The sequence below is a fragment of the Flagellimonas abyssi genome, assembly GCF_019457905.1.
GTDB lineage: Bacteria > Bacteroidota > Bacteroidia > Flavobacteriales > Flavobacteriaceae > Flagellimonas > Flagellimonas abyssi.
This window is the reverse complement of record NZ_JAHZSV010000003.1, coordinates 460,714-518,384: the sequence shown is the minus strand read 5'-3', so window position 1 is coordinate 518,384 and position 57,671 is coordinate 460,714. Positions and strand designations below refer to the sequence as shown.

Sequence of the window (57,671 nt, the reverse complement as noted above, 5' to 3'; positions counted from 1 at the left end):
AGGGGTGATCGATAGCAAATGGAACTTGGTGACCGGTGATAAAAAACAGATTTATGAACTTGCTAGAAAATCCTATTTAGCCGTTAAAAATGATGGGGACGGAGGGCCGTTCGATATGATCCATACCGAAAATTTTATTTTGGTGGACAAGGAAAAACGGATTCGAGGCTTTTATGATGGCACAGATCGGGAAGAAATAGATCGTCTACTTAGCGACATTAAAATACTTGAAGCCAGCTACAAAGAATAGTTTCCCATACCTTTCTGCATGAATAGACCTCCTATTTATCCTTTTTTACTTATTTTTGGCCTTACTTAAATTTATTCTAAATAAGAACAGTGGTGACCGTTGCAGATTTACAATATGGGCAAAAGGGGATAATCAAAGATTTTACCGAACATATACTTCCGATAAAGTTGTTGGAATTGGGGTGCTTGCCCGGAAACAGTGTGGAATTATTGCAAATTGCACCCTTGAACGACCCCATCTATATCAACCTCAGCGGAAGCCATTTGGCAATCAGAAGGTCCTTGGCTGCGCTTATTGAGCTGGAAATTATTGAAGAAACGCAGGCCAAATGAGCAAGAACATCAATGTAGCCCTGATCGGCAACCCTAATACAGGAAAAACCTCAGTTTTCAATCAACTTACCGGACTCAAGCAAAAAGTAGGGAACTATCCCGGCATAACGGTTGAGAAAAAAGAAGGAATCTGTAAACTTCCAAGGGGCGTAAAGGCCCATATCCTGGATCTTCCCGGAACCTATAGCCTTAACACTACTTCGTTGGATGAAAGTCTGGTCGTAGAGCTTTTGCTCAATAAAAACGACAAGGACTATCCCGATGTTGCCGTAGTAATCAGCGATGTGGAAAACCTAAAAAGGAACCTACTGCTTTTCACCCAGATAAAAGACCTAAAGATTCCAACCATTCTGGTCATCAATATGGCGGATCGTATGGACCGTAAGGGCATTTCGTTGGATGTGGAGACCATGGAAAGAAAGCTGGACACCAAGATTGCCCTCGTGAGTACCAGAAAAAATACCGGAATCGATAGAATTAAGGAGCTCATTGCCGACTATAAGAGCATTTCCTCAAAACCTATCTTGGATACCTCCAGAATTTCCCCGGAATATTTTGAGCGTCTAAAAAGCACCTTTCCACAAGAAGACCTCTACAAATTGTGGTTGGTGATCACGCAGGATGTCAACTTTATGCCCATCGAGAAAAAACGCATTCAGGATGCGACCGATTTCTCCACCAAGTCCAAGGACGAACTCAAAAAATTACAGCATAAGGAGACTGTACTCAGATACCAACTCATCAACAATATTTTAAGGGAAACCTACAAGGTCGATTTTATGGCCGCCAAAGGTCTTCGGGCATCATTGGATAAGATTTTGACCCACAAAGTCTTTGGTTACCTTATTTTCTTTGCCATCCTATTGCTTATTTTCCAAGCCATTTTTGAGTGGAGCTCCTACCCCATGGATTTTATTGATGAAAACTTTGCCTTGGCTGCGGAATGGATCAAAAACACCTTACCTCCCGGGGTTTTCACCGATTTACTTGCGGAAGGGATAGTGGCCGGTATTGGCGGAATCGTCATTTTTATTCCCCAAATCGCCTTCCTGTTCCTCTTTATTTCATTGCTGGAAGAATCCGGATATATGAGCCGCGTAGTATTCTTGATGGATAGGCTGATGCGTCCCTTTGGATTGAGCGGGAAGAGCGTTGTCCCATTGATTTCAGGAAATGCCTGTGCCATTCCGGCCATTATGGCGACACGGACGATAGAAAACTGGAAGGAACGTCTTATTACCATTTTGGTGACGCCTTTTACCACATGCTCTGCCAGGCTGCCTGTTTATTTAATTTTGATAGCGCTTGTAATTCCGGAAGGAAGCTTTTTAGGGTTAAGTTTCCAAGCGTTGACTTTGATGCTCCTATATCTCATTGGGTTTGGAATGGCTCTTTTATCTGCTATGGTCCTAAATAAGATCCTTAAAATAAAGAGTAGGGCCATTTTTATGATCGAGATGCCAACCTATCGCTTGCCCTTGTTAAAAAATGTTGGCTATACCGTGATTGAAAAGACCAAGAGCTTTGTGCTCGGTGCAGGTAAGATTATTTTGGCGATATCAATTGTATTATGGTTTTTGGGCTCCAACGGTTATTCTGATGATTTCCAGAATGCCGAAAGTATTGTAGCCGAACGTATCGAGAACGAAGGATTGAGCACCTACAGCAAAAATTATGTCCAGAACAATATAGATGCCTATCGCACCAACGCAAAAGCCGAAGGTATGGCCGCTGGTGCAATACAGGATTCCATCCAAATACTCAGGGAAGAACTTTCCGAAAGAGCCGTTGCCCAAGAAATTGCCAGCTACAAATTAGAGCACTCGTACATTGGTCAAGCAGGAAAAGCCTTTGAACCACTTGTAAAACCCTTGGGCTACGATTGGAAAATCGGAATAGCCGTTTTGACCTCCTTTGCCGCACGCGAAGTGTTCGTAGGGACCTTGGCTACCATTTACAGTGTGGGAAGCGATGAAGAAGAAACCATACAGAACCGAATGGCCGCGGAACTGGATGAAGATGGCGAACCACTGTTCAATTTGGCTTCCGGCATCTCGTTGATGTTGTTCTATGCCTTTGCCATGCAATGTATGAGCACACTCGCCATTGTAAAAAGAGAGACGAATTCTTGGAAATGGCCCATGATCCAATTGGGCTTTATGAGCGTTTTTGCGTATATTATGGCGTTGATGGCCTATCAAATATTAAGTTAACCCAAACATGGTTCAACAAATTTTAGCATACGGAACATTGATTATTGCAGCAGGTTATTTAGTGTGGAAATTCTTGCTTCCCAAATCACTCTTCGGTAAAGGGAGCAAAGATTCCAATTCCTGCGGAAGCGACAACTGCGGTTGCAGTTAACTCCTTTTTAATGCAGTTGTCAGGTCGTGCGCAGTCGAGACCTGTAGAATAGTAAATGATGATTGAATCATCGACTAAATATTATTACACTGAATATCATTATTTCACTACTTTAGTCCATAGGATATTCCCGCTAAGAACACGGAAAGAAATAAACAACTTTTGAACACAAATCTTGTTTGTTTAAACTTCGATAAGAATAGTAATAATCTACAAAGTAGTCTGTTCTCTATTTAAAATTATTCCTCAATTCATATATCTGTTCATAGTCAAGCCCTATTCCAAAACTATGGTTGATGATTGCCTTGCCGCCAAAAGCCAACCCCTATCGCTGGATATCCAAATATTCGTGAATCTCCTTGGTATCCATTGATTTTCATCTGTGGTCATACTTGGTGGTTGCTGCAACTCCTTTCCCATAACCACGGCAACATTGGCATTAAAGGTTATTCTCTCGATGATTCGTTTTACCTTGGGAAATTTATGCCCATTTTCCATTAGTGCAACTATCTCTTTGGGAGTCACTATTTTTCCTTTGGTATTGTTCACAACATAATCAGGAGACCAAATATCCAACAATGCGGCAGTATCCCCATCGTCCAGCAATTTCGTCCATTTTTTTTCCAATTTTCGAATTTCCATTTCATCCTTCGACTGCCCGTAGGTAAGGCATACCGTCAATAGCAACAGTGCAAGGGAACTTATCTTTTTCATTGTCATAAGGTTAAATCCATATTTTGCGTACGTAATTCCAATTATCCATAAAAGATAAATTATTTCCTGAAAGAATCTGATATAAAGGTCATAAAGTCGGGCAATATCCCACGCCAATATGTCCAGTCATGGGCACCATTCTGTATTCTGAACTCATGCTCCACACCCTTGGCCTTCAGCACTGTGTGCAACATCACATTGTTGGGCGACAAATGATCATCATCACCACAGCTTATGTACCATTTTATGTTTTGTTCCGCATCCTTAGGTTGGTTTTCAAAAAATGATATTACATCATAAGGTTTGTACCAATCCATCAATATCTTTTCACTGAGATTCGGATACTTTCCTTTCAGGTATTGGGAATCATATTTTCTTACTGCTCCGCTCAATGCGCAGGCCACCGAGAATTCTTCCGGTTGGTGAACGGCATATTGGATCACGGCCGCACCCCCCAAAGAAGCCCCGGCAATGGCCTTGCTATCCCTATCTTTACGGCATCGATAGTTTTGTTCGATATGTGGAATGAATTCCTTGAAAAAGAAATCCTCAAAATCAAAATCGCCTTCGGGATCATTAAAATAACTGATTCTCTTTGCTCCATAGTTGGCGTCCGGTGTCACCACTATCATGGGAACTATATCTCCATTTGCGATGGCATTGTCCAAATAATGCTTCAATTCCCCATAATAGAGCCAAGACCTATGATCTGGAACCGTGTTTCGAGGTCCCGCTGGATGCAATAGATAAAGAACCGGATAGGTCATATCGGAAGTATCATAACCCTGTGGCAAATAAATGGAATAGTGTCGCTCTTTCTTTAGAATGGAGCTTTCAAGCGTCTTAGCTTCGAATACCTTTCCTTGATTTTGGGCATTTACTGACAATGTATTCCATAAAATGACCCCTAGAACAATAAAGTATCTCATATTAGTTGGTATAAGTTAATTGTTTGTTTAAAGATAAGAGTGTGTAGTTTAAATTAATTAATCCAGATCAGCATCCAGATACATTCAATCTGCAATCCTATTGTTCTTGTCAAAAGACATAAAGAAATTGATCCAAATGTTCCTTGAAATCCTTAAAATCAAGGGTAGTGCCAAAATCATTACTACCACAATTGCACAATAGGTCGTAATTAAGCTTAAATCAAAAATGAGAAATCCCAACACAAATGTTGCAATGGCAAAAACAAGGCCCACAGGATAGCTTACATACATAGCACCGTAAAAAAAGGAAGGTTCTATCTTATACTTCGTTTTACAGTGGCTGCATCTTTCTTTCATTTTCAATGTACTGTGCAATTTATAAGGATTTGGTTCCTCATACATACTTTCATTTTGACAAACAGGACATTTACCAGTAAAAACACTATAGACCTTTGTACCTTCAAAAATTTCCATGATCAATTTTTAAAAACGCTAACCTTTTTAATTTAAATGACAAAGGTAAAAACGAAACCAATTTTAGTCTTATACAATACTCTCCATTATTTGTACATTTAGGACATTTATGTACAATAAACCCATGATTCCAATTTTAAACATATCGGAGTTTGAAAAAAAGATAAGCACAAATGAGGTGTACAGCAATGAACTGGGAAAGCACCTGATGAACAACAGTGACATAGTCCACACGGCTCATAAACATGATTTTTTCTTATGCGTCCTTTTTACCAAGGGAAGAGGTACGCATGAAATTGATTTCAACAATTATGACCTTGGCCCAGGGAGTGTGTTTTTCTTAAAACCAGGCCAAACCCATTTATGGAAATTTGACAGCGAGCCTGATGGTTTCATATTTTTTCATACCAGGGATTTCTTTGAAATTGGCTTTTCGGATACCAAACTTGAACAATTCCCTTTCTACTTTTCTAATGAAAACCCACCAAACCTTCACATAAATTTGGATAATCTTGAACAAATCAAGACACGGTTTGCCGAATTGAATTCCGAATACCATAAAAACCTACCCTTTAAAGAACAAAAGTTACAGGGCTTAATAAGACTAATCTATATTGACCTGTCCCGATTATATTCCTCATATGAATCGCACAAAATTATAGCTTCAACAACCTATCTCAACACTCTAAGGAACTTGGAAACCTTGATTCAAAAAAATTATAGCAAGGAAAAAAGGGTACGGTATTACGCGGAAAAACTAAACATCACTACAAAGCATTTGAACAGAGTTACCATGGAATCCATTGGCAAGTCACCCTCAGAACTAATCCAAGAACGTTTATTATTGGAAGCCAAGCGACTCTTGGTACATTCAGAAAATTCCTTGGTAAACATCTCTGACTTTCTGGGATTTAAGGATTATGCCCATTTCTCTAAAGTTTTTAAAGTTAAAACAGGGGCCACACCAACAGATTTTAGAAAGAAATACAAAAGTTCAGTTTCATGACCTCGCGACTACGTTCTCACATCCTATTTCCAACAACTTATTTTCACAAATCACAATTTTTTAATTTTTTCCCTCCCTTTTTGTAACCTTTCTTAATTTCCTGACTATATAAGATAAACGCCAACTAAAAAATAGCATTTGGAAACACTTTCAGATGAAATGATCATGCAAAAAGTATCCGAAGGCAATTTGGATCTGCTCAATGTACTATTTGACCGTCACCACAAACATGTGTACAATTTTCTGTACAAAATGTCGGGCGATCGCATGTTGGCCGAAGATCTTACACAAGATGTTTTTTACAAACTGATCAAGTATCGGAACTCATATAACAATGGATCCTTCGTGTCGTGGATGTTTACTATAGCGCGCAACAGCCTAAAAACATATTACACAAGAAACCATAAGTCGCATGATGATATCGAGGTATTGGCATACCAAGCAGTGGAAGAGGAAAATGATACAAGCGAGAACAATGCCCATTTGCAATATGCCTTGAGCCAGTTGGATCCTTATGACCGTGAACTGGTGATTTTGAACCGGTACCAAGAAATCAAGTACGATGACCTTGCCGAAATAATGGGAAGTACCCCAGGAGCCGTAAAAACCAGAGTGTGTAGGATCTTGAAAAAATTGAAGAATATTTATTTAGAAAGTATATAGCCATGGAAAAGAATCATGTTTTTCACCAAATACCGGACTATCTGGATGGCAATTTGAACAAATCGGCAGTAGCTGAATTTGAAAAGCACCTTGAACAATGTGCCGATTGCCAAAAGGAACTGGAGGAGATGAAGACCTTTTTTAATGTGTTTGAAGAAGAGGTTCCAACACCCTCGGATAGGCTTAAAGCAAAGTTTGAATCTACACTTGAACAGCAAAAATTGAACCAGGGGAAAGTAGTTCAACTTGAATCCAAACCATCATCAAATTGGACAGGAAATATTTTGAAAATAGCAGCGAGTATTGCACTGTTGGTTGCCGCCTTCCAAATGGGAAGTCTGTTCCAGCAGCGAAAAGTGAACGAAGATATTGCGCAGCTTCAGGACGAGACCAATCAGATGAAGCAAACGACCATGCTATCGTTGATGGAGAATCAATCTGCCAGTAAGCGTATTCAAGGTGTGAACTATATCGAGGAATTTGAACAACCCGATGAAGCCATCATCCAAGCCCTTGCCAACAGATTGCTCTATGATGAAAATGATAATGTTCGGATGACGGCTTTCGAGGCATTGGTCAACTTTACCTCCTCCGAAATCGTAAAAACAACTTTTATCGAAGCCTTGGAACAAGAACAAAATCCAAGTATCCAAGTGGCCATCATTCAAGCTTTGGTTCAAATCCAAGAGAAAAAAGCGGCCGAACCCATGAAAAAATTATTGGAAAAAGAAGACACACAACCCTTTATCAAAGATCAAATCAAGGCAGTATTGCCAAGTTTAACATAAACATCAAAAAAGCGAATATCATGAGAAAATTCACATTTATTTTAATGGCACTTTTTGTAGGCGTCATTACCAATGCGCAAAGCGATTACACAAAATCCCTAAACGGAATTCAATGGGTGAAAATCGAATCCAATGCAGACATTATTTTAAAAACCCATAGCGCCAATGAACTTTTGATCAAATCCGGACCCGAAATTAAAATACCTGAGAGAGCAAAAGGTCTAAAATTAGTGGGAGAAGGCGGTACCGACAATACCAACATTGGGTTTTCCGTAGTCCAAGATGGCAATACCTTGATTATCCATAACCTAAGAAAGAACAAGAAAGGAGAAATATATCTGCCAGCATCACAAAACGTTGCCGTAAAAAGTACGTGGAACGGCGATATTGAAATAGATGGATTTTCCGGGGAAATTGAAGCGGATGCACAACTTAACGGTAACGTAAAGCTATTAAACGTAAACGGTCCCGTAACCGCGAATTCATTGAACGGCGAGCTGGAAGTCGTTTTCGGAAAAGTTACACAGGATTCCCCTATTTCGCTATATTCCACCAATGGAGCGGTAGATGTGAGTCTGCCCGCCGATACACCGGCCAATTTAGCCTTGAGCACCCTCAACGGAAATGTCTACACCGACTTTGAAGTACAAGCAGAGAACAAAGACGGCCTAAAATCAGTTTTGGGAAGAGATATCAAAGCTTCCATTAACGGAGGTGGTGTAAAAATCTCCATGAAATCCACCAATGGAAACATGTACCTAAGAAAAAAATAAATCAACCTGTCACATCGAGCGCAGTCGAAAGGCTCAAGATGGCAAAAACATCAATTACATATTAAAATCAAAAAATCGAACAGTCATGAAAAAATTCATCATCACCGTTTTTGTGGGCTTCGCCACACTATCCTTGGCCGCACAAAAAATCATTGAAAAAAGCTTCAATTATTCTGGACAATCCATTGACCTGGATGTAAAATTTGCCAAAAACATCGAGGTTAAAACTTGGGATAAATCCACCGTTTATTTTAAGGCCGACATAAAAACAGAGGACGGTAAATTTATTGACCTCTATAAACTGAATATTGATGAGGGAAGCAGTTCTCTGCATATCAAATCAGATGCAAAACCTGTTTTTGAAGCATTCCACGATGAATGGAACAAAAACAACCCCAACAAGGAGAAGCGCTATTACTTTACGCATGACACCTACGAATTCAACTATGTGTTGTATGTGCCCAAAGGCGCAACTTTTAAAGTGAGCAGTATAAACGGTGACCTCAAATCTGAAATTATTGAAGGGGATTTTACCGCAGATTTGATCAACGGGGACATTGATATTGCCAAATATAACGGCGACATGGACCTACAGACCATCAATGGGGAAATAGATTTGGTGATGAAAAATTCCAGATTGGTCGCAGAGACCATCCATGGCAGTATCTATGCCGATGAGGGCATGGAACTAACCGTAAGTGACCGATATGTGGGCCAAAAAGTGGAAGGTAGTTTCGACAACGCCACGCACCGACTAAAACTGAATACCATAAACGGTAACATGTACCTAAGGCTTTAAATAATGGGTGGTAAAAATGTATTGTTTATTTTGACCTTGGTGGTTTGTACTATCATGTCTTGCCAAAAAAAGGGAAAAACAAGTCTTGAGGAACAATTTGTATTATCCGTAACAGCAAAGGGTTTTCCTGATAGCACTAAAGTTTATCTATACAACAGGGACATTGATAAAAACCTTGATTCCGCCTTTGTGATCAATCAAAGGTTTGAATTTAGTGGAAAAGTGGACTTGCCCTCTTTGTGCTATCTCAATTTTTATGATAAAGAAAATAACCCACTGGAACCGTACCATTATTTCTTTTTGGAAAATGATTCTATCTTCATAGAAGGGGATTATTCCAATTTTATAGATGCAAAGGTGGTCGGTTCTGAGCAATCCGACCTTCTTGCGGCATATTATGCAACTTTAAGGAATACCCCAAAGGAAAACAGAAAATCCAAGCAATTGGACTTCCTGTTTTCCAATGCCGATAACCAAATGGCACTGAACCAATTGTTATATATTAAAAAAGAAGTGTCCAAGGACAGTTTGTTATTGTTCCATGAGCGTCTGGATTCCATTAATTCCAGTTCACCAAAAGGACTGGAACTCCTGACTTACGCAAAAACTAGCGACATAAAACCAGGAGATAAATACAGAAACATCGTTGGATATGATCTTGATGGGGAAGAGCACCAATTGTTCGATTATAAGGGCAAGGTTATTCTTTTGGATTTTTGGGGAACAGGTTGTGTTCCCTGCCGAAAGCAGAACAAGGAAGAATTTCCAAGATTGATGGAAAAATACAATGAAGAAGATTTTGTGCTCATCAGTTATTCTCTTGACAAGGAGAGAAAATGGTGGGAAAAAGCCAGTAAAGAGGACAAAATCAATTGGATAAACATATCAGACTTGGTGGGAATGAAAAGCGAAAACGTGCAAAAATATGCTGTTACCGCCATCCCTAACTCTTTCTTGATCGACAAAAACGGTACCGTGGTCAAATCTTTTGTTGGATTTTATGAGAGAGAGAACAGTATTGAAAGAGAAATTGACAAATTGCTTGCCAAATGATTTAAACCAAATTGGAAACAAAGGAATAGAGCAACAAGGCCCATCCCGCTGTCAAAAGCAATCCACCAAGCGGGGTCACCGGGCCCAGAAACTTTGGTTTATTGCCTTTCGCCGCGCCCAAACAAAGGGCGTATATGCTGAAGGAAAATAATAGGGTCCCGAAAATAAAACAGTTGACTATCCAAGAATCCAGTGGTTGATCAAAGCTTAAATTAAATCCTAGCACCAATAGCACAATAGCGTGATACATCTGATATTTGACCCCTGTCTCAAAACTTTGCAGCAGTTCGGGGGTCAATTTCTTTTTAAGCGCGTGTGCGCCGAAAGCACCAAAAATTACTGCTAAAAGTCCATAAAGGGCGCCCATTAATTGGGCCATAAATAGTGTTCCCATATTTTTTAAAGATCTATATGAATTTTGTGATCGGAACTCATCTTAAAGGCACATTCCTTAAACTTGGGCGGACCAAACGTTTTCATCTTGCCTCTGGAAAAAGCCACCTTTTCCTTTGGAATCCCCAACCAATTGGTATCCAGTTTTCCATTATTGTTCTCATCATGGAAAATGGCCAATGCATACTCGCCAGCAGGAAGATCGGTGATATGCATCATCACACTTCCTTGGTGGGCCACTACACTGTTCGTTTTCAATACATGATCAAAGGACAAAAAAGCTTCGTCGGAATCATACACGGCCACACTCACCTTGCCCTTCGCGGACTCCACATTGTTGACCTGTATGGAAAGTGTATTCTGAGAAATGCCTATTACGGGCAACAACAATAAAAAAATAAAAGTTTTCATATCTATTTATTGGTTCCTCTGGCGGTTTCTTGATTGTTCATCAATTCAGTCTGTAAAATTGCAAATAATTCCTCTGTTTTAAGACTGTCCTGAAGATTTATATACATTTTAAGGGAATCGTGGTGCACCACTTTTATTTTTTGTTGATAGAGGTCGTCCACAAAAACATAGACTTTGGTATTGGTAATGGAGTCCTTGAAAACTCCCTTTTCCTTTTCCATCCAAGAAAAACCATTAGATCGCTCCATTTCTGGCAATTTCTCCACCCAAACCACACTGTCCAGTTCCGTTAAAGGTATTTTTTGATAGTAGATCCCTGAATAGATCTTTAGGTTTCCATCCTCAATTTTGTGCCAGTTTTTATAGTGTTCCACAAAGGCGAAAACACATAGCGCCACGGTCAGAATGATGAGAACATTCCACAACCAATGTCTTTTTTTTGATTTCATAGTATTTCTCGTAATTCCTTGTGTTCAAAAAGAGAGTCGACCACAAAGAAACATAATTAATAGAACAACATTGAAATCCATCCAATATTGTGCCCTATCTTTTTATCTTTAAAAAATCAAAACTCGAATTGTTTTCATCACCCAAGTAAACCTATGAATTTCAACAACAAAAACGTATTGGTCACAGGTGCCTCGCGAGGTATCGGCAAGGCAACCGCCATGGCATTCGCCAAAAAAGGAGCCAAAGTGGGCATCAATTATCGTAGTAATGATGAAGTGGCCCATCAAACGTTATCAGAATTACCTGGGGAAGGGCATCAACTTTTTAAAAGAGACATTTCCCAAAAATCTGAAACGGAAGCTCTTATTGCTGATTTTGTAAAAACCTATGGCCAACTGGACGTTTTAGTGAACAATGCGGGCATTTCTATTTTTCATGAAATAGACGAAGTTGATTTTGACCATTGGACGAATGCCTGGGAAAAAACGTTTGAAACCAACTTATTTGCCGTGGCTAATTTATGCTATTGGGGAGCCAAGGCCATGATGAAAACAGGTGGCGGGCATATTGTAAGCGTATCCTCTCGGGGTGCGTTTCGGGGCGAACCCACCAAACCAGCCTATGGGGCCAGCAAAGCTGCATTGAATTCCATGAGTCAGTCCCTCGCCAAGAAATTGGCGCCTCACCACATTTATGTCGGAGTGGTCGCACCTGGATTCACCGAAACCGAAATGGCCAAAGAGACCCTTACCCCTGCCGAGCGGGAAAACCTGTTGCGCGAATCTCCTTTTAAACGCATGGCACAGCCCGAAGAGGTGGCCCATGCGATATTGTTCCTGGCATCCTCCGAGGCCGCTTACTCCTCTGGAACCATCATCGATGTTAATGGGGCATCATACCTAAGAAGTTGATTATATGAAGGCCGCCACCGTAGCACAACTCAAAAAAGAACTCAAATTCAAATCGCAGGACGAAGTCCTTGAGCTTTGCCTTCGTTTGGCACGTTTCAAAAAAGAAAACAAGGAACTCCTTACCTATTTGCTGTTCGAATCAGACAGCGAGGAAGGATACATTGAAACCGTAAAAGAAGAGGTGGATGCCATGTTCGCCGACATCAACGTTAACAGTTATTTCTACATCAAAAAAAGTGTTCGGAAAATACTTCGCACCATCAAAAAATATATTCGGTATTCAGGAAATAAGGCTACCGAAGTGGAACTGTTGCTTTATTTCTGTGAAAAGATGAAATCATTCCGTCCTTCCATCAACAGAAATACCACATTGATGAATTTGTATAACCGTCAATTGGAATACATCAAAAAGAAAATACCCGCACTCCACGAAGACTTGCAACACGATTACGGGGTAATTCTTGACGAGCTTCATTTTTGATTGCATAAAAAAACGCATCAAATTCCCTAAAACAACTCAAAATATTCAAGAGTTTGGATGATTTGATTAAATTTTCTCATCCATATTGAGTAAATTGTGACTTTATTCTAACTACTCATAACCAACCTTGACATCATGAGAATGCCAACAACCTCCCTGAAGACATGGACATTACTTTCCATGTTTTTTTCAACCTTATTTATTTGCGCACAAAATGCATCCCCTATTACCATTGACACCAGTTTTTACAGCGGCTTTGAATGGCGGAACATTGGCCCGAACCGTGGCGGTAGAAGCTTGGGGGCTTCAGGAAGCCCTTCCCGACCCAACGAATATTATTTTGGAGCCACTGGAGGTGGTCTGTGGAAGACCATCGATGGAGGAAATACATGGAAATGTGTAACCGATGGCCAAATTACCAGTTCATCCGTAGGCGCCGTAGCGGTGGCAGAAACCAACCCAGATGTGGTTTATATCGGAATGGGAGAAACCCAACTGCGTGGAAGCATCACACAAGGTGACGGTGTTTACAAAACGACAGATGGCGGAAAAACTTGGAAACATCTAGGGCTGGAAGAAACCCAAGCCATTTCAAGGGTTCGCGTAGACCCCACCAATGAAAATATTGTTTACGTTGCCGCTTTGGGACACCCTTATGGAGAAAATGAAGAACGTGGCGTTTTTAAATCCATGGATGGAGGCGAAAATTGGAAAAAAGTACTCTATGTCAGCGATAAAGCAGGCGCTGCAGATTTGATCATTGACCGAAATAATCCCGATGTATTGTACGCCAGCACATGGCAAGTGTACCGTAAAGCATGGAAAATGTGGGGCGGTGGTCCAGATAGTAAACTTTGGAAGTCCACAGATGGTGGAGAAACCTGGACAGACCTCACCGAAAATCCAGGGATGCCCGAAGGCCCGATCGGTAAGATTGGGGTAACGGTTTCCCCAGCAGATTCTAACAGGGTTTGGGCCATTGTAGAGGCCAATGAAGGCGGTGTTTTCCGTTCCGATGACGCTGGCAAGACGTGGGAACTCACCAACAACGAACGTAAACTGAGACAACGTGCCTTTTACTATTCCAGAATTTATGCCGATCCCAAAGACAAAGATGTGGTGTATGGCCTAAATGTAGGATTCTTTAAATCCACCGATGGAGGAAAAACATTTGACGAAAAAATTAACACCCCACATAGCGACAACCATGATCTGTGGATCGACCCAAACGACCCTGATAGAATGATCAGTTCCAATGACGGAGGTGGCGTGGTAAGCATCAACGGAGGAAAAACCTGGACCGAACAGGACTATCCAACCTCGCAGTTTTATCATGTAATGGCCACTAGCGATGTTCCGTATCACGTGGCAGGTGCCCAGCAGGACAACTCTACCTTGGCCATGCCAAGCGAAGGATGGGACTTTATGCAAGCAAGGGGGCCAAGTTCCGAATGGTACTACGCCGTTGGTGGCGGGGAAAGTGGTTGGATCACACAAAGTCCGACCAACCCCGATATTTTTTATGCAGGAAGCCAAGGAGCACTTTTGACAAGGTATGACCGAAGCAATGGTCAGACCAGAGATATTCAAGTATATCCCCGATTTTTCTCTGGTGAACCTGCAAGTGCCCTTCCCGAGCGTTGGCAATGGACGTTCCCCATTATGTTCGCTCCCAAAGACCCCAATGTAATGTACACCTGCTCCCAACACGTTTGGAAAACAACAAATGATGGACAGACATGGAAAAAAATCAGTCCGGACCTTACCTATGCCGACCCGGAAACCTTGGGCAAGACGGGGGGTATTTTAACCATGGACATGAACGGACCAGAGATTTATGCCACCGTATTCGCTTTGGCTCCATCCCATCACGACATCAACACCATTTGGGCAGGTTCTGACGACGGCAAAATTCACATCACAAGAGATGGTGGTGAAAACTGGGAGGATATTACCCCAGAAAATCTACCAAAATATTCAAGGGTGAGCATTATTGAAGAGTCCATCCACAATCCTGGAACTTTATATGTGGCGGCCAACAGATACCAAGTGGATGACAGGGCGCCCTACGTTTTTAAAACACACGATTACGGAAAAACCTGGACCAAGATCATTACAGGAATAAAAGACGGTCACTTTGCCAGGGCAATCCGTGAAGACCATAAAAGAGAAGGACTACTGTTTTTGGGGACCGAACACGGAGTGTATTTTTCCATAAACGATGGTGCCGAATGGCAGTCGCTTCAATTGAACTTGCCCGATACCCCGATCAGGGATTTGGTGATCAAGGACAACGATGTGGTTCTGGGCTCCCACGGCAGGGGATTTTGGATCTTGGACGACATTCAGCCTTTTAGGGAGTATTCAGAAGATTTAAAAAGTGAAAAAAATGTCTTGTTCAAACCCTCCGATGCCATCAGAGGTATTTACAACGCCAATTTCCAGTACTATTTGGAAAAAGAGGTGGATACAGTCACCTTTTCTATTTTCGATGCTAACAATAACCTCATCGAATCCTTTGGCGGCAACAAACCAAAATATGAAGATTCTGGCGAATCTTCCTGGTGGAGCCGTTTTAGCAGTACCAAGCCCACTACGGCAAAAGGCATCAACACTTTTACTTGGAACTTGAGGTATCCTGGACCCACTACTTTTGATGGTATCATTATTTGGGGAGCTTCGGCCACCACAGGACCAAAAGCACCACTGGGCACCTATACCGTGCAAATGAAGGTGGGCCCTGAAGTCATCAAAAGCTATCCATTTAAAATTGAAATGGACCCCAACTTGAAAGGGATTACAGCGGAAGACCTTCAAAAGCAATTTGAATTGGCTTCCAAAATCACCAAGAAAGCGACCATCGCCAACGAAGCGGTCATTCAAATAAGAAGCATCCGCAAACAATTGGATAGTTTGGGCAAGGGGATTTCCAGTAGAAAGTTCACAAAGCTAACTGAAGATTTCATGGAGACCTTGACCGAAATCGAGAATGATCTTTATCAAACCAAAAACCAATCAGGACAAGACCCATTGAACTTCCCCATCAAATTGAACAATAGGTTCAATGCCCTGCAGAGAAGTATTGAAAACGGGGACGCCAGACCAACGGATGCCGCTTATGTGGTATACGATGAACTTGTTGCCGAGTTGGAGACTCACATGGCCAAACTGAACAGCACATTGGATAAAGAGCTTCCAAAAGTGAATGCTGTTTTGGAAGAAAACGGAATTTCAACCATCAAGGCCCAATAGGGCCTGATGGTTTTTAAAAATCAGACTCATTCTAAATTAAGTTTGGTCATCTATGGTGCCGCGTATTATTCTTAATTTTACGTTGTCAGGATGAATAAAATTATCACCATAGGGATATCCCTGCTCATTCTGCTCCAAGGAGCCAACATTCATTTTAAGGATTTGGTGGAACTTGGGCAACTTTTTGAGCATTACCAGTTCCACAATGAGGAATATGGTGATGACTTTACGGTCTTTGTTTCCAAACACTACGGAGAACTCAAAGCTTCGCACAGCGAAAAGCACCAAGAAGAGCAAAAAGAGCATGAAAAATTGCCTTTTCAGCATCAATCCCATTGTTCGCAACCGCATGTTTTTGTTCTTGGAGCGGATAATTTTATCAATTCCCGTTCTGAAATTCCAGTTACAGAAAAAGGAAATTTCCACTATCAAATATCGTATTCCCATATTTGGGGAGACAACCCTTTTCAACCGCCCAAACACGCATAATTCATAGTATTTCAGCTTTGCTGAACACTTCTATCAAGCCTTATTCTATTTAATAATGCTATCATACTCTATGAATCATGTTTTCAAAAATTATCAACTTTAGTGTAAAGAACAAGTTCATTGTTCTTCTGTTTACAGCGGCCATAGCCCTTGTTGGGTTATTTTCGCTATCACAAATACCCATTGGTGCTGTACCCGATATCACCAATAACCAAGTACAGGTATTAACCACTTCTAATCGTCTTTCCACACAGGACATGGAAAAGTTCGTCACCTATCCCGTTGAGTTGGAAATGGCGAACCTGCCCGGTGTAAAAGAAATAAGGTCGGTTTCCAAATTTGGCCTATCGGTGGTCACCATTGTCTTTGAGGACGATATGGGCACCTATCTGCCAAGACAGCTCATTGCCGAAAAGATAAAATCAGCATCCAGTCGTATCCCAGAGGGTTTTGGTAGCCCAGAAATGGGACCAATTACCACTGGTCTGGGCGAAATCTATCAATATATTCTGGATGTTGAGCCCGAGTACAAGGACCAATACAATTCCACGGAGCTTAGGACCATTCAGGATTGGATTGTAAAACGTCAGCTTTCCGGTATTCCTGGTGTAGTCGAGGTAAATACTTGGGGGGGGCATCTTAAACAATACGAAGTTGCCATCCAGACCCAAAAGCTTAACGCTTTCAATATAACCGCAAGGGAGATTTTCACCGCATTGGAAAAAAATAACAGTGTCACTGGTGGAGGTTATATTGAAAAAGTAAACCAAGCCTATTTTATTCGCGGGGAAGGTTTGGTGAGCAGCCTCAAGGACATCGAGAATATCGTCGTAACCACAAGGAACAGCATCCCTATATATATTAAGGATGTGGCCAAAGTTGGTTTTGGAAGCGCCCCCCGTTTTGGAGCCATCACTGGAAATGGAGAGGGCGAAAAAGTGCTCGGCCAGATCATGATGCTCAAGGATGCCGATTCCAAACGCGTTATCGAAGCGGTCAAAGAACGAGTGGCCGCCATCTCGGCATCGCTACCCGAAGGGGTTTACATCAACCCATTTTTGGACCGTAGCGAACTTATCGGAAGAACTACCTTCACGGTTACCGAGAACTTGGTGTTGGGTTGTTTGATCGTGATTTTCGTGGTGGTCCTGTTGTTGGGCAACTGGCGGTCAGGACTTGTTGTAGCCTCCGTAATTCCGCTTTGTTTGCTTTTTGCCCTCACCTTAATGAACATTTTTGGGGTCGATGCCAACTTGTTGAGCCTTGGGGCCATCGACTTTGGTATCATTATAGACGGAGCAGTCATCATAGTCGAGTACATTGCGTTTCAAATTACCCGACGGCAAACCGAACTTGTCAATCTGGACAAAGAAGCCACACAATCCATAAAAGATAAAATAACTGTGGAGGGAGCCACCAAAATGATGAACTCCGCCGTATTTGGACAGCTCATTATTTTGATTGTTTTCATTCCGATCCTATCACTCAGCGGTGTGGAAGGTAAAATGTTCAAACCCATGGCACTTACCTTCAGTTTTGCCCTTTTGGGAGCTGTTTTGTTCTGCTTTACCTACGTGCCCGTGGCTTCCGCATTATTTTTAAAGCCCACCAAAGAATCGTCCAAGAACATCTCCACCCGTTTGGTCAACTGGATCAACAAGCAATACGAGCCCGTTATCGAATGGGCCATGAAAAGCAAAAAATTGGTACTTTCCATCGCTGCGGCTTTGTTGGTCGGAGCCATTTTGCTGTTCTCCTCAATGGGTGGGGAATTTGTACCTACCCTGGACGAGGGTGATTTTGTGATTCAACCTGTATTAAAAACGGGGACTTCCTTGGCAAAGACCGTGGAGACGACCACCAAAATCGAAAAAATCCTCCTAGACCAATTTCCTGAAGTGAAACAGGTGGTAAGCCGTATCGGTGCAGCAGAAGTACCCACCGACCCCATGTCCATGGAGGAGAGCGATGTGATCATTTCCCTAAAACCTAAAGATGAATGGGTCTCTGCGGAAACCAAGGATGAACTGGCCGACAAGTTTAAGGAAGCCCTAGCCGTGATACCTGGAATGGAAGTAGAATTTACCCAGCCCATTGAAATGCGCTTCAATGAATTGATTACGGGAGTACGGGCGGATATTGCCATTAAGATTTTTGGGGAAAACCTGGAAATATTGAATAAAAAAGCCAACGAGATCAAAGACCTCATCCAAAATGTGGAAGGTGCCTCGGACATCATTGTTGAAAAAGTAGAAGGGCTTCCACAGATGAACGTGTCCTTCGACCGGGCCAAAATTGCACGTCACGGACTCAACATTGCCGACCTCAACGAAATGATTTCGATGGGCTTTGCAGGTAAGGTCGTTGGAAGCATATTTGAGGGAGAGCGTCAATTTGACCTTGCCGTTCGGTTGGATGCTGAAAATCGCCAGGATATTTCCAACCTCAGAAACCTTTATGTGGATATTCCCAATGGTGGAAAAATCCCGATGAGCGAGCTTGCTGAGATCACCTATCAAAAAGGGGCTGCAAAAATTTCCCGAGATGATACCAAACGACGGATTGTTGTGGGTATCAACGTAAGAAATCGTGACCTTCAATCCGTTGTTGACGATGTGCAACTATTGGTCAACGAGAACATCTCGTTGCCGCCAGGCTACACCATTACCTACGGCGGCCAGTTCGAAAATCTACAAAATGCCAAAGCCCGATTGATGATTGCCGTGCCCATTGCTTTGCTGCTCATCTTCATCATGCTTTATTTTGCCTTCGGCTCGGTAAAGGAAGCTTTGCTCATTTTTTCCGCCATTCCACTTTCCGCAGTGGGAGGTGTCCTCTTGCTTTGGCTGAGAGATATGCCTTTTAGCATATCGGCGGGTGTTGGTTTTATAGCCCTGTTCGGTATCGCCGTTTTGAACGGAATCGTATTGATAGAGCATTTCAAGGAACTCAAAGGAAAAGATTTTGATTCCATGGAAGATCTCATCAAACAGGGAACCAAAGATAGGCTCCGTGCCGTATTATTGACGGCTTCCGCAGCTGCTTTAGGTTTCTTGCCCATGGCCGTATCCACCAATGCAGGTGCCGAGGTGCAACGTCCGCTTGCCACGGTGGTTATTGGCGGATTGGTAACGGCCACCATGCTCACCTTGGTAGTTTTGCCCGTTTTATATGCCTATACCCACAACATTAAATTCCGCGGAATGAGAAAAAGAAGAAGAGAACGCAAAATGAACAAAAATACGCTGACTGTGCTATTTCTTTTAGTGACTGCTTCGGGATTCTCTCAAACTAAATTGGACCTAGAAGATTTGATGGCCCTTTCCTTGGAAAATAACAAGGGCATCCAAGCTGGGTCGTTATTGGTAGATCAGGCGGAAACCCTTAAGGGAACCGCTTTTGAATTTGACAAAACAGATATCTACTACCAGTATGATGAAAACAACTTGGCGCTAAATGGGGAGCCATTAAAGGTTTTTGGGGCACAGCAACAATTTGAGTTCCCGACAGTGTATGGGGCCAAGAACAGGCTTCAAAAATCGAATTATGAACTTCAGAAATCATCATTTGAGATTCAAAAGAAGCAGCTGTACCAATCGCTGAGCAATGCGTACTATCAATACCAGACATTGAATCAAAAAGTAAAGCTTTACAGTACGCTAGACAGTATTTACAGCAATTTTGCCCATGCGGCCAACAGGCGTTTTGAGCTTGGCGAGACCAATTATCTGGAAAAAGTGACGGCCACGGCCAAGCAACGGCAGATTGCCAACACTTACTCCAAGATAAAGCAACAGATGTTGACAACCTATGGTCAAATCGTGAGTTTGGTGCAAAGCGGGGACAGCTTGCAAATCGTGGATGAAAAACCAGAAAAATTAACGGTAGTGAATGTCCAAGGAATGTTGGACGCGGAAACCTCCTTTTTGGACCATCGGCAAGAGTTGAGCAATGCCAAAAAGAGTTTGGAGGAAAACAAATTGTTGCCCGATCTGAACCTTGAATATTTTCAAGGGACAAACAGTGGGCTAGGGACTTCACTTTACGGAATTCAATTGGGTGTCCGTGTCCCAATTTTCTTCTTTGGTCACAGTAGCAAGCTAAAATCATCCAAGATACAGACCAAGATTACAGAGATGGAGAACACCGAAATTTCCGTTGCCATGGACCAGCGCTATAAAACCTTGATGGGACAACTGGAGCAACAGGCCAAGGAACTTTCCTATTACGAGGACGAAGGCGGTCTACTTTCTGATCAAATTTTGAAAGCGGCTTCCGGGAACTTTCAAAATGGGGAAATCGACTTTTTCCAGTACATCCAAAGTTTGGAAAACGCCTACGACATCCAACTCAATTATCTGGACGTGCTCAACCAATACAATCAAACCGTAATCGCCATTAATTACTTGACAATAACATTATAACCATGAAACATATATTTCAAATAGCCGCTGTTTTCCTTCTATTGATGGGCTGCGGTAATAAGAACAGCGAAGCATCGGCTTCCGAAGAACAAGGGGAAGAAACAGGGATCGTGGTCTCGCAAGATCAATTCGATACCAACAACCTAACAATGGGTACGATGGAGAAAAGAACCTTCCCCAAAATGGTGGAGACTTCTGGTATGATAGATGTTCCGCCAGAAAACCGAGCCAGTGTCTCGGCCTTTATGGGCGGTTTTGTGAAACAGACATCGCTTCTGATCGGGGACAAAGTAAAAAAAGGACAGCTTTTGGTGGTCTTGGAAAACCAGGAATTTGTGCAAATGCAACAGGAATATCTCGAAGTGTTCAACCAACTGGACTTTTTGAAAGCGGAGTTTGAACGGAACCAGATCCTTTTTGATGAAAAGATCGCTTCCCAAAAGAATCTTCTTCAGGCCAAGAGCAATTACCAAACGGCCCAAGCCCGCTATCAAGGTTTAGGGGAGCAGCTGCGAATGCTCAACATCTCTCCCAGCAATGTGGAAAAAGGAATTATAACATCCCAAGCTTCAATTTACGCCCCGATTTCGGGCAGCGTCACAAAAATGAACGTGGCCAAGGGAAGCTATGTTTCTCCTGCCACCGAAATATTGGAAATCGTTGACAACGAACATGTGCACTTGGAACTCACGGTCTTTGAAAAGGACATTCTAAAAGTGAAGAAGGGTCAAAAAATAAAATTCAAGATTCCTGAAGCATCTGAAGAAGCTTTCAATGCAGAAGTGCATCTGGTGGGAACGTCAATTGATAATACCAAAAGAACTATAAAGGTACATGGACACTTGGAGCAAGAAGACGGTAATTTTCTTCCAGGTATGTTCGTGGATGCCATGATCATGACGGATACCATCAAAACTTGGTCATTGCCCGAAGAGGCCATAATCGAATCAGAAGGCAACCACTACGTGCTTAAATTGATAGCAAAAAAAGACGGAAGCTACACCTTTGACAGGGTAGCTGTAAAACAAGGAGGCACCTTTGACGGGTATACCGAGATCATATCTAACGAACTGAACGAAACAGACCAGTTTTTGACCAAGGGTGTCTTTGATATGATTGGGGGGTAATCTATCCCAGTCCCACGTCCAAGGTCATCATAATAATAAATCCACCGATAAAGCCCATTGTAGCGATATCGGTGTATTTGTCCTGTTGCGTTTCTGGGATTACCTCTTCCACTACCACAAAGATCATCGCACCCGCAGCAAACGAAAGTGCGTAGGGCAAAATAGGCTCAAAAGTCAACACGGCCCAAGCACCCAATACTCCAGCGATAGGTTCCACCAGTGCGGACGCCTGTCCATACATAAAGCTTTTTGTTCGGCTAAGCCCCTGTCTTCTTAAGGGCATGGCCACGGCAAATCCCTCTGGGAAATTCTGTAGCCCGATACCCAAGGCCAATGCAACCGCCCCACCAATGGAGGCTCCCTCAAAACCAGCTGCGACACCGCCGAACAAGACTCCTACGGCCAATCCTTCGGGAATATTGTGCAAGGTAATCGCCAAAGTGAGCAAAGTGGTTCGGTGCCAAGGGGTTTTTACCCCTTCGGCTTCACTCATTTTAAAGTTGATATGTAAGTGGGGCAAAATCTTGTCCAATCCAAAAATAAAACCTGCTCCAAGCAAAAAACCAACCGCAGCTGGAATTACCTTTACAAAACCATCGCCCGGGCTCATTTCTATTCCTGGGGCCAACAAACTCCAAAAACTGGCAGCAACCATAACCCCTCCCGTAAATCCCAACATTCCGTCCAAAAGTGCCCGGTTCATCCCTTTAAAAAAGAATACCAAAGCTGCTCCCGCCGCCGTTAATCCCCAAGTGAAAAGAGTTGCGTACAATGCCGCCAATACGGGGTCTATTTCTTGAAAATATTGAATTACTTGTTCCATCAGTCGTTCTTTTTTACATAGAGGTTAGCTGCAATTTGATGTGATATCCGCATTTCCTTTCCTTCCATTTGAATACGAAGAGAATTGTCAAAATCTTCCTTGTCCAATACTTTGATGGTATTTCCCAAAGCGATTCTGTTCTTGTCCAAAAACTTTAAAAAAGGTACGGAGGAGTCTTTCACCCCCACGCAAACTCCTTGAGAATTGATGGGCATTTCACTGAGCAATTTTTCATCCCGCTCTTGGAACTTTCCATCTTTGGTGGGAATGGGGTCCCCATGCGGATCATACTTGGGAAAATCCAGAAGCTCATCGATTTTATCAACCAATTTTTCACTTTTGATGTGTTCCAACTGTTCCGCTACTTCGTGCACCTCATCCCAGGTAAAATCTAGCTTCTTTACCAAAAAAACTTCCCATAGACGGTGTTTTCTGATAATGGACAAGGCCGTTTTCACTCCCACAGCTGTCAACGACACCCCTTGATAACGCACATAGTCAACCAATCCTTTTTCTGACAATTTCTTGGCCATGTCCGTTACCGAAGATGGTTTTGTCTCCATCTGCTCTGCAATGGCATTGGTGGTAATGGACTTGGAGTCACCACCTCCCAAATGAAAAATTGTCTTTAAATAATTCTCCTCTGATCGAGTCATCAAAAAAACATTTTACCAAAAATACATTTTTATTTGACAAAATCTATTTTTAGATTTGTCTAAATTTAATTTTATACTAATTGAAATCATTTCATAAACATAGCATCCTTTTATGGATAGTCTTAACTAGCAGCTATTGTTTCGCACAGACTACATCCCTGAGCGGAAAGGTGACCGACAACGGGGACCCCTTACCCTTGGCCAACGTATTATTGAAAGGCACGGAAATTGGTACCGCTACGGATATTGATGGTGTATTTGAGTTGACCGACATTCCAGCAGGAGATTATATGATATTGGTGACATCATTGGGGTATCAACCGTATCAAACCAAAATCAACATTGAAGCAGGAGCGAATAAAACCGTCAACATACAGCTGGAAGCTTCGGCACAAAGTTTGGAAGAAACTGTGGTGACGGGCACCCTTAAACCTGTTAGCCGATTGGAAAGTCCAGTACCCGTAGAGGTCTACTCCCCTGCTTTTTTGAAAAAGAATCCCACAGCCAGCGTTTTTGATGCGCTCCAAAATGTGAACGGGGTTCGACCACAGATCAATTGCAATGTGTGCAACACGGGCGATATCCACATCAACGGATTGGAAGGGCCTTATACCTTGGTTCTTATTGATGGAATGCCCATTGTGAGTGGTTTGGGTACGGTCTACGGACTCACTGGCATCCCAAACTCGCTGATCGAGCAGATTGAAATCGTAAAAGGTCCGGCTTCTTCGCTCTATGGAAGTGAAGCAGTAGGCGGCTTGATCAACATCATCACTAAAAATGCGCTGAGTGCACCAGAGTTCTTTGCCGATGGCTTTGCTACGGGTTGGGGCGAATACAATTTGGATGTGGGCAGCAAAATATCGGTCAGCGATAAAGCAAACCTGCTTTTGGGCGTCAACTACTTTAATTACGATGTTCCCGTGGACAAGAATGGCGACAATTTTACCGATCTTACCCTGCAAGATCGTATTTCGTTATTCCAAAAATGGGATTTTGAACGAAAGGATAATCGACTGTTCTCCTTGGCAGGTCGCTTTTTTTATGAGGACCGCTGGGGTGGTGAGATGCAATGGACCCCAGAGTATCGTGGCGGGGATGAAATTTATGGGGAAAGCATCTATACAAGACGTTGGGAGCTGTTGGGCAAGTATCAGTTGCCGTTTGAGGAAAAGTTTCTCCTCTCCTTCTCCTATAACGACCACAACCAAAACTCGGTATATGGCGATACGGAGTACTTGGCCGACCAACGCATTGGTTTTGCCCAGTTGACCTGGGACAGGACCGCAGGCAACCATGATTTGCTATTTGGGAGCGCGGTTCGTTATAATTACTATGATGACAATACGCCAGCGACCACCGAGGCGGACAACATTTGGATTCCAAGTGTATTTGCACAGGATGAATACTCCTTTGCTCCCAAACATTCTTTTTTGGCAGGCCTGCGGTATGATTATGATCAAAGGCACGGCAATATTCTAACCCCGAGGGCCGCGTACAAATGGAAGATTTCTGACAATGATATTTTCCGTGTAAATGCTGGGACAGGGTTTCGCGTAGTTAATTTATTTACGGAAGATCACGCAGCACTGACGGGGTCTAGAGAAGTGGTTATTGCCGAGGAATTGAAACCAGAACGGTCTGTCAATGTCAATATCAATTATTTAAAGAAAATATATAGCGATAACGGTACCTTCATCGGATTGGATGCTTCAGCTTTTTATACCCGATTCTCGAATGTAATCTTGCCCGATTATGAAACCAATCCCAACCAGATCATTTATGATAATCTGGATGGCAAATCCGTTTCTCAAGGGATAAGTGCCAACGTGGATATTGCTTTTCCGAGCAGTTTTAAGATTATGGTGGGAGCTACTTGGCAGGATGTAAGCAACACCGAAAATGGGGTCACCCAACAGCAAATCCTTACCGAAAGTATTACCGCTACGTGGAATCTATCGTACACTTTTAGGTCGCTCCACCTAACGGCCGATTATACGGGAAATTTATATGGCCCGATGCGCTTGCCGCTATTGGGCGATTTGGATCCACGAAGCGAATACTCCCCTACTTGGAGCATTCAGAATATCCAGTTTACCTACAAGGGGCTCAACAATTTTGAAGTGTACGGAGGTATCAAAAATTTATTGGACTGGACCCCGAACCGTGGCAATCCGTTTATCATCGCCCGTGCCAACGACCCTTTTGATAAGGAAGTAACTTTTGACAACAATGGCAATGCCGTAGCTACACCAAACAATCCTTATGCCTTAACTTTTGACCCAAGTTATGTGTACGGACCCAACCAAGGGATCCGAGGGTTCTTTGGGTTACGGTATACTGTTTTCTAAATCGTTTCTCGTACTCTAACCCCATCCTGAATATAAAAAACCCAATTCTATCAATAATTTAATCGAATGGAGCAATGATGTCTTTGTATCACGTTTAATTTTACTAAGATGTTAGTTATTAAATAATTACAATAAAATCAAGGTATATGAAAATTTACAAGGCAATTAAACAGGACCATGACATCCAACGGGATTTGTGTGATAAAATAAGCAACACATCGGGGGATACTGAAGAACGAAGGGAACTTTGGAAAAAACTAAAAAAAGAATTGGAAGTGCATGCCGTGGCCGAAGAACGCTATTTCTATTCTCCATTGGTTGATAGCGACGACATGCAAGAAGATGCCAGACACGGAATGGCAGAACACCATGAAATGGATGAGCTTATCGAAGAAATCAACGATACGGACATGAGCTCTCCCCATTGGTTGGCAACCGTAAAAAAATTGATTCACAAAGTAGAGCACCATCTGGAAGATGAGGAAAAAGACTTTTTTGATAAAGCAAAAAAGCTGTATTCCGAAGAGGAAGCTGAATCATTGGCGAAAAGTTATGAAACAACGATGACCGAATACCGTGATTCTTGGCCAGCATCAATTCCAGGTAAAGATGAATAAAGTTCACTTATAAAAACATTGATATGAAGGGAAGGCACATGTCTTCCCTTTGTTTTGTTTATGTATTTTTACTCCATGCCCAAATACGACTACATTATTATTGGAGCGGGAGCTGCAGGGCTATTGTTAGCCGATGCCTTGGGCAAGGATGAATTCTTTGCTTCCAAATCTATTTTGGTGTTGGATAAGGACGATAAATCCAGAAACGACCGAACTTGGTGTTTTTGGGAGCGTGGCAAAGGTCAATTTGATGACCTCATCTTCAAAACGTGGGATACGATTTATGTGGGCGGACAACAACTTCAAAAATCAACTTCCATTGCACCATACACATACAAGATGCTACGAGGTATTGACTTTTACAACCACTTTTTACCTAAGATAAAAGCGTATCAGAACGTTACTTGGGTGCAGGAAGAAGTGCAACACATTGAAGAACAGAAAAACGAAGTTTTGGTTACCACTTCCTCTCAAAAATATATAGGACAAACGGTATTTTCCAGCCTCTATGATTCTTTCCCCCCGTTAAAACAAAGTAAATTTCCTGTTTTGCAACAACACTTTGTCGGATGGCAAATTAAAACCGAACAGTCGGTATTTAATTTAAGAGAGGCTACTTTTATGGATTTTTCGGTGGAGCAGAAAGGCAACACACGATTTATGTACGTGCTTCCTTTTTCCGATAACGCAGCGTTAGTGGAATATACCTTGTTCTCCGAGCACCTTTTGGAAAAAAGGGAGTATGAGGATGCCATCAAAACATATATTTCCACTAATCTTGGGAATACTCCTTACACTATTGAAGAAACCGAACTCGGCAGCATTCCAATGACCTGCTATCCGTTTCATGGACATAATACAAATCGGATTTTTAATATAGGAATTGCAGGTGGATGGGCCAAACCAAGTACGGGCTATACCTTTTACAACACTAGTCGAATAGTGCCTAAATTGGTGAAACACCTAAAAACGGCCAAGCCGTTGACAGAATTCAATCAAAAAAGTAGGTTTCTCTTCTACGATATGCTCTTGTTGGATATTCTGTATGAGAACAATCACTTGGGGCACGAAATTTTCGAGTCCATGTTCAAACGAAGAAAAGCTTCATTGATCTTAAAATTTCTCGAGAACGAAACCAATTTGTGGGAAGAGCTTAAAATAGTAACAGCTCCTAAACCCATGCCCTTCATCAGAGCTTTGTTTAAGCGAATGTTCTAAACGGTCCGTTCCATTAAACTTTCACCAAATTGCTTTAGCAAAGCCTTGTTTTTCTCAGGCAAGTCAGTTTCGGACAGGGCATCAAATGCTTTTTGCGTAAAACTCTTTATCGCGTACTTGGTTTCTTCCACTGCGCCACTTTCCTTGAAAATAATTTTTACCGCCTCGACTTTATCAGTAGAGTCATCAGGTTTAATGGAATAAAGGTGTAACAACCCTTCTTGGTCATCTTTGGAGGCTTTTTCCAAGGATTTTAAGTACAAATAGGTCTTTTTGTTCTCCATGATATCCCCTCCTACTTGCTTGCCGAAGGTTTTAGGATCTCCAAAGGCATCCAAATAATCATCTTGTAATTGAAAGGCAATGCCCAGGTTACGACCAAATTCATAAATGGCATCGGCATCTTTTTGGGACGCATTGGCCACGATGGCCCCCATCTTCATAGCGGCAGCGACCAAAACAGAGGTCTTATATTCAATCATTTTGAGGTATTCTACAATGGTTACATCGTCCCGGGTCTCAAAATCCACATCGTACTGTTGCCCTTCACATACCTCAAGTGCAGTTTTACTGAACAATTTAGTGAGTTCAACATAAGTTTCTGCAGGATAACTTTCAAAGAACTGATAGGACAAAATCAACATGGCATCGCCCGATAAGATTCCTGTGTTCACATCCCATTTTTCGTGTACGGTAATTTTACCCCTTCGCAACGGTGCATCATCCATAATATCATCGTGGACCAAGGAAAAGTTGTGGAACATCTCCACTGCCAATGCGGCGTCCATAGCATACTCTACCTTACCTCCAAAGGCCTCGGCGGTCATTAAGGTGAGGATAGGCCTCATTCTTTTACCCCCCAATCCCAAAATATATTTCACGGGCTCGTAGAGATTCTTCGGCTCCCCTAACTGGTTCCTTTCATTGAGGTACGTAACAAACTGCTCCCTGTACTGACTAATGATATCGATATCTGACATAGAGCCAAAAATACATTCAAATATTCAATTTGTGATGGACTTAGCATCTTAAAAGCCGGATACAAAGTATCCTCCCTTCCAAAAAAGGAATCTTTTGAAAAAAAAATTCAGAAAAATTGCAATGAAATAGTTTTTGTTCGTCTCTATAAGTGAAAAGCAACCTGATTCGACCGAATGGCAGCCAAAACCGATAATCGCAACAACCTGACCGACTTCTTTAACGAGGAGTATGGCTCGCTGCGCTCCTATGTGCAGTCCAAGATCAGGGATACATCGGAAAGGGATGCGGAAGATATTGTGCAGGATGTTGCGCTGCGAATGTTTTCACGATCGGATGATGCATTGCCCATAACCAACGTGGGCGGCTTTGTGTACAATGCCATTAGGAACAGAATCATAGACATTATGCGCGGCAAAAAGGAAAGGAAATTGCCTAGTGAGGATATAGACCAACAATGGCGGGAATTTGCTGAGTTCTTTTATGGGGATGCGGACAACCGCTACTCCCAAGAAATGGAACAAGCGCTCAAAAGAGCCGTAGAAGATTTAAAACCTGCGTACAGAGATATCATTATCGCCATTGATTTTGAAGGATACAATTACAAACAACTAACAGAAAGAACAGGAATACCGCAAGGCACCTTAATGTCCAGAAGGCACAGGGCCATGTCGGAACTATCAAAAACATTAGAGAATTTAAAAGAACTGAGTTATGGAACATAAAAAAGAATTCGAGAAAGCGGTAGAAAAGAAGGTGGAGAGAACCGTGAAAAAGGTGGTTAAAGTTATTGCCATGGTCATATTGGGGGTAGTTATATTCTTGCTGGCCAATTATCTGCTGATGCGGCTTTGGAACTGGTTGATGCCAGACCTTTTTGGTGTGGGAAGCGTTACCTACTGGCAAGCTTTGGGCGTCTTTATTTTAGCTAAACTGTTGTTCGGTTTTGGCGGAGGCGGTGGAAAAAGCAAGAGCGGCAGTCACAAAAAGAAGATTAAATCGTCCAATAAATGTGGGTCTTGGAGAAGGGATTTTGATGAATGGAAGCACTACGACCAATTTTGGAAAGAGGAAGGTGAAGAAGCTTTTAAAACATATGTAAGAAAAATCAAAAACGAAAATCATGATACAACAGAAGAAAACTAACAGCAAGAAGAAATACTTACTTCAGTTCAGTCCCTTTTTTTGGCGGTTGGGAAACATTGATGGCAATACCATCGACAAAGATGCACAACTTAGCCCTGTGTTCGCCAATACAAAAGAGTCCCGTTGAAACAAATGATAAAACCCCTTCGTTAAAAAATTGTAAAACCATGGAAACTTTTTTTGTTTTTAAAGTTTCCATCTTTACATTTGCCCCTGATTATGAGGGAAAAGATTATTCAAAAAGCAGGTGAGATGTTCTTAAATCTTGGGTTTAAGAGTATTACCATGGACGATTTGGCACATGAGATGGGGATATCCAAGAAAACGATTTACTCCCATTTTAAGAACAAAACAGACCTAGTTCAGCAGACCGCTATGTCAATGACCGATTTTATTGTATGTGGCATAGATGATATCGTGGCATTGCAAAAAAATCCTATTGAGGAGCTTTATGAAATCAAAAGGTTTGTGATGCTTCATTTAAAAGATGAAAAATCATCACCGCTGTATCAATTACAAAAATATTATCCAAAAATCTATACGTCCCTCAAGGAAGTACAATTTGAATGCACCCATCGTTGTGTAGCCAAAAATGTGAAGCGTGGTATGCAAATGGGAATTTACAGGGACAACCTAAACGTGGAATTTGTATCTCGAATTTATTTTACGGGGATAACCAGTTTAAAGGACAATGGCCTGTTTCCCACGGAAATTTTCAGTAAGGCGGAACTAATGGATTATTATCTGGAATATCATTTAAGGGGCATTGTAACTCCAGAAGGAAGAAAAATACTCAACTCAATCATCAATTCAAATAAAGAATAAATGCAAAAAACGTTAATCAGTCTATTACTTATACTACCATGGCTGGCATCCGCTCAGGATACCATACCAAGCCTTAGTTTGGACCAGGCCATTGCCTACGCATTGGAGCACAACTATAGCTCCATAAACGCTGAGCGAGACATTGTAGATGCACAAAAGCAAAAATGGGAGACCATTGCAACCGGACTTCCGCAGATCAATGGTGCCGTTAGCTATCAAAACCAGTTAAAACAACCTGTTTCACAGATTCCTGCCGAGTTTTTTGGTGGGGAACCTGGAACGTATCAAGAAGTTGTATTTGGTCAAGCACAATCCATGTCAGCAACAGCAACCCTAAGGCAACAGATATTTGACGGCTCCTACATTGTAGGTGTTCAGGCCACCAAAACTTTTTTGGAATACAGTCAGAACAATAAGGAAAAAACGGAACTGGAAGTCCGAAAATCTGTGGTGGAAGCCTACGGAAATGTGCTTTTAGCTCGAGAAAGTGTTCAGATTTCGGAAAAGAACAAATCCACACTGGAAGAAAACCTCTACGAAACCAAGCGAATCTATGAAAATGGCCTTGGTGATGAGGAAAGCGTAGATCAATTACAGATAACACTCTCAACGGTGGACAACCAGCTGAAAAATGCCCGTCGAATGGAGAAGATAACCCTTCAAATGTTGAACTTGGTACTGGGGCTTCCCATTGAGACACCGACGATTTTGACCGAAAATCTGGATGACCTTACCAAAAAGGAGATTGATTTTGGGTTAATTGATTCCGAATTTAATATTGAGAACAATGTGGACTATAAAATGGCCGCCAACCTCAACGAACAACGGTTTTTGGAATTAAAATTGGCCAAGAGTCGTGCGCTTCCCACATTGAATGCCTTTATCAACTACGGAGGAAACTCCTTCAGCAATGATTTTAACTTTTTGGACAGCGGTCAGCAATGGTTCGGGTCGTCCATTTTAGGAGTAGACCTTAACATACCTATCTTCAGTTCTCTCGGCAGAAGTGCAAGCACACAGCGCGCCAAGATAGCTTTGGAAAAGGCCAAGACACAGTTCACCGAGGCTCAAGCACAGATCCGTCTCCAATTGGAAAGTGCCAAAAGTGATTATATCCTTGCCATAGAGCAGTATGGAACTTCCAAAGAAAACTTGGAACTGGCCGAACGCATAGAAAACAAAAATCAGGTTAAATACGAGGAAGGATTGGCAACCAGCTTTGAATTGAGACAGGCCCAAACCCAATTGTACACAAGCCAACAGGAATATTTACAGTCCATGGTAGATGTCATCAACAAAAAGACAGCACTGGAAAATATTTTAAACAAATAACAAAAGAGAAAACCATTCCATCATGAGAAAAGCAATATATATAACACTAACCGCAGTAGTTCTGGCTTCTTGCGGAGGCAACAGCAACAAGTCTTTGGACAAAGCGTTGGCCAGCAAGGACATTGAGACAATCCGTTCCAAACATGCAGAGGTTTCCAGCCAAAAGAAAGCGTTGGAAGGCCAATTAAAATCCTTGGATTCTGCCATTGCCCTGCTCGACAAATCCGAAAAACTGCCCTTGGTAACCACAATCGAGGTACATCCAGAGAAATTTGACCACTACTTGGAGCTCCAAGGAGATGTTATGACCAAACAAAACGTACTCATATATCCCGAAATGTCCGGAACCTTGAATCGCGTTTACGTAAAAGAAGGTCAAAAAGTTTCCAAAGGACAATTACTGGCCACTATAGATGATGGTGGACTTTCCAGTCAGTTGGCACAGCTCAAAACACAGGCTGAATTGAGCAAGACTACTTTTGAACGTCAAAAAAGACTTTGGGAACAGAACATCGGCTCAGAAATACAGTACCTACAGGCCAAGACCAATTACGAAGCACAACAAAGTGCCGTAAAACAGATGGAAAGCCAAGTAGGGAAATCGAGCATCCGTGCCCCGTTTACCGGTATAATCGACGATGTTATAAAAGATGAGGGGACCGTAGTAAGCCCAGGTCCAGGTTCCGAAGTGTTCCGAATTGTGAACCTCTCCAATATGTACATTAACGTGGAAGTTCCCGAGAGCCACTTACCAAATGTTACCACTGGCAAAGATGTAAAAGTGTTCTTCCCTGTTCTTGGTGATAGTGTTACCACCACAATCAGGCAAACCGGAAATTTCATCAACCCCAGCAATAGATCTTTTACAGCAGAAATTCCAGTACCAAGTCTAGGTGGCAAGGTAAAACCAAATCTTACCGCAAGGGTAATGATCAATGATTATACCAGTGAAAAGGCCATCCTTATCCCGCAAAGTGTACTGTCAGAAAACGCCGATGGCGAGCAATATGTGTATTTGGTGGATGCCGATTCCATTCAGAATGATCCAGTAGCCAAAAAAGTGGTGATCACAACAGGAAAAACACAAGGCGATTACGTTGAAGTACTTTCCGGAATAAACGAAGGGGATGCCATTATCGATGAAGGTGCCCGAAGTGTGAAAGAAGGACAAAAAGTCAACATAAAAAATAGCTAGACAGCCAAAGCAAATAAATTATGAGCAAACAAAAGAAAAGTGTAGACAAGGAGTTTCGGCTGTCCTCATGGGCCATCGATAACCAGACCACAATGTATGTGCTGATCCTGGTTATCCTTATCCTTGGTGGCATGGCTTATTTCAGCATGCCCAGGGAAAGCTTCCCTGAGGTAAAAGAGACCAAGATATACATCAGTTCAATCTATCCGGGAAACACCGCGGAGGACATTGAAAAACTCATCACAGACCCACTTGAAGACGAACTCAAGACCGTAAGCAATCTGGTAGAGATCACCTCTACCTCACAAGAGGATTACTCCATGATCATTGTGGAGTTTGATGAAAACATTTCGGTCGAGGCAGCCCTTCAAAAAGTAAAGGACGAAGTCGACTCCAAAACAGCCGGGGAGGATTGGCCCACCTTTAACGGGGCCAAAGTAGAACCCAATGTTTTTGACTTGAGCCTTTCCGAGGAAATACCCATACTTAACATCAACATTTCCGGAGACTACCCTATTGAAAGACTCAAAGAGTTCGGTGAATACTTGGAAGACGAAATAGAAGGCCTTCAAGAAATCAAGCAAGTGGACATTCGCGGTGCCCAAGAAAAAGAAGTGGAAGTTGCCGTGGACATTTACAAGATGATGGCCGCCAAGGTCAGTTTCAACGATGTCATAAACAGTATCAGCAACGAAAACCTGACGACCTCTGCAGGAAATCTTATTGCCAGCGGGCAACGTAGAACCATTAGGATAGTTGGAGAAATCGATGAGCCCAACGAACTGGAAAACTTTGTGGTGAAATCCGAAAACGGAAACCCGATCTACCTAAAGGATATCGCCAAGGTTGCCTTTAAGGAAGAGGAAAAGACCACCTATGCACGGGAGTTTGGACACCCCGTGGTAATGCTCGATGTAAAAAAACGTTCCGGTAAAAACATGGTCGACGCAGTGGACCAGATCAAAGTAATCGTTGACCATGCCATTGATAATGAATTTCCTCAAGATCTTACGGTAACCATAGCCAACGACCAATCGTCCAAGACCATTGGTCAAGTAGATGACCTGGTAAACAATATCATCTTCGGTATCATCTTGGTGGTAACCGTCCTGATGTTCTTTTTGGGCTTCAAAAATGCATTGTTCGTAGGTTTCGCCATTCCAATGTCCATGTTCATGTCGCTGATGATACTCAACGTTTTGGGCTACACCATGAACACCATGATACTTTTTGGACTTATTATGGGACTAGGAATGTTGGTGGACAATGGAATTGTGGTCGTGGAAAACATTTATCGTCTTATGGACGAGGAAAAAATGCCACGTATCGAAGCTGCGAAAAAAGGTATCGGCGAAATTGCGTTCCCCATTATCATATCCACACTGACTACAGTTGCAGCCTTTGTGCCCTTGGGACTTTGGCCGGGCATCATGGGGCAGTTTATGAAGTACTTCCCTATTACCCTATCGGTGGTTTTGGGGTCATCCCTATTTGTGGCGATTTTCTTTAACTCGGTTCTGGTATCTAGATACATGACCACTGAGGACAAGGAGATGCCCCTAAAACAGATTGTGCGCATTACATCCATTATTTCCGTTATCGGTATTCTCATCGTTATCTTCGGTGGAGCATATAGGTCATTAGGGTCGCTGATGGTGCTAACTGCGATTATGTTATGGATTTATCGTTTGTTCCTAAGAAACTGGGCCGGGATATTCCAAAATAGGATCCTTCCCAAATGGGAAAGCTTTTACGAAAAGACTCTTCGCTATTCCCTTGCTGGAAGAAGGCCCATTTTTATTGCCATTACCACTTTTGTCCTACTTGTAATTGCCTTTATTGGTTTTGGTGCTTCAGTAGGCAGCCAAAGAACCAAGGTGGAGTTTTTCCCAGATAATAAGCCCAACCAGATCATTGTCTATATCGAATATCCTGAAGGGACCGATATAGAAAAGACAAATCGAATCACCAAGGACATTGAAGAGCGGGTATACGACATCATCAATTCGGACGCTTACATAAACGGTGACTACAATTTTATGACCGAAAGTGCCGTATCCCAAGTAGGAGAAGGTGCCGGTAACCCCCAGACCGATGGTGGTTCCAGTGCGGAAATGCCGAACAGGGGTAAAATCACGGCCACCTTACGGGAATTCAAATACCGTGAAGGTGCGGATAGCCAAGAACTTTTGAGAAAAGTACAGGAAGCATTGAAAGATGTGTATCCTGGTGTTGCCATTTCCGTTGAAAAAGACGCCGTTGGGCCTCCCGTCGGTTACCCCATCAACATAGAATTGGAGGGAGAGGATTATACCGAATTGATCAATACCGCGGAAAGAATGCGAAATTTTATCAATTCAAGGAACATTCCCGGAATTGATGAGCTCAAGATAGATGTAAACAAATCCAAGCCATCCATGTTGGTACAGGTAGATCGTAAAAAAGCAGGTGAGCTGGGCATTGCAACCGGTCAGATCGGCCAACAGCTCCGTAGTTCCATCTTTGGTTCCAAAGCCGGTATTTACAAAGAAGGTGGTGAAGATTACGACATTTATGTGAGGTTCAACGAAGAGGACCGGTACAATACCAGTGCCCTTTTCAACCAGCGCATCACATTTAGGGACCCGTCCAGTGGACAGATCAAGGAAGTTCCTATTTCGGCTGTCACCAAGCAAACGAACAGCACCGGGTTTAGTGCTATAAAGCACCGGGATGTAAAACGGGTGGTAACCGTATATTCAGCATTGGCTTCGGGCTATACGGATGCCGGTGCCATTGTGGGCAAAATTCAGGAAGAAATGAACGATTTCGAAAATCTTCCGGATGATATCAAAATAGATTATACAGGTCAGATAGAGGAACAAAATAAGCAAATGGCCTTTTTGATGGGTGCTTTTTTCACCGGTCTTGGACTGATATTCTTTATTCTGATATTCCAATTCAACTCAATTAGTAAACCGGGCATTATCATGCTTGCGATTTTCTTGAGTTTGATAGGCGTATTTGGCGGTATCGTTGCTACGGGAAGTGCATTTGTTATCATGATGACCATGATGGGAATTATTTCCCTAGCAGGTATTGTAGTGAACAATGGTGTGGTACTATTGGATTACACCCAACTGCTAATCGATAGAAAAAAGGTGAAATTAGACCTTGATGAAGATGGGCTTTTGGAGCCTGATGATTTCTTGGAATCCGTTGTAAGAGGTGGAAAATCGAGATTGCGTCCCGTATTGCTAACTGCCATTACCACCATTTTAGGTTTGATTCCATTGGCAACAGGATTCAATATCAACTTCTTTACCCTAATGAGCGAGTTTGACCCTGGTATTTATTTTGGAGGTGACAACGTAATATTTTGGGGACCGTTGGCTTGGACCGTAATCTACGGATTGTTGGTGGCGACCTTCCTGACACTGATTGTTGTACCTATCCTATTCACCTTGGTATACAAGCTAAAGCTAAGGATTAGAAAAAGAAAGTTGGCACGGCAAGAACGCAAACAAGAACAAATTGAAACTGCAACTACATAATGTAGTGCAAAGCAATAAAAAAAGCCCCGACCATTTGGTCGGGGCTTTTTTTAAACATTGGTTTATTCGCTTATTTGTTTACCGTTACGGCATCGCCTTGGCTCCAACTTTTTACTTGAACAATACGGTTATCCGTAAAGTCAACTTCGTTTAATTCATCATTTTTCCAAAAGAACCATTTCCCGGTTTTTTCTCCATTGTCGTATTGGCCGGTGGCAATTTTTTTTCCTTCAACATTGAACATTACCCAATCTCCATGTAACTTTCCGTTCAACATATAACCTGTTTGGGCAATTTCACCATTGTCATGAAAATAAGTGGCTTTCACCATATTTCCCATTTTTTCAAAGGTCGGCTTGGTATCTTGTGCAGATACACCAACCGCAAACATCACCGCCAAAAAAAATACTGCTTTTTTCATATTTATATGGGATTTAATATTGTTAGTATCAATATGATAACGTATCAAAGTTACTTAAATTTTACATTAATCACACATTTACATAACATTTAGTTTACATTAAATTAACGTTAAACACACAATCTACACTATATCAATCAGTTATTTAATTCATAAGTATTAAAATTGAATCGTTTTGTCGGAGAATTTTGCCTTAAAGCTCACCAAAAGTTACTCAACTTTCATTTCTAATGTTAATTTAACGTTAAGAGATATGAAGTTTAACGACCATTTTGGAATTTCAAAACACAAGTCCAAGAGAAAAACAGTATATCTCCTATAAAATATCCACATTCCTATTAAATTTGCGCTCTCATAACAAACATCATGTACAGAAGCAATACTTGTGGTGCCCTGAGGGCATCGGACATAGGTTCAGAGGTAATATTAAGTGGATGGGTCCACAAGCTACGCGACAAAGGTTTCGTGGCATGGGTAGACCTTCGTGACCGCTACGGCATCACCCAATTGGTGTTCGACCAAGAACGCACTTCCAAAGAACTATTGGAACAAGCTCGCGAACTGGGACGTGAAACCGTTATCCAAGCCAAGGGGCAGGTTATAGAGCGGGCTTCCAAAAACCCGAATATCCCCACAGGGGAAATCGAAGTACTGGTCACCGAACTTACCATACTGAACAATTCCTTGCTTCCTCCCTTCACTATCGAAGATGAAACCGATGGCGGAGAGGACATACGAATGAAGTACCGCTACTTGGACATTAGAAGAAACCCAGTAAAGAACAAACTTATATTTAGGCACAAGGTGACAATGGAGGTCAGAAAATATCTGTCCGACCAAGGTTTTATCGATATTGAAACACCTTATTTGATAAAATCCACTCCCGAGGGCGCGAGGGACTTTTTAGTGCCCAGCCGCATGAACGAAGGACAGTTTTATGCCCTTCCCCAATCTCCCCAGACCTTCAAACAATTGTTGATGGTCGGCGGAATGGACAAATATTTCCAAATCGTGAAATGTTTTAGGGACGAAGACCTCCGTGCCGACCGCCAGCCCGAGTTCACACAAATCGATTGTGAAATGGCATTTGTGGAACAGGAAGACATCCTGAAGACTTTTGAAGGTCTGACCAAGCATCTTCTAAAAGAAATCAAAGGTGTGGAAGTGGACAAATTCCCTCGCATGACCTACGATGACGCCATGCGACTTTATGGAAACGATAAGCCCGACATCCGATTTGGGATGGAATTTGGTGAGTTGAACTCTGTGGCGCAGCACAAAGATTTCAATGTGTTCAATTCCGCCGAATTGGTTGTCGGAATAGCAGTACCGGGAGCAGCTTCTTACACTCGAAAAGAAATAGATGGGTTAATTGATTGGGTCAAGAGACCTCAGGTTGGTGCTAAGGGAATGGTGTATGTAAAATGCAACGAAGACGGAACCTATAAATCATCTGTGGACAAGTTCTACGACCAAGAAGATTTGGCCAAATGGGCAGAGACCACAGGAGCAAAGCCCGGAGACCTAATCTGCGTTCTTTCAGGCAACACCAACGAAACACGCGCTCAATTAAGCGCATTACGAATGGAATTGGCAACACGCTTGGGCCTTAGAAAAAAAGATGAGTTCGCGCCATTATGGGTCGTGGACTTTCCATTGTTGGAACTGGATGAGGAAACAGGAAAGTACCATGCCATGCACCACCCCTTTACCTCTCCAAAACCAGGCCAGTTGGAATTGTTGGACACAAAACCCGGAGAAGTAAAGGCCAACGCTTACGATTTGGTACTGAACGGAAATGAAATTGGCGGTGGTTCCATACGGATCTATGACAAGGAGACCCAAGCGACCATGTTCAAACATTTGGGCTTTACCACAGAGGAAGCAAAAGCACAGTTCGGCTTTTTGATGGATGCCTTCCAATATGGAGCGCCTCCCCACGGTGGTATCGCTTTTGGTCTGGATAGATTGGTGGCCATTTTGGGCGGACAGGAAACTATTAGGGACTACATCGCTTTCCCAAAAAACAACAGTGGACGCGATGTTATGATAGATGCCCCGGCGAACATCGACGACGAGCAACTAAAAGAGCTCCATTTAAAATTGGACTTGTGATATAATTAAATCCCGTTTTGTAAGCGGGATTTTTTAATACTTTTAATCGGTATTACGGACCTCCATGCCCTACAGCAATAAAAAAGTGCTCACCCGATTCCTAAAATGGCGATATAGAAATATCTCCAACAGGACCTTTATTCAGATAATGAGCCTAATCGTAGGTTTTTTGGCGGGATTGGTCGCTGTTACCGTAAAAAACACAACATATTTTATTGAATCACTTCTAAAAAAAGGAATCGTTTTCTCTGAGAACCAACTGTACTTTATCCTTCCGACCATAGGTCTAACCTTGGTCTACCTCTACGTAAAATTCATACATAAAGAGCCCTTACAACATGCCGTCTCCTCCATTATATTCTCGCTTTCCAAAAAGCGGGGGCTGCTCAAACTCAAGGACATTTACACCCCTTTGATCACCGCTCCCCTCACCGTAGGTTTCGGTGGTTCGGTGGGTTTGTTGGGACCAGCCGTAAAATCCGGTTCGGCGGTCAGTTCTAATTTGAGCCGATTTTTCCATATAGATGCAAAGACAAGGACGCTCTTGGTCGCTTGCGCATCCGCCGGGGCCATAGCCTCCATTTTCCAGTCTCCCATTGCCGCCATCATTTTTGCAGTCGAAGTTTTTACGTTGGATTTGACCATGATGTCCATGCTCCCTTTGCTTTTGGCTTCAATTTCAGGGGTACTTACCTCCTATTTCTTTTTGGGAAACGAAGTATTGTTCAGTTTTTCCCTATCCGAAGGTTTTAAACTGGAAGACACGGCCTTCTACGTTCTCTTGGGTGTGGGCACAGGTTTTGCATCCATTTATTTTACCAAAATGTATTTTGCGATTTTATCGCTTTTCAAAAAATTGAAAAGTCCCAAATACAAACTTTTGGTAGGTGGTGTTGCCATTGGAATCATGTTGTACGCCATTCCCCCACTCTATGGTGAAGGTTTCGGATTCATTAACAATCTGTTGGATGGCGACCATTTAAAAGCTCTGGGCACAACACCTTTCGATGCTTTTACCGATAATATTTGGGTAGTAATAGCGCTTCTGTTCGGAATCACCATTTTTAAAGCAATTGCCATGACGACCACCATAGGAGCAGGAGGAGCAGGAGGAGTGTTCATTCCAACCATGGTAATGGGCAGTGCATTGGGCAACGTTGTCGCCAAGGTCATCAACAATTTGGGGTTGGGTTTATCGGTTTCGGAAAGCAACTTTACATTGATCGGTATGGCAGGTCTCATTGCGGGAGTAATCCACGCACCCTTAACCGCAATTTTCTTGATTGCAGAAATTACAGGTGGATATCAACTCTTTGTCCCTCTAATGATTACAGCGGCAATCTCTTATTTGATAACCAAAAACGCCCTGGACTACACCATTTACACCAAGGAACTTGCCAAGATCGGAGCGCTCTTATCGCACAACAAGGACCAGATGGTACTTGGACTCATGGAAATGGACGATGTTGTTGAAAAGAATTTTAAGCCAGTTCACCCTAAAATGTCCTTAGGAGAAATGCTCCATCAATCCGTATCCAAATCCAAAAGGAACCTGTTTCCTGTGCTGGATGATGAAAAGAAACTGATTGGAATCATTGTGCTGGATGACATAAGGCCCATGATGTTCGATACCGAACTGTACGACACGGTTTTTGTGAAAAATTTGATGCATGCCCCGCCAGAGATTATATTCTACGAAACGGACAATATGAAACAGGTAATGAAAAAATTTCAGGATAGCGGTGCATGGAATTTACCTGTCATTAAAAATGGCAAGTACGAAGGCTTTATCAGTAAATCAAAAATGTTGACCGCGTATCGCAGAAAATTAATCAATTACTCTCAATGAAGATAAAACTCAAACATATCGTTTTTCTGATTATGCTCGCTTCCCTTGGCTCCATATTCTACGGTCTTTCCTTGGAAGATGGGCATCCACAGGCACCCAAATACATTGGAGGAGGCACAATTGGTCTATTTTTGGTGGCCATGCCGCTTTTCCTGTGGAAAGAAAGCAAGGTCAAAAACATGAAAGATTACATGCTTACCAAGGAAAATATTAAGAAAATGCAAGAAAAAGAACGAAAAAAGACTGAAAATCAATAATTTTCATAAGATTTAAACTTCATTTCATCCAATCAGTCATAAAAAAAGTTACATTCGTATTTTAACATTTTATTTATTTTTTAATGACTGGTACAGTAAAATTTTTCAATGATTCCAAAGGTTATGGTTTCATTACGAACGACGACACAGGAAAAGACATCTTTGTTCATGTTACAGCATTGAACGGAGTGGAATTGAACGAAGGCGACAAAGTAGAATACATCGAAGAAGAAGGAAGAAAAGGAGTGGTTGCTGCACGCGTGCAAGTAATCGGATAAAAATATTTTATTTTGATTTGATTTAAAACCTCGGCAATGCCGGGGTTTTTTCTTTAGTTAAGGTTTCTTCGTTGAATAAAGAATCGCTTGAGCATTTCTGAAGCCTCCCTTTCCATAACACCTCCTACGACCTCGGTTTTGGGATGGAGATGCCCTCCCATAACACTAAACCCACGCTCCAGATCCGAAGCGCCATAAACCACTTTGGAGATTTGGCTCCAATACAATGCCCCTGCGCACATTTGGCAAGGCTCCAAGGTCACGTACAACGTACACCCCTGCAGGTATTTTCCGCCTAAAAAGTTCGATGCAGCCGTAATGGCCTGCATTTCGGCATGTGCGGTAACATCTTTTAAACGCTCGGTTAAGTTGTGAGCCCTTCCAATGATCCGGTTGTTCACCACTATGACCGCACCAACAGGTACTTCCCCATTTTCAAAAGCGATTTCCGCCTCTTGCATGGCTCTTTTCATAAAATAATTGTCGTCAAATGGGTTCTCCACGATTTTTATGTCATTTTTCAACAGATTGCTAAGCTACACATAAAATAATTTTGAGGAGAATCGATACTTTTGTTTTTTATTCATTGGAAAGACTGCTAAAACATATCGAATCCCCTAAGGACCTCAAAAAATTAACCTTGGACGAGCTGCCCAAGCTCGCTCAGGAATTGAGGGAATTTATCATTGATATTGTTTCTACCAAGGAAGGACATCTAGGGGCAAGTTTGGGGGTTGTGGAACTTACCATTGCCCTTCATTATGTGTTCAATGCTCCGTATGACAAACTTATTTGGGATGTGGGCCACCAAGCTTACGGACACAAAATTTTAACGGGACGCAAAGAAATTTTCGATACCAACCGACAATTGGGTGGAATCAGTGGTTTTCCAAAACGAAGTGAAAGCGAATACGACGATTTTGGGACCGGGCACAGCTCCACCGCCATATCTGCTATTCTTGGCATGGCCATGGCCTCAAAACTCAACAAAGACTTTAACAAACAACATATTGCGGTAGTTGGGGATGCTTCCATTGCGAGCGGAATGGCATTTGAAGGACTTAACCATTTGGGCGTTACCAATGTTAACACATTAATTGTCTTGAACGATAACGCCATCGGAATCGACCCAAGCGTAGGTGCGTTAAAAAAATACCTTACCAATGTTAAGGCTGGAACCGCCAAGGACGAGAACATTTTTGAATGCCTAAACCTCAACTACACAGGACCAATCAATGGTCATGATCTAAAAGCTTTGGTAACAGAACTGGAACGCTTAAAACATGTTGATGGTCCAAAACTGCTTCATATTATCACCACAAAAGGGAAAGGGCTAAAACAGGCCGAGGAAGACCAAGTGGTGTACCATGCCCCTGGAAAATTTGATAAAATTACTGGGGAGCGGTTTAAAAAATCGGGGGAGGTACAGCCTCCCAAATATCAAGATGTGTTTGGACATACCCTTGTGGAATTGGCCAAGTTAAACGAAAAAATTGTTGGGATTACCCCTGCGATGCCCAGCGGAAGCTCCCTTAAATTTATGATGGAAGACATTCCAGAGCGCGCCTTTGATGTAGGCATCGCCGAGCAACATGCCGTAACCTTGGCCGCAGGTATGGCCACTCAGGGATTGGTCCCGTTTTGCAATATTTATTCTACTTTTTTGCAAAGAGCCTATGATCAGGTCATACACGATGTTGCGCTACAAAAACTTCCTGTAATTTTCTGTTTGGACAGGGCTGGTTTGGTGGGACAGGACGGTCCTACGCACCATGGCGTTTTTGATATGGCCTTCTTGCGCTGTATTCCCAACTTGATCATATTCTCCCCAATGAACGAGATGGAGTTACGAAACATAATGTACACAGCACAATTGGGATTGGATGGACCGATTGCAATAAGATACCCTCGAGGTCGTGGCGTGACCATAGATTGGAAAAATGATCTTGAATCCATAGAAATAGGTACTGGGCGCAGTCTTAAAAATGGGTCCAAAATTGCTGTTCTGACCATTGGACATATTGGCAATACGGTTGCCGAACTCATTCAAAAATTGGATAGGCCCGAAGAAGTGGGGCACTATGATATGCGCTTCGTAAAACCGCTGGACAAGAATCTTCTCCGCACTGTTTTTAATACATACGAGCATGTTATTACCGTGGAAGATGGCACAAAGCTGGGTGGTCTTGGTTCTGCCATACTCGAATTTGCCAATGAAGAGGGCTTCACAAAGCAAATAAAGATATTTGGGGTTCCTGACCAATTTGTAGATCATGGCGATGTCTTGGAGACCCACCAAATGGCTGGTATAGATTTTGATACGATACACACATACATACAATCAACCTTGAACCAATGCGATTAAACTGTTTTTTAATTTTATTTCTAGCTGTTTTTCTATCTGCCCATTCCCAAGTGACCCAGTTAAAGGCGTTTGAAATTGATAGCACCAATGGCAGCTTTAAGATAATTCGCATTAAGGATGTAAAGCTCAAATACCTTACCCGGAATGCAAAACTGACCGACCCACGTACGGTATTGAACCGGGTAAAGCCTTTGAGTATATGGTACAATCGTTTCAAACCAACATCTTTCTGGAAAAAGGTCAACAAATTTGGTCTCAACGTCAGTGAAGTTTCTTTTGTAAACTGGAACGCAGGGGGAGACAACTCTGTTTCGGCTCTTGCGAGCGCTGATTTTGCCCGTAACTATAAATTCCGCTACCTAAGTTGGAACAATGAAGCCCAGCTTCGATATGGCCTCAATGCACAAGAAGGACGAAAACTCCGCAAAACGGACGACCAGATTCGACTCTCCACCACGCTCAGTTTTAGGAAGGACACCATCACCAATTGGTACTATTCGGTAAAGGCCAACATTCGGACGCAATTTTCCAATGGTTATAAATATCCTGATAGAGATACGCCAATTTCAAGGTTTATGGCCCCTGGATATTTGTTTGTCGGTGTGGGTACATCATACATACCCCCAAAAGATCAGTTCAACCTTTACATTTCACCCGCGACCATGAAATCTACCTTTGTGTTGGATGAGGCTCTCTCCAATCAGGGCGCTTTTGGTGTGGAAGCCGGGGACAGAGTGTTTTTGGAACTTGGTTTTTTGGTGACAAATACTTGGGAAACCGAAATTGCCAACAATGTTCTTATGAGCCATCGCCTCAACCTATATACAGATTATGTGCGGAGTTTTGGGAACATAGATGTGGATTGGGAACTTAACTTCAATCTCAAGGTAAATGACTTTCTAAATGCAAATATTGGAACTCATATCATCTTTGATGATGACATCAAATTTGATGAGGAAGTTGCTGAGGATGGAACCGTAATAAGCCCGGGCGTGGCCAAAATCCAGTTTAAGCAGTTACTGGGGGTAGGACTGCTCTATTCGTTTTAGACCTTTCGACCTGTTAATTTATCATGGATATGAACGGCGGCACTATCGGACAAACTGGCCACAAAACAACTGGTGTCCAATAATATCTTATAGATGGGCACATCCGTATTCCTATAGTTTTCAGGTAAACTTTTGATGAGCAATCGGTCATAATTGGTATCCTCTCCCTCCTTTACATTGATAAGGGCCGTAGTATACATATCCAATAAGTCCGAAATAATTCGATATCCCGCCAATTCCTTATCCACTACCTCGGTGGATTGATATATCTTTTCCACGCTCAATTTGATGATGTCATCGACCTGCGCTGTGTACTTTCCCTTGTCCAGTAAAGATGCATCAAACTCACCATTGAGAATCTTCTCCTCGTTATTTACAAAAACCTCTACTGCATCTCCTATCAAGGTACTGATGGCAAGCGCCCTCAAATAGCTCAATCTATCACTGGAGGTGGTCATGGCATTATACTTTTTGGTATTGATGTTGTCCTTTACCAAATTGATAAGGTACTCCAAGGCATATTCCTCGGGTATCAATCCCAAATTGATGCCGTCCTCAAAATCGATAATTGTATAGCAAATATCGTCCGCTGCCTCTACCAAATAGGTCAATGGATGTCTTAAAAATCCTGTTTTGGGGTGGGCAGGATTGGGCAAAAGACCTATTTCCCCCACTAATTCATTAAAAAACTCTTTTTCGGACTGGAAAAAACCAAACTTCTTATCGGCAATGTTCCTCGACGGCTTTTTTGGCAAAGAAGCTTTGGGGTACTTTATGAATGCTCCCAGAGTAGCGTAGCTCAACCGCAACCCCCCAGGCACTCCTTCACGGGATTCTGTTAACAACTTAAACCCGTTGGCATTACCTTCAAAATCAATCAAATCTTGATACTCTTCTGCTGCGAGAACATCTTCGTAGAATTTTCCTTTGCCCTGTTTAAAGTAATTGCCGATGGCTTTTTCCCCACTGTGCCCAAACGGGGGGTTACCAATATCATGGGCCAAGGCTGCGGCGGCTACAATAGCTCCAAAATCGTTAAAGTGATGGCCATGAACTTCGGACAAGAACGGATACTTCGCTAAAACCTGTTGTCCGGCAATACGCCCCAAACTTCTTCCTACCACGGACACTTCCATGCTGTGCGTAAGGCGGGTATGCACAAAATTCTTCTGTGAGCCTACTGCAATCGGCATTGGAAACACCTGTGTTTTGTCCTGTAAACTCCTAAATGCCGATGAAAAAATGATTCGGTCGTAGTCCACCTCGAACCCTAGCCGGGTTTCGTTCTGTTCCTTCCGCAGGCGTTTTCCGGTGTCCCCGTATCTTTTTAAAGAGAGTAGCTGTTCCCAGTTCATAATGATTTATTGGTGCAATATACGTTTAACCTAAATCATAGACCAACATAGGGGCTTTACATTGCTTTACAATGCTTAATGATTACTTAAACTTAAAATTACAGTAAAGAAATTTCCAAAGTTCAATTTTGAATTGGATTTCTTTATGGATATTAGTTTTTGTCGACTATTCTTCGAAATCTGAGGGCTACCTTTCAAGAGGTAGCCTTTTTTATTAAAATGACATACATAAAATAACATACAGGAAATGTTAACTTAACATTGGGTGCGGTTATTTGCAGCGACAAAAACTAGTACCGTAATGAATACCAAAAAGTTAACCCTAATTGGGATTATCTTTATATTCACTTGCACGCACCTTTCTTATTCTCAAGAAATTAGATCAACGCATTTTGGCAACGGATTGCTCAACATTATGGGCAAAGACAGCACTTGGTCCATGAAAGTGGGAGCAAGAATGCAATTATTGTCCAATTTTAGCTGGACTGATGAAGGGCAAAGTAAATTTACCAACCCAGAGCAGGATTTTTTGGTAAGACGTGCACGGCTCAAATTCAACGGCTTTGCCTATTCCCCAAAACTTAAATACAAAATTGAGCTTGGTCTGTCGAACAGGGATATGTCGGGGTCATCAGAGTTTACGGGCAATACGCCAAGGTACATCCTTGATGCCGTGGTCATTTGGAATTTCTACCAGAACTTTGAACTTTGGTTTGGACAAACCAAGTTGCCCGGCAACATTGAAAGGGTCATCTCTTCCGGAAATCTTCAACAGGTAGATCGCTCATTGTTGAACAGTAGGTTCAATATAGACAGGGATATGGGCTTTCAACTCCGACATCATTTCTATTTGGGCAATAGGTTTTTGGTCCGTGAAAAATTAGCATTCTCACAAGGTGAGGGAAGAAACGTTACACAGGGTAATCTAGGAGGGCACCAATACACCTCAAGAATTGAGCTGCTTCCCTTTGGGAATTTCGTTAAAAAAGGAGACTATAGGGCTGCCGACCTCAACCGTGAGCAAACCCCAAAGCTAATGTTCGGAACTACTTATGACATAAACAACAACGCGGTTAAAACTAGGAGCAATATGGGAAGTTATATGCCCAATGATATTGGGTTCCACGAAACCAACATCTATACTCTGTTCCTTGACCTTATGTTCAAATACAGGGGCTTTTCACTTATGGGGGAGTTTGCGCATCGCGATGCCAGTGAACCCGTGGCATTGAACTCAGATAACACTCCTACGGGAGACGCTGTGCAGGTAGGAAATGGACTTAACCTGCAATCGGGTTACTTGTTCAAAAATAATTGGGAGGTATCGGCCCGATTCACTAACATTGAATTGGATATGGAAATCACAGGTAAAAATCCGCAAAAACAATATACATTAGGGCTATCAAAATATATTGTAGGACATAAACTAAAGGTTCAAACAGACCTTAGCTATTTAAATATTGACAATGGTTTGGATGAGCTGATGTACCGCCTACAGGTAGATGTACATTTCTAAAAAATAACCTTAACATAACTTATCAAAAGTGTATTCTCTTGATATTTGAAAAATTTTTTTGAATTCTAATTATGGACAACATTTACTTTTTAATCCTTGTAGCCTTGGGCATTCTGGCCATTGCAGATCTTGTTGTTGGCGTCAGTAACGATGCTGTAAATTTTCTGAATTCTGCTATTGGTTCCAAGGCAATATCGTTCAAGACCATCATGATCGTGGCAAGTGTGGGCATAGCCTGTGGAGCCATTTTCTCCAGCGGTCTTATGGAAGTTGCAAGGAAAGGTATTTTTAACCCCGGTGAATTTTATTTTGATGAGATCATGTTCATTTTTATGGCCGTAATGATCACTGACATACTGCTATTGGACTTTTTCAATACCATAGGAATGCCTACATCAACCACTGTTTCCATAGTTTTCAACCTTTTGGGGGCCGCTGTTGCTATGGCAATTTTAAAAATAGCAAATGTAAATGGTAGTTTCTCGGATATTGTTCATTACATCAACACGGACAAGGCCATTGAAATAATCATAGGTATACTTTCGTCAGTTGTGATTGCATTTTCCATTGGTGCCTTTGTGCAATGGGTATCCAGGGTATTGCTCTCGTATCAATTTCAAAGAAAGGCGAATTGGGTCGGGGCCGTTTTTGCGGGAATCGCGCTGTCCGCCATTTCTTATTTTATCCTTTTAAAAGGAATAAAGGGAACTCCTTTTGCCGACCAGACTTATGGTTTTATAGGAGGTGTAACCATTAAAGATTATTTGGAGACAGAGGTCTACAAGGTGGGCTTTATCAATTTTGCTTTTTGGGCTATTTTGTCCTTTGTACTGATACAGTTCGCCAAAGTCAATATTTACAAAGTTATCATTGGGGTGGGCACGTTCGCTTTGGCGCTTGCTTTTGCAGGCAACGACCTGGTCAACTTTATTGGTGTGCCCATTGCTGCTTGGCAATCCTACATAGCATGGTCGGGATCAGGAGTGGATGCTTCTGAATTTAGCATGGGAATCTTGGCCAACACAGTTGAAACCCCTACCCTTTTGTTGTTCCTATCAGGAATGATTATGGTAGCCACCTTATGGATGTCCAAAAAAGCCAGATATGTTGCCGATACCGAAATAAACTTATCCAGAGAAGGTGAGGCCAAGGAAAAGTTTCAGCCAAACTTTCTATCAAGAGGTCTGGTAAGATTTTCCATAAACTTGTCAACATGGGCATCTTCTATAGTTCCCAACTCCCTACAAAACAAAATCAATAAACGGTTTGAAAAGCCCACTATGAACCTTTCAAAGGAAAAAGTGCTTCAATTACCCGCTTTTGATATGATCAGGGCTTCGGTCAATTTAATGGTTGCCGGTATCTTGATTTCCATAGCCACATCTTACAAACTCCCCTTATCAACCACCTATGTCACCTTTATGGTGGCCATGGGTACTTCTTTGGCCGATAGGGCCTGGGGTGCTGAAAGTGCGGTTTACCGAGTCGCTGGGGTTTTGAACGTAATCGCCGGATGGTTCAGTACGGCCATAATCGCTTTTATTGCTTCAGGAGTGGTCTTGTCCCTCATTAATTTTGGGAAAGGTGCCGCCATAGCCATGTTGTTGTTCGCAGCGGTTCTTCTTTTGGTAAGAAATTATATCTCCTATAACAAAAAATCCAAGGAAATCAAGGTCGAAGATCGTTTAAGAAGAGCAGAAAGTAGCTCCATACAAGGCGTTATCGAAGAAACCGCGACCAACATTGCCAATGTGGTAAAGCGTAGCAACAAAATTTACTCCAACTCCATTAATGGTCTTGCCAAGCAGGCTTTGGATTCCCTGAAAAAGAACAAAAAACAAGGAAACAAACTGGCCTTGGAAATAGAAGACCTCAGGGAACACACCTTTTATTTCATCAAGAACTTGGAAGAGGCCCATATCGGAGCCAGTAACTTCTACATAAACATAATGGGGTACCTGACAGATATGTCCCAATCCTTGGAATACATTGGAAAGGTGAGTTACAACCACGTTCAAAACAATCATAAAAAGCTAAAGTACAATCAAATAAAGGAGCTCAAGGAAATCGACCATAAATTGGAGGAAATCTTCAACAGTACCCAAAAGGCGTTCGAAGAAAAATCCTTTGAGCAAATAGGCGCCATATTGGATTCCAAGCAAGAACTTTATGATCTGGTTTCCCAAAAGATAGACATCCAAGTATCCCGAACAAGAACAGAGGAATCGAGCCCAAAGAACACCACTCTTTACTTCTCACTATTGCTCGAAACAAGGGACTTGATAACCGCTATGATGAACCTTTTGGAACAATATTATCGCGAACATGATAGTACGGTTCAACCAGCCACTATCGAAAAAAAATAAAAACGGTATCTTTTCGTCCTCATTAATTTTAATAGGATGAAAAGATACTGTTTTGCTCTACTTGTTTTTGGTCTGTTATCCGCTGCCTCCGGGTATTCACAATCAGTTTCAGCGGAAGAGGTTTTGGAAAAAGCCATTGCTTTTCACGATCCGAATGGAAATTGGCAAAGCTTGCAGGCCACCTTTAAAGTTGTGATGGAAACCCCGAACCGACCAGAAAGGACTAGTGTAATTCAGGTCGATTTTCCAAAACAGGAATTTAATCTGGATGTATCCCAAGGAGATCATACGTATTCCTACCAAATCCAGGACACATCCTGCGAGATTACCTTGAACGGAAGTAAAGAATACACCCAAAAGGAAGCCGAGCAGTTCAGACTGAGCTGTGAGCGCGGTAATTTTATGAAGGATTACTACACGTATCTCTACGGACTCCCCATGAAGCTGAACGATCCAGGAACCAACTTGGACCCAAAAACTAAAAAGAAAACATTCGAAGGCAAAGAGTATCTTGTTCTAAAGGTGACTTATGATGCAGAAATAGGAAAGGATACCTGGTATTTTTACTTTGACCCTACCACCTATGCCATGGAGGTATACCAGTTTTACCATGATGAAAACAAAAATGACGGGGAGTACATCATTTTAAAGGGACTGGAGACCATTGAAGGGATAAAAATGCCAAAAACAAGAGCGTGGTACATGAACAAGGGCGATAAATATTTGGGCACCGATACCTTGTCAAAAGAGGTACAATAGCCTACCTATAAAAATTCATTTCATCCATATACTTCCAAACCTTATATGGCAATAACGGACGGATGTTTTTACCTGCCTTGTGCGCCTTTCGTATAAAGGTGGAGGAAATTTCCATAATCGGGGCATCGACCCGAGTGATCTTGGGATGGTCTTTAAATTCTTGTTCCACTTTGCCCTCTGAAACCCTAGGATAGACATGAATGGAATAGTGCTCCAAAATGGTTTCATAATTCTTCCATTTATGGAAACTCTTCAAATTATCTTCTCCCATGATCAGTGAAAAACGATGGTCCTTCCCGTAGTTGTCATCCAAATGGGCCAGTGTATCTGTCGTATAGTTTGGCTGTGGGAGGTCGAACTCTATTTTACTGGGCTTTAGTTTGGGATACTCCTGTACTGCCTCAAAAACCATTTGATACCGATGATTATTGTCCAGAAGCGATTGCTTGACCTTAAATGGACTTTGTGGGGTAATAACGAACCAAACCTCATCCAGATCGGAAAACTCCACCATATGGTTCGCAATGATCAAGTGACCAATATGTATGGGGTTGAAGGTCCCGAAAAAGAGCCCTACCTTTTTCATGGTCTAGTTTTCTTTTGGAGGTATCTCGACACCGAGGAATTCGGCCACCAATTTATGGGCTTCGTCCAAGGCGACAGGTAAATCGTAGTTTTTGATGACCTTATCGAATTGAGGTGCGGTAGCAAGCTCCACAGAGGCCTTTGCTATCCTCATATTGATTTTGTCATCACTTTCGGTACTTCTCTTTTTAAGCCTAATCTTCAATTCGTCCACACTGGGCGGCTTCACGAACACGGCCAATGTTTTATCGGGAAATTTCTTTTTGATTCGGAGTCCGCCCGATACGTCTATATCAAAAATTACATTTTTTCCCTCTGCCCAGAGTCTTTCCACTTCGCTTTTAAGGGTGCCATAAAAATTGTCCCTGTACACTTCCTCCCATTCCAAAAAGTCCCCCTCCTTGATATGCCTCTTAAATTGCGAAACGGACATAAAATAGTAGTTGACACCATTCTTTTCCTTGCCCCTGCGCGGGCGCGAGGTGGCCGAAATGGAAAAGGCCAAGTTGAGTTCGGGTTGATTCAACAAATGTTTCACAATGGTTGTTTTTCCACTGCCGGATGGTGCAGAGAAAATAATGAGTTTACCGCCTTCCGTCATAACACATTCAGCATTTGTTCTTTGATTTTTTCCAACTCGTCTTTCATTTGCACCACCAATTGTTGCATAGGTGCATAGTTTGCCTTGGATCCTATGGTGTTGATTTCCCTTCCGATTTCCTGAGAGATAAAGCCCAATTTTTTACCGTTGGAATCATCGGAGTTTAAGGTCGATTCAAAATATTTCAGGTGGTTGGCCAACCGGACCTTCTCTTCTGTGATATCGTATTTTTCCAAATAATAGATGAGTTCCTGCTCGAACCTGTTGGCATCGAGCTCCACTTTTAGGTCGGCAACCGCTTTCTCCAAGCGTTCACGCACTGTCCCAAGTCGCTCGGGATCCATGGTGTTCACCTTTTCCAATAAATCGTTCAAGTTGTTGAGCCTTGCTACAAAGTCTTCTTCCAAAACTTTTCCTTCTTCATTCCTAAACTCAACTATTCTGGAAAGCGCTTCGTTCATTGCTTCAATTATGGACTTGTACTCCTCCTCATCAATATCATCCTTATCCGTTTTTAACGTATCCGGCATCCGCAGGGCCATCTCCAATAGTTTAATATCATCCCCATTGACAATATTTGCCAATTGGTCCATGTAATTTCTAACTACTCCTTGATTGACTTCCGAAGTAGTCTCCTCGCCTGTAATTTCGACATAAAGATTAAAATCGACCTTTCCCCTTTCCAAAGCGCCTGCAATCATTTTACGCAGCTCCAGTTCCTTTTCGCGATAAATTTGCGGAAGCCTGGCATTGATGTCCAAACTTTTGCTATTGAGCGATTTGAGCTCTATGGTAATCTTTTTGGAAGGAAGCTGTACAATATGCTTCCCAAAGCCTGTCATGGATTGAATCATAGACGTATGATAAATTTTGCCAAAGGTAACCAAAATAGGTTACTGGCACTTTAAAGATTCTATCTGGCAAATGGTGAAAGGGAGTTAATCCAACTCCCTTACCCAAATATTCCTAAAGCTCACCCTACTGTTGTCCCCATGATCCTGAAGCCTAAGCGGCCCCTTTCCATGTGGTGGGTTTTTGGGCCAACCAATGTAAGGGGTGGTTCCTTTGATCTCCACATGATCTTGCACCAAAACACCATTATGTATCACGGTAAGGGTGCCGGACTTTACTTTTTGACCTTTTTCAAACTCGGGTGCGTGGTAAATAATATCGTAGGTATTCCATTCCCCAGTGGGCACAGAGGCCATCGCCAAGGGTGTATGCTGTTTGTAAATGGAGGCGACTTGGCCGTTTACATAGGTATCGTTATCATTGTTATCCAACACTTGAACTTCGTAGAGTCCGTTCAGAAAGATTCCGCTATTTCCTCTATTTTGGCCATCTCGTTGCACTTCGGCAGGTGATTTCCATTCAATGTGCAACTGAATGCTCCCAAAATTCTGCTTGGTCTGAATGTCTCCCGTTCTATCCTTCACGGTCATGCTACCGTCCTTGTTCAAAGTCCATTTGGCGGCAGTACTGTCCATGGTGCTTATCCATTTCTCCAACGAGGTACCATCGAACAACACAATGGCATCGCTTGGAGGCGCCCCGTTCTCACTAGGGGTCACTTTTGGCGGAACAGGTTTATATAATTCGGTCGCTTCGGGTTTTGTGGGTTCCACTTCCTGAGCATTGATAAAGAAACCTGCCATCATGGCAACTACGCCCAAGGTATATCTCAATCTTTTCATGCTACAACTCTTTAATCTTGATGTTTCTGAATGCTACTACATTCCCATGGTCCTGCAATCCAATTTTACCTGTTTTAAAGGCGGCAAAATCTTCCCAGTCCGCAAATTTAGAGTTGGCTATCAATTCATCCCACTCTGGACCTTCCACCGGGAATTCAACGATTTTGGTACCGTTTTGAATCACATGACCTTGGTTGGTCTTGTGATTGATCATCAATTCTACGGAATTCCATTCCCCTGCCGGCTTTACTGTCTTTTCGGATGGTGGAACAATGTCGTACAAGGATCCCGCCAAACGATCTTCGCCATTTTTTGCATCAGGATGTCTCTCGTCATCCAAAACTTGAATTTCCGGACCGGTAACGTAAGGTTGGCCATATTCCTCCCCTTCTTTTACGCCCCAAAAGAATCCACTGTTTCCTCCTTCGGCGATCTTCCAATCCAGGGTCAGTACAAAATCGGTAAACTCTTCATCGGTAACCAAGTTGTAGTTGGCTCCTTCGGGTCTTTCTTCCATTGGGTAAAACACCATGGCCCCATCTTCCAGTTTCCAAGGTTCGGTTACTTCTCCCCCATTGTACATGTGCCAACCGTCAAAACTTGTCCCGTCGAACAGGGTGGTCCATTCAGGTTCTTTTTCTTCAACGACCTCAGTCATTTCTTCTTGAACTTCTTCTTTGTTTTCCTTTGGTTTGTCCTTACAGGCAAATACTGCTGCAAGAGCTATAAACAACAATGGTTTTTTCATAATCCTAATATGTTTTTAAGTTTTTGTTCATCGATATCCGCTCCGGCGAAATCATCAAATGTTTTTGTGGTTGCTTCTATAATATGATCCTGGATAAATTTCGCACCTTCGCGGGCTCCCTGCTCCGGACTTTTAATACAGCACTCCCATTCCATCACGGCCCAAACATCACATCCGTATTGGGTCAATTTGGAGAAAATGGTCTTGAAATCTATTTGTCCATCCCCCAAAGAACGGTATCTGCCTGCTCTATCCCCCCAATCGTTGTAACCGCCAAAGGCTCCTTTTTTCCCAGTTGGATTAAATTCGGAATCCTTCACGTGAAAAGATTTTATAAACTCATGATAGTGGTCAATGTAGGTAATATAATCCAACTGCTGAAGTACGAAGTGACTCGGGTCGTACAAAATATTCACTCTTTTGTGGTTGCCGGTAGCTTCCAAAAAGCGTTCAAAAGTATCACCATCATGCAGGTCTTCTCCTGGGTGGATTTCATAACATACATCCACGCCTTCTTCATCAAAATGATTAAGGATGGGCATCCACCTATTGGCCAGCTCTTCAAAACCCATCTCTACCAATCCAGCCGGTCTTTGCGGCCATGGGTGAGCGGTGTGCCAAAGCAAGGAACCTGAAAATGTGGCATGGGCCTTAAGTCCAAGTCTTCGGCTTGCCGTAGCAGCTTTTTTAACGGTTTCTATCGCCCATTTTGTGCGCTCTTTTGGCTTTCCGTGCAATGCTTCGGGAGCGAAGTTATCGAACATGATATCATAGGCAGGATGCACCGCTACCAATTGCCCTTGCAAGTGCGTGGAGAGCTCGGTAATCTCCAAACCATAAGAATTTACTTTTCCTTTGAGCTCATCACAGTAATCTTGGCTTTCGGCCGCTTTGTCCAAATCTATCAGGAAGGATTCCCAAGTTGGTATCTGAATCCCTTTGTATCCAAGATCTGAAGCCCATTTGCACATACCATCCAAAGTATTGAACGGAGGTTGGTTGTCCACAAATTGCGCCAGGAATACGGCCGGTCCTTTAATTGTCTTCATTTAGTTAAAATTTAAGGAATTAGGAAATCCCGAATAAATTGGGATTTATCTTTTATATTTAAGAAAAAAACTATGCTATTTTTAGGTCTCATGTAGAAAAACATAAATATAGGAATTAGCTAACAATTAAAATAACATTAAAGTGATTGAAAACAAAGTTTATGATGCCATTGTTGTAGGAACGGGCATAAGTGGCGGTTGGGCCGCAAAGGAATTATGCGAAAACGGACTCAACGTATTGGTGTTGGAACGAGGTCCCATGGTAAAGCATATCGAAGATTATAAAACCATGAACGATGATTCGTGGGATTATAACTTTAAAGGGGAGCTTTCCCGTGAGGACAAAGAAAAATATCATAAACAACTTAGGGTCGGGTGGGCGCCCAAAGAAGACGTAAAACACTTTTTTGTGAACGATTTGGAACACCCTTACCAAGAGACCAAACGTTTTGATTGGATTCGGGGCTACCAAGTCGGGGGAAGGTCCCTTACCTGGGGCAGACAGAGCTACAGATGGAGCGATATTGATTTTGAGGCAAACGAGAAAGAAGGCATTGCAGTGGATTGGCCGGTACGCTACAAAGATATTGCCCCATGGTACGACAAGGTTGAATCCTACATAGGCGTTAGCGGCCAGGCTTTGGGACTCAAACAACTGCCCGATGGAATTTTTCAGCCCCCCATGGAACTCAACTGTGTTGAAAAGGAACTCCAAGAGTCGCTCAGCAAAAAGTTTGATGATGGTCGCCTGCTCACTATTGGGCGCGCCGCCCATATTACAGAAAACACAACCGACTTTAAAGGTCGAGGGCCTTGCCAATACCGTAGCCGTTGTTGGAGAGGATGCCCTTTTGGCGGTTATTTCAGTAGTAACTCATCAACATTGCCCGCTGCGGAAAGAACCGGAAACCTGACCTTGAGACCAAATTCGATTGTCCACGAAGTAGTCTATGATGAAGATCGGAACCAGGCGACTGGCGTAAAAATCATAGATGCCGTGACACACGAAAAACTGGAGTTCAACAGTAAGATTGTATTTCTTTGTGCCTCTTCCATGGCATCGGTGGGTATTCTACTACAATCTAAATCCAACAGGTTTCCAAATGGAATGGGGAACGAGCATGACCAGCTAGGGAGAAACATCATGGACCATCACTACCAATTGGGCGCATCTGCCAAGGTCGATGGACATTTGGATAAATACTACAAGGGCAGAAGACCCAACGGGGTCTATATCCCGAGGTTTGTTAATTTGGACGAGAAAACCAAACGCCCAGATTTTCTTCGGGGTTTTGGGTATCAAGGTGGCGCCAACAGGGGCGATTGGTCGGAAATGGTAGCGGAAATGGGATACGGCAAGGCACTTAAGGAGGCTATATTACAACCTGGAGGCTGGGAAATTGGATTAAGCGGCTTTGGAGAAATGCTACCTTATCACGACAATCGGGTAACATTGAGCAAGGACAAAAAAGATCAATGGGGACTGCCCCAACTGGATTTTGATGTTGAATTCAAGGAGAACGAATATAAGATGCGGGAGGCCATTAAAGAGGAGGGCGTGGCAATGTTGAAAGCGGCGGGCTTTAAAAACATTTCCACATACGACAGGGAAACCGGTCCCGGTCTGGGCATTCACGAAATGGGAGGTGCCCGTATGGGCCGCGACCCCAAAACATCTGTACTGAACAAGCACAACCAATTGCATGCGGTTCCCAATGTATATGTTACCGATGGGGCTTTTATGACCTCATCCAGTTGCGTAAACCCTTCTCTGACCTATATGGCCTTTACGGCCAGGGCCGCAAACCATGCTGCGCAACAGTTCAAACAAAATAAATTTGCCTAAAAACCCTACTTATGGAAAATACTTCAGCCCGAAATCTGTGGGGCGATTTTTTGGATGCCCA

Annotated in this window: 54 protein-coding genes (2 of these 54 only partly in view); 36 read left to right on the top strand and 18 right to left on the bottom strand. The window is 42.5% G+C overall.

The window, feature by feature from the left end:
• The 3 genes from K1F36_RS05000 to feoB form a co-directional block, all read left to right on the top strand.
• Positions 1-250: the 3' portion of an SCO family protein gene (locus K1F36_RS05000; RefSeq protein WP_220112800.1), read on the top strand. It extends 425 nt beyond the left edge of the window; only the last 250 of its 675 coding nucleotides appear in the window; the start codon falls outside the window, past its left edge; the stop codon is at positions 248-250.
• A gap of 89 nt (positions 251-339) precedes the next feature.
• Positions 340-582: a FeoA family protein gene (locus K1F36_RS04995; protein WP_207031498.1), complete on the top strand. Its 243-nt coding sequence runs from the start codon at positions 340-342 to the stop codon at positions 580-582.
• The gene (gene feoB, locus K1F36_RS04990; protein ID WP_220112799.1) at positions 579-2,795 is read left to right on the top strand and encodes a ferrous iron transport protein B; all 2,217 of its coding nucleotides are present in this window, start codon (positions 579-581) and stop codon (positions 2,793-2,795) included. Before K1F36_RS04995 ends, feoB begins: the two co-directional genes overlap by 4 nt.
• Before the next feature lie 427 nt (positions 2,796-3,222).
• On the opposite strand, the gene K1F36_RS04985 is transcribed toward feoB, so the two are convergent.
• From K1F36_RS04985 to K1F36_RS04975, 3 genes are all read right to left on the bottom strand, one after another.
• Positions 3,223-3,660 (bottom strand): nuclear transport factor 2 family protein, encoded by a 438-nt coding sequence (locus tag K1F36_RS04985; protein WP_220112798.1) that lies wholly within the window; start codon positions 3,658-3,660, stop codon positions 3,223-3,225.
• A 59-nt stretch (positions 3,661-3,719) separates the two neighbouring features.
• Positions 3,720-4,589 (bottom strand): alpha/beta hydrolase, encoded by an 870-nt coding sequence (locus K1F36_RS04980; RefSeq protein ID WP_220112797.1) that lies wholly within the window; start codon positions 4,587-4,589, stop codon positions 3,720-3,722.
• 84 nt (positions 4,590-4,673) lie between these two features.
• A complete protein-coding gene (locus tag K1F36_RS04975; RefSeq protein ID WP_220112796.1) occupies positions 4,674-5,063 on the bottom strand; it encodes a DUF983 domain-containing protein in 390 nt (129 codons plus the stop codon).
• A 124-nt stretch (positions 5,064-5,187) separates the two neighbouring features.
• Here K1F36_RS04975 and K1F36_RS04970 point away from each other — a divergent pair, with 124 nt between their 5' ends.
• The 6 genes from K1F36_RS04970 (at position 5,188) to K1F36_RS04945 (ending at position 10,145) form a co-directional block, all read left to right on the top strand.
• The gene (locus K1F36_RS04970; RefSeq protein WP_220112795.1) at positions 5,188-6,069 is read left to right on the top strand and encodes an AraC family transcriptional regulator; all 882 of its coding nucleotides are present in this window, start codon (positions 5,188-5,190) and stop codon (positions 6,067-6,069) included.
• A gap of 138 nt (positions 6,070-6,207) precedes the next feature.
• A complete protein-coding gene (locus tag K1F36_RS04965) occupies positions 6,208-6,732 on the top strand; it encodes an RNA polymerase sigma factor (protein WP_220112794.1) in 525 nt (174 codons plus the stop codon).
• 2 nt (positions 6,733-6,734) lie between these two features.
• The gene (locus K1F36_RS04960) at positions 6,735-7,520 is read left to right on the top strand and encodes a zf-HC2 domain-containing protein (protein ID WP_220112816.1); all 786 of its coding nucleotides are present in this window, start codon (positions 6,735-6,737) and stop codon (positions 7,518-7,520) included.
• A 20-nt stretch (positions 7,521-7,540) separates the two neighbouring features.
• Positions 7,541-8,293 (top strand): DUF4097 family beta strand repeat-containing protein, encoded by a 753-nt coding sequence (locus tag K1F36_RS04955; protein ID WP_220112793.1) that lies wholly within the window; start codon positions 7,541-7,543, stop codon positions 8,291-8,293.
• A gap of 85 nt (positions 8,294-8,378) precedes the next feature.
• Positions 8,379-9,092, top strand: coding sequence for a DUF4097 family beta strand repeat-containing protein (locus tag K1F36_RS04950; RefSeq protein ID WP_220112792.1), 714 nt, complete (start codon positions 8,379-8,381; stop codon positions 9,090-9,092).
• Between the two features lie 3 nt (positions 9,093-9,095).
• A complete protein-coding gene (locus tag K1F36_RS04945) occupies positions 9,096-10,145 on the top strand; it encodes a TlpA disulfide reductase family protein (RefSeq protein ID WP_220112791.1) in 1,050 nt (349 codons plus the stop codon).
• A gap of 1 nt (position 10,146) precedes the next feature.
• Here K1F36_RS04945 and K1F36_RS04940 read toward each other — a convergent pair whose 3' ends face one another.
• The 3 genes from K1F36_RS04940 to K1F36_RS04930 are packed head-to-tail and all read right to left on the bottom strand — an operon-like array spanning position 10,147 to position 11,398.
• A complete protein-coding gene (locus K1F36_RS04940; protein ID WP_220112790.1) occupies positions 10,147-10,539 on the bottom strand; it encodes a DUF423 domain-containing protein in 393 nt (130 codons plus the stop codon).
• A gap of 5 nt (positions 10,540-10,544) precedes the next feature.
• A complete protein-coding gene (locus K1F36_RS04935; protein WP_220112789.1) occupies positions 10,545-10,949 on the bottom strand; it encodes a DUF2141 domain-containing protein in 405 nt (134 codons plus the stop codon).
• A gap of 2 nt (positions 10,950-10,951) precedes the next feature.
• Complete coding sequence (locus K1F36_RS04930; protein WP_220112788.1) at positions 10,952-11,398, bottom strand: hypothetical protein; 447 nt, start codon at positions 11,396-11,398, stop codon at positions 10,952-10,954.
• Between the two features lie 153 nt (positions 11,399-11,551).
• On the opposite strand from K1F36_RS04930, the gene K1F36_RS04925 reads away from it, so the two are divergent.
• From K1F36_RS04925 to K1F36_RS04900, 6 genes are all read left to right on the top strand, one after another.
• On the top strand, positions 11,552-12,310 hold the full coding sequence (locus tag K1F36_RS04925; RefSeq protein ID WP_220112787.1) for an SDR family NAD(P)-dependent oxidoreductase: 759 nt from the start codon (positions 11,552-11,554) through the stop codon (positions 12,308-12,310).
• 4 nt (positions 12,311-12,314) lie between these two features.
• Positions 12,315-12,791 (top strand): hypothetical protein, encoded by a 477-nt coding sequence (locus K1F36_RS04920; RefSeq protein ID WP_220112786.1) that lies wholly within the window; start codon positions 12,315-12,317, stop codon positions 12,789-12,791.
• 135 nt (positions 12,792-12,926) lie between these two features.
• The gene (locus K1F36_RS04915; protein WP_220112785.1) at positions 12,927-16,043 is read left to right on the top strand and encodes a VPS10 domain-containing protein; all 3,117 of its coding nucleotides are present in this window, start codon (positions 12,927-12,929) and stop codon (positions 16,041-16,043) included.
• A 90-nt stretch (positions 16,044-16,133) separates the two neighbouring features.
• The gene (locus K1F36_RS04910) at positions 16,134-16,532 is read left to right on the top strand and encodes a hypothetical protein (protein ID WP_220112784.1); all 399 of its coding nucleotides are present in this window, start codon (positions 16,134-16,136) and stop codon (positions 16,530-16,532) included.
• A 77-nt stretch (positions 16,533-16,609) separates the two neighbouring features.
• Positions 16,610-20,956, top strand: a complete 4,347-nt coding sequence (locus tag K1F36_RS04905) for a CusA/CzcA family heavy metal efflux RND transporter (protein ID WP_220112783.1) — start codon at positions 16,610-16,612, stop codon at positions 20,954-20,956.
• 2 nt (positions 20,957-20,958) lie between these two features.
• The gene (locus tag K1F36_RS04900; RefSeq protein ID WP_220112782.1) at positions 20,959-22,083 is read left to right on the top strand and encodes an efflux RND transporter periplasmic adaptor subunit; all 1,125 of its coding nucleotides are present in this window, start codon (positions 20,959-20,961) and stop codon (positions 22,081-22,083) included.
• A gap of 1 nt (position 22,084) precedes the next feature.
• Here K1F36_RS04900 and K1F36_RS04895 read toward each other — a convergent pair whose 3' ends face one another.
• Positions 22,085-22,906 carry a ZIP family metal transporter gene (locus K1F36_RS04895; protein WP_207031474.1) on the bottom strand — a complete coding sequence of 274 codons (822 nt, stop codon included), beginning with the start codon at positions 22,904-22,906 and terminating at the stop codon, positions 22,085-22,087.
• Complete coding sequence (locus tag K1F36_RS04890; RefSeq protein ID WP_220112781.1) at positions 22,906-23,562, bottom strand: metal-dependent transcriptional regulator; 657 nt, start codon at positions 23,560-23,562, stop codon at positions 22,906-22,908. The genes K1F36_RS04895 and K1F36_RS04890 overlap by 1 nt, the downstream gene beginning before the upstream one ends.
• 80 nt (positions 23,563-23,642) lie before the next feature.
• Here K1F36_RS04890 and K1F36_RS04885 point away from each other — a divergent pair, with 80 nt between their 5' ends.
• The 3 genes from K1F36_RS04885 to K1F36_RS04875 all read left to right on the top strand — a co-directional run bounded on the left by K1F36_RS04885 (position 23,643) and on the right by K1F36_RS04875 (position 27,748).
• On the top strand, positions 23,643-25,913 hold the full coding sequence (locus K1F36_RS04885) for a TonB-dependent receptor (RefSeq protein ID WP_220112780.1): 2,271 nt from the start codon (positions 23,643-23,645) through the stop codon (positions 25,911-25,913).
• Between the two features lie 146 nt (positions 25,914-26,059).
• The gene (locus K1F36_RS04880) at positions 26,060-26,530 is read left to right on the top strand and encodes a hemerythrin domain-containing protein (protein ID WP_220112779.1); all 471 of its coding nucleotides are present in this window, start codon (positions 26,060-26,062) and stop codon (positions 26,528-26,530) included.
• Positions 26,531-26,605: 75 nt separating this feature from the next.
• Positions 26,606-27,748 (top strand): lycopene cyclase family protein, encoded by a 1,143-nt coding sequence (locus K1F36_RS04875; RefSeq protein WP_220112778.1) that lies wholly within the window; start codon positions 26,606-26,608, stop codon positions 27,746-27,748.
• Here the strand turns inward: K1F36_RS04875 and K1F36_RS04870 are convergent.
• The gene (locus K1F36_RS04870; RefSeq protein ID WP_220112777.1) at positions 27,745-28,728 is read right to left on the bottom strand and encodes a polyprenyl synthetase family protein; all 984 of its coding nucleotides are present in this window, start codon (positions 28,726-28,728) and stop codon (positions 27,745-27,747) included. The genes K1F36_RS04875 and K1F36_RS04870 overlap by 4 nt on opposite strands.
• A gap of 174 nt (positions 28,729-28,902) precedes the next feature.
• On the opposite strand from K1F36_RS04870, the gene K1F36_RS04865 reads away from it, so the two are divergent.
• The 7 genes from K1F36_RS04865 (at position 28,903) to K1F36_RS04835 (ending at position 36,757) form a co-directional block, all read left to right on the top strand.
• Positions 28,903-29,451 (top strand): RNA polymerase sigma factor, encoded by a 549-nt coding sequence (locus K1F36_RS04865; RefSeq protein ID WP_176618918.1) that lies wholly within the window; start codon positions 28,903-28,905, stop codon positions 29,449-29,451.
• Positions 29,441-29,872 (top strand): hypothetical protein, encoded by a 432-nt coding sequence (locus K1F36_RS04860; protein ID WP_220112776.1) that lies wholly within the window; start codon positions 29,441-29,443, stop codon positions 29,870-29,872. Before K1F36_RS04865 ends, K1F36_RS04860 begins: the two co-directional genes overlap by 11 nt.
• Positions 29,850-29,999 (top strand): hypothetical protein, encoded by a 150-nt coding sequence (locus K1F36_RS04855; RefSeq protein WP_220112775.1) that lies wholly within the window; start codon positions 29,850-29,852, stop codon positions 29,997-29,999. Before K1F36_RS04860 ends, K1F36_RS04855 begins: the two co-directional genes overlap by 23 nt.
• A gap of 92 nt (positions 30,000-30,091) precedes the next feature.
• Positions 30,092-30,697, top strand: coding sequence for a TetR/AcrR family transcriptional regulator (locus K1F36_RS04850; RefSeq protein WP_108245438.1), 606 nt, complete (start codon positions 30,092-30,094; stop codon positions 30,695-30,697).
• Positions 30,698-32,029 carry a TolC family protein gene (locus tag K1F36_RS04845; RefSeq protein WP_220112774.1) on the top strand — a complete coding sequence of 444 codons (1,332 nt, stop codon included), beginning with the start codon at positions 30,698-30,700 and terminating at the stop codon, positions 32,027-32,029.
• A 22-nt stretch (positions 32,030-32,051) separates the two neighbouring features.
• The gene (locus tag K1F36_RS04840) at positions 32,052-33,224 is read left to right on the top strand and encodes an efflux RND transporter periplasmic adaptor subunit (protein ID WP_220112773.1); all 1,173 of its coding nucleotides are present in this window, start codon (positions 32,052-32,054) and stop codon (positions 33,222-33,224) included.
• Positions 33,225-33,244: 20 nt separating this feature from the next.
• On the top strand, positions 33,245-36,757 hold the full coding sequence (locus K1F36_RS04835) for an efflux RND transporter permease subunit (RefSeq protein ID WP_220112772.1): 3,513 nt from the start codon (positions 33,245-33,247) through the stop codon (positions 36,755-36,757).
• Between the two features lie 70 nt (positions 36,758-36,827).
• Here the strand turns inward: K1F36_RS04835 and K1F36_RS04830 are convergent, their stop codons facing one another.
• Positions 36,828-37,178 (bottom strand): toxin-antitoxin system YwqK family antitoxin, encoded by a 351-nt coding sequence (locus tag K1F36_RS04830; RefSeq protein ID WP_207031449.1) that lies wholly within the window; start codon positions 37,176-37,178, stop codon positions 36,828-36,830.
• A 366-nt stretch (positions 37,179-37,544) separates the two neighbouring features.
• Between K1F36_RS04830 and aspS the strand changes: the two genes are divergently transcribed.
• The 4 genes from aspS (at position 37,545) to K1F36_RS04810 (ending at position 41,677) form a co-directional block, all read left to right on the top strand.
• Entirely contained in the window at positions 37,545-39,293 is a 1,749-nt protein-coding gene (aspS, locus tag K1F36_RS04825; RefSeq protein WP_220112771.1) for an aspartate--tRNA ligase, read from the top strand.
• Between the two features lie 64 nt (positions 39,294-39,357).
• Complete coding sequence (locus tag K1F36_RS04820; RefSeq protein ID WP_220112770.1) at positions 39,358-41,142, top strand: chloride channel protein; 1,785 nt, start codon at positions 39,358-39,360, stop codon at positions 41,140-41,142.
• Positions 41,139-41,399, top strand: a complete 261-nt coding sequence (locus K1F36_RS04815; RefSeq protein WP_220112769.1) for a hypothetical protein — start codon at positions 41,139-41,141, stop codon at positions 41,397-41,399. The genes K1F36_RS04820 and K1F36_RS04815 overlap by 4 nt, the downstream gene beginning before the upstream one ends.
• An 83-nt stretch (positions 41,400-41,482) precedes the next feature.
• Positions 41,483-41,677 (top strand): cold-shock protein, encoded by a 195-nt coding sequence (locus tag K1F36_RS04810; protein ID WP_108245446.1) that lies wholly within the window; start codon positions 41,483-41,485, stop codon positions 41,675-41,677.
• Between the two features lie 53 nt (positions 41,678-41,730).
• Here K1F36_RS04810 and K1F36_RS04805 read toward each other — a convergent pair whose 3' ends face one another.
• Positions 41,731-42,180 carry a nucleoside deaminase gene (locus K1F36_RS04805; protein WP_176618924.1) on the bottom strand — a complete coding sequence of 150 codons (450 nt, stop codon included), beginning with the start codon at positions 42,178-42,180 and terminating at the stop codon, positions 41,731-41,733.
• Positions 42,181-42,230: 50 nt separating this feature from the next.
• Between K1F36_RS04805 and K1F36_RS04800 the strand changes: the two genes are divergently transcribed.
• On the top strand, positions 42,231-44,042 hold the full coding sequence (locus K1F36_RS04800; protein WP_258538937.1) for a 1-deoxy-D-xylulose-5-phosphate synthase: 1,812 nt from the start codon (positions 42,231-42,233) through the stop codon (positions 44,040-44,042).
• A complete protein-coding gene (locus K1F36_RS04795) occupies positions 44,033-45,091 on the top strand; it encodes a DUF3078 domain-containing protein (protein ID WP_220112768.1) in 1,059 nt (352 codons plus the stop codon). The genes K1F36_RS04800 and K1F36_RS04795 overlap by 10 nt, the downstream gene beginning before the upstream one ends.
• On the opposite strand, the gene dgt is transcribed toward K1F36_RS04795, so the two are convergent.
• Positions 45,088-46,446, bottom strand: a complete 1,359-nt coding sequence (gene dgt, locus K1F36_RS04790; protein ID WP_220112767.1) for a dGTP triphosphohydrolase — start codon at positions 46,444-46,446, stop codon at positions 45,088-45,090. The two genes, K1F36_RS04795 and dgt, sit on opposite strands and share 4 nt — an antisense overlap.
• Before the next feature lie 301 nt (positions 46,447-46,747).
• Between dgt and K1F36_RS04785 the strand changes: the two genes are divergently transcribed.
• From K1F36_RS04785 to K1F36_RS04775, 3 genes are all read left to right on the top strand, one after another.
• Entirely contained in the window at positions 46,748-47,962 is a 1,215-nt protein-coding gene (locus tag K1F36_RS04785; protein ID WP_220112766.1) for a porin, read from the top strand.
• Between the two features lie 71 nt (positions 47,963-48,033).
• The gene (locus K1F36_RS04780; RefSeq protein WP_220112765.1) at positions 48,034-50,328 is read left to right on the top strand and encodes an inorganic phosphate transporter; all 2,295 of its coding nucleotides are present in this window, start codon (positions 48,034-48,036) and stop codon (positions 50,326-50,328) included.
• Between the two features lie 36 nt (positions 50,329-50,364).
• A complete protein-coding gene (locus K1F36_RS04775; protein ID WP_220112764.1) occupies positions 50,365-51,087 on the top strand; it encodes a DUF6503 family protein in 723 nt (240 codons plus the stop codon).
• A gap of 1 nt (position 51,088) precedes the next feature.
• On the opposite strand, the gene nadD is transcribed toward K1F36_RS04775, so the two are convergent.
• The 6 genes from nadD to K1F36_RS04745 form a co-directional block, all read right to left on the bottom strand.
• Positions 51,089-51,673 (bottom strand): nicotinate (nicotinamide) nucleotide adenylyltransferase, encoded by a 585-nt coding sequence (nadD, locus tag K1F36_RS04770; protein WP_220112763.1) that lies wholly within the window; start codon positions 51,671-51,673, stop codon positions 51,089-51,091.
• A 3-nt stretch (positions 51,674-51,676) separates the two neighbouring features.
• The gene (gene gmk / locus K1F36_RS04765; RefSeq protein ID WP_220112762.1) at positions 51,677-52,273 is read right to left on the bottom strand and encodes a guanylate kinase; all 597 of its coding nucleotides are present in this window, start codon (positions 52,271-52,273) and stop codon (positions 51,677-51,679) included.
• Positions 52,270-53,127 (bottom strand): YicC/YloC family endoribonuclease, encoded by an 858-nt coding sequence (locus K1F36_RS04760; RefSeq protein ID WP_220112761.1) that lies wholly within the window; start codon positions 53,125-53,127, stop codon positions 52,270-52,272. The genes gmk and K1F36_RS04760 overlap by 4 nt, the downstream gene beginning before the upstream one ends.
• Positions 53,128-53,211: 84 nt before the next feature.
• Positions 53,212-53,931, bottom strand: coding sequence for a 3-keto-disaccharide hydrolase (locus K1F36_RS04755; RefSeq protein ID WP_417943727.1), 720 nt, complete (start codon positions 53,929-53,931; stop codon positions 53,212-53,214).
• 37 nt (positions 53,932-53,968) lie between these two features.
• The gene (locus tag K1F36_RS04750; RefSeq protein ID WP_220112759.1) at positions 53,969-54,715 is read right to left on the bottom strand and encodes a 3-keto-disaccharide hydrolase; all 747 of its coding nucleotides are present in this window, start codon (positions 54,713-54,715) and stop codon (positions 53,969-53,971) included.
• Complete coding sequence (locus K1F36_RS04745; RefSeq protein WP_207031427.1) at positions 54,712-55,764, bottom strand: sugar phosphate isomerase/epimerase family protein; 1,053 nt, start codon at positions 55,762-55,764, stop codon at positions 54,712-54,714. Before K1F36_RS04745 ends, K1F36_RS04750 begins: the two co-directional genes overlap by 4 nt.
• 142 nt (positions 55,765-55,906) lie before the next feature.
• Here K1F36_RS04745 and K1F36_RS04740 point away from each other — a divergent pair, with 142 nt between their 5' ends.
• Together K1F36_RS04740 and K1F36_RS04735 are read left to right on the top strand one after the other, a co-directional pair.
• The gene (locus tag K1F36_RS04740) at positions 55,907-57,610 is read left to right on the top strand and encodes a GMC oxidoreductase (protein ID WP_220112758.1); all 1,704 of its coding nucleotides are present in this window, start codon (positions 55,907-55,909) and stop codon (positions 57,608-57,610) included.
• Between the two features lie 11 nt (positions 57,611-57,621).
• Positions 57,622-57,671, top strand: partial view of an ASCH domain-containing protein gene (locus K1F36_RS04735; RefSeq protein ID WP_220112757.1) — the 5' portion only. The gene runs 415 nt beyond the window's last position; the window shows 50 of its 465 coding nt (coding positions 1-50); its start codon is at positions 57,622-57,624; its stop codon lies beyond the right edge, outside the window.

Bases quoted from the DNA above. Each gene is read 5' to 3' on its own strand.
- K1F36_RS04955 (WP_220112793.1), top strand. From the start codon at position 7,541: ATGAGAAAATTCACATTTATTTTAATGGCACTTTTTGTAGGCGTCATT.
- K1F36_RS04785 (WP_220112766.1), top strand. From the start codon at position 46,748: ATGAATACCAAAAAGTTAACCCTAATTGGGATTATCTTTATATTCACT.
- K1F36_RS04890 (WP_220112781.1), bottom strand. From the start codon at position 23,562: ATGACTCGATCAGAGGAGAATTATTTAAAGACAATTTTTCATTTGGGA.
- K1F36_RS04910 (WP_220112784.1), top strand. From the start codon at position 16,134: ATGAATAAAATTATCACCATAGGGATATCCCTGCTCATTCTGCTCCAA.
- K1F36_RS04775 (WP_220112764.1), top strand. From the start codon at position 50,365: ATGAAAAGATACTGTTTTGCTCTACTTGTTTTTGGTCTGTTATCCGCT.
- K1F36_RS04935 (WP_220112789.1), bottom strand. From the start codon at position 10,949: ATGAAAACTTTTATTTTTTTATTGTTGTTGCCCGTAATAGGCATTTCT.
- K1F36_RS04905 (WP_220112783.1), top strand. From the start codon at position 16,610: ATGTTTTCAAAAATTATCAACTTTAGTGTAAAGAACAAGTTCATTGTT.
- feoB (WP_220112799.1), top strand. From the start codon at position 579: ATGAGCAAGAACATCAATGTAGCCCTGATCGGCAACCCTAATACAGGA.
- K1F36_RS04985 (WP_220112798.1), bottom strand. From the start codon at position 3,660: ATGAAAAAGATAAGTTCCCTTGCACTGTTGCTATTGACGGTATGCCTT.
- K1F36_RS04780 (WP_220112765.1), top strand. From the start codon at position 48,034: ATGGACAACATTTACTTTTTAATCCTTGTAGCCTTGGGCATTCTGGCC.
- K1F36_RS04975 (WP_220112796.1), bottom strand. From the start codon at position 5,063: ATGGAAATTTTTGAAGGTACAAAGGTCTATAGTGTTTTTACTGGTAAA.
- K1F36_RS04895 (WP_207031474.1), bottom strand. From the start codon at position 22,906: ATGGAACAAGTAATTCAATATTTTCAAGAAATAGACCCCGTATTGGCG.
- K1F36_RS04950 (WP_220112792.1), top strand. From the start codon at position 8,379: ATGAAAAAATTCATCATCACCGTTTTTGTGGGCTTCGCCACACTATCC.
- K1F36_RS04745 (WP_207031427.1), bottom strand. From the start codon at position 55,764: ATGAAGACAATTAAAGGACCGGCCGTATTCCTGGCGCAATTTGTGGAC.
- nadD (WP_220112763.1), bottom strand. From the start codon at position 51,673: ATGAAAAAGGTAGGGCTCTTTTTCGGGACCTTCAACCCCATACATATT.
- K1F36_RS04980 (WP_220112797.1), bottom strand. From the start codon at position 4,589: ATGAGATACTTTATTGTTCTAGGGGTCATTTTATGGAATACATTGTCA.
- K1F36_RS04830 (WP_207031449.1), bottom strand. From the start codon at position 37,178: ATGAAAAAAGCAGTATTTTTTTTGGCGGTGATGTTTGCGGTTGGTGTA.
- K1F36_RS04810 (WP_108245446.1), top strand. From the start codon at position 41,483: ATGACTGGTACAGTAAAATTTTTCAATGATTCCAAAGGTTATGGTTTC.
- K1F36_RS04880 (WP_220112779.1), top strand. From the start codon at position 26,060: ATGAAAATTTACAAGGCAATTAAACAGGACCATGACATCCAACGGGAT.
- K1F36_RS04795 (WP_220112768.1), top strand. From the start codon at position 44,033: ATGCGATTAAACTGTTTTTTAATTTTATTTCTAGCTGTTTTTCTATCT.
- K1F36_RS04960 (WP_220112816.1), top strand. From the start codon at position 6,735: ATGGAAAAGAATCATGTTTTTCACCAAATACCGGACTATCTGGATGGC.
- K1F36_RS04870 (WP_220112777.1), bottom strand. From the start codon at position 28,728: ATGTCAGATATCGATATCATTAGTCAGTACAGGGAGCAGTTTGTTACG.
- gmk (WP_220112762.1), bottom strand. From the start codon at position 52,273: ATGACGGAAGGCGGTAAACTCATTATTTTCTCTGCACCATCCGGCAGT.
- dgt (WP_220112767.1), bottom strand. From the start codon at position 46,446: ATGAACTGGGAACAGCTACTCTCTTTAAAAAGATACGGGGACACCGGA.
- K1F36_RS04755 (WP_417943727.1), bottom strand. From the start codon at position 53,931: ATGATGGCAGGTTTCTTTATCAATGCTCAGGAAGTGGAACCCACAAAA.
- K1F36_RS04875 (WP_220112778.1), top strand. From the start codon at position 26,606: ATGCCCAAATACGACTACATTATTATTGGAGCGGGAGCTGCAGGGCTA.
- K1F36_RS04915 (WP_220112785.1), top strand. From the start codon at position 12,927: ATGAGAATGCCAACAACCTCCCTGAAGACATGGACATTACTTTCCATG.
- aspS (WP_220112771.1), top strand. From the start codon at position 37,545: ATGTACAGAAGCAATACTTGTGGTGCCCTGAGGGCATCGGACATAGGT.
- K1F36_RS04815 (WP_220112769.1), top strand. From the start codon at position 41,139: ATGAAGATAAAACTCAAACATATCGTTTTTCTGATTATGCTCGCTTCC.
- K1F36_RS04945 (WP_220112791.1), top strand. From the start codon at position 9,096: ATGGGTGGTAAAAATGTATTGTTTATTTTGACCTTGGTGGTTTGTACT.
- K1F36_RS04835 (WP_220112772.1), top strand. From the start codon at position 33,245: ATGAGCAAACAAAAGAAAAGTGTAGACAAGGAGTTTCGGCTGTCCTCA.
- K1F36_RS04925 (WP_220112787.1), top strand. From the start codon at position 11,552: ATGAATTTCAACAACAAAAACGTATTGGTCACAGGTGCCTCGCGAGGT.
- K1F36_RS04820 (WP_220112770.1), top strand. From the start codon at position 39,358: ATGCCCTACAGCAATAAAAAAGTGCTCACCCGATTCCTAAAATGGCGA.
- K1F36_RS04920 (WP_220112786.1), top strand. From the start codon at position 12,315: ATGAAGGCCGCCACCGTAGCACAACTCAAAAAAGAACTCAAATTCAAA.
- K1F36_RS04845 (WP_220112774.1), top strand. From the start codon at position 30,698: ATGCAAAAAACGTTAATCAGTCTATTACTTATACTACCATGGCTGGCA.
- K1F36_RS04900 (WP_220112782.1), top strand. From the start codon at position 20,959: ATGAAACATATATTTCAAATAGCCGCTGTTTTCCTTCTATTGATGGGC.
- K1F36_RS04860 (WP_220112776.1), top strand. From the start codon at position 29,441: ATGGAACATAAAAAAGAATTCGAGAAAGCGGTAGAAAAGAAGGTGGAG.
- K1F36_RS04850 (WP_108245438.1), top strand. From the start codon at position 30,092: ATGAGGGAAAAGATTATTCAAAAAGCAGGTGAGATGTTCTTAAATCTT.
- K1F36_RS04970 (WP_220112795.1), top strand. From the start codon at position 5,188: ATGATTCCAATTTTAAACATATCGGAGTTTGAAAAAAAGATAAGCACA.
- K1F36_RS04940 (WP_220112790.1), bottom strand. From the start codon at position 10,539: ATGGGAACACTATTTATGGCCCAATTAATGGGCGCCCTTTATGGACTT.
- K1F36_RS04930 (WP_220112788.1), bottom strand. From the start codon at position 11,398: ATGAAATCAAAAAAAAGACATTGGTTGTGGAATGTTCTCATCATTCTG.
- K1F36_RS04865 (WP_176618918.1), top strand. From the start codon at position 28,903: ATGGCAGCCAAAACCGATAATCGCAACAACCTGACCGACTTCTTTAAC.
- K1F36_RS04855 (WP_220112775.1), top strand. From the start codon at position 29,850: ATGATACAACAGAAGAAAACTAACAGCAAGAAGAAATACTTACTTCAG.
- K1F36_RS04750 (WP_220112759.1), bottom strand. From the start codon at position 54,715: ATGAAAAAACCATTGTTGTTTATAGCTCTTGCAGCAGTATTTGCCTGT.
- K1F36_RS04760 (WP_220112761.1), bottom strand. From the start codon at position 53,127: ATGATTCAATCCATGACAGGCTTTGGGAAGCATATTGTACAGCTTCCT.
- K1F36_RS04840 (WP_220112773.1), top strand. From the start codon at position 32,052: ATGAGAAAAGCAATATATATAACACTAACCGCAGTAGTTCTGGCTTCT.